Raw genomic sequence first — 57,671 nt, 5'->3', positions numbered from 1 at the left:
ACCAGCCCAGCTCTGCCGCGATCCAGGGCGCGGGGATCATCCAGACGGCAAGGTGCAAGGCCGGTCGGGGGAAGTTCATGCCCTTGAAGGATGCGCGATAGAAGAAATACAGCATCGTCGCGATGAAACCGAAGCCAAGGCCGACCATCAGGCGGAACGCCCAGAACAACGGCCAGACCATCGGGACGGTGTCGTTTGAGGCGGCGAGGATCTGCGCTTCGGTCGCGTCCAGCGGATTGTCGACATATTTCTTGAGCAGAAAGGCAAAGCCCAGATCGGCCGAATGCTCTTCAAAGGTGGCCATCACCGTCGGGTCCGTCGCGTCGCGATTTTCCCGCACTTCTAACAGCGCCTCATATGCAATCAGACCAGAGCGGATGCGGTCCTCGGCCTGCGCCACCAGATCGTTGATCCCGGGAATTTCGGTGGTCAGCGAACGGGTGCCGATTAGGCCCATCGCCCATGGAATTTCTATCGCATAGTGCGTTTCGCGCGCTTCCTGATCCGGAAAACCAACCAGATTGAAGGGCGCGGGGGCCTCGTGGGTTTCCCACATGGCTTCAATCGCGGCGAGCTTCATCTTTTGACTGTGTGTCGCAGAGTAACCAGATTCATCCCCCAAGAGGACGACAGAGAACGCCGCGGCCAAACCAAAAGCGGCACCGACCGTAATGGACCGACGGGCCAGTTCAACGTGGCGATCGCGCAGCAGATACCAAGCCGACACACCGATCACGAAGACCGATGCCGTGACATATCCCGCCGATACCGTATGCACGAATTTCGCTTGCGCGACCTCGTTGAAGAGAACCTCAAAAAAATCGGTCATCTCCATGCGCATGGTCATGGGATTGAATTCGGCCCCCACAGGGTTCTGCATCCAGCCATTCGCGATCAGGATCCAGAGGGCCGAAAAGTTTGACCCGATGGCCACGAGCCAAGCCACCGTCAGGTGAGCCACTTTGCTAAGCTTGTCCCATCCGAAGAAGAACAGCCCCACAAAGGTTGCTTCAAGAAAGAAGGCCATCAGCCCTTCGATGGCCAGGGGGGCCCCGAAGATGTCGCCGACATAGTGGCTGTAGTAGCTCCAGTTCATTCCGAACTGGAATTCCATGGTGATGCCTGTCGCCACCCCGAGAACAAAGTTGATCCCGAACAGCATGCCCCAGAATTTTGTCATTTGCCGCCAGATCGGGCGGTTGGTCATTACGTAAACCGTCTCCATGATCGCCACGAGGATCGACAGACCCAGTGTCAGCGGCACGAAGAGAAAGTGATACATGACCGTCACCGCAAATTGCAGGCGTGACAGCTCGACGATCCCAAATTCCATATCTCTTGCTCCAGATATCGGGGACCGAATCCCCCCCGACTTCAAATTCTCTGTTTGGAATGTATCTAGAGAAGAGCGTTGTGTGACTTTGATCTAAATCAATAAGTCGTATCTGTGATGCAGGTTAATTTACACTGACGGTTCGATCAGCAAATCTTGTTTCAACACGGCGGTGTGCTGCGATCACAACAGCCGCGCCCGGCAAGAACCGGCGCACCCCTGCAAGCACGGCCTGAGCAGTGGGTTCGTCCAGCCCTTCGGTCGGCTCGTCCAAAAGCAGTACCTTCGGACGGCGAAGCAAGACACGCGCCAAGACCAATCGGCGCGCTTCGCCGCCGGACAATCCGTCACCACCTGCACCGATAATGGTGTTCAAACCGTCTCTTGCCTGCAAAACGCCATTAAGCTGAACGGCCTCAAGAACCTGCAACAACGTGTCATCGTCGCTGTGCGGAGCGGCAAGTCGAAGCGCGTCCGCGACCGTTCCGCTCATCAGGACGCTGCGTTGCGGCAACAGCGCGACGGCTGCGCGAAGTGACTTCTCATCCCAATCGGAAATCGACAAACCGCCCAGTGTGATCCGCCCGGTCGTAACCGGATGCAGACCCGCAATCGACAAAAGCAGCGTAGATTTTCCAGACCCGCTTGGCCCGGTCAGCGCAACGGTTTCGCCAGATCGAACATCAAAGCTCAGATCCTTGAGGACAGGGACCTTTGAGAGCGCGCGAAGCAGAGCCACTGACTGGATCTGCAACCGCCCGCCTGTCGCGGCGGAGGGTGCGGATGTTGGCAATGGCACCGCGATATCGCGCGATACGCGTCTGGCAGCTTCGGCCATGCGCCCCAGATCGCTGGCCGCCCGACGCAGGGGCGCAATGGTTTCCGCCAGCGCGAGGGCTGTAAAGAATCCAAGAGCGGCAAACGATGGTGCCAGATCGCCCGCCTGCACCATCTTGATCCCCAACCACAACGTGCCCCCGGCGATCACAGTACCCAGCATGTGCAGGGCCGCCCCAGCAAGGCGTTCAGCGTGGTCTTGCTGCGTCTGCAATGCGCGGCGTCGACGATCAGCCGCCAATGCAAAATCGGCCTGCGCGACCAATTGCCCCTGAACAGCTAGGTCGCGTCGGCCGCGTATCAGGTCAATCAGGCGCGATCTGAATGCTTGAGCTGCCGCCTCGGCCCGGCGTGACAGGCGCGCCGTCTTGCGGGTAGCCAGCACAAAGATCGCTGATCCGCCGAAGACATAGCCCGCCAAAATCCACAGCGCGACCGGCAGCCCGACCAAGGCCCAGAGCACCGCAAACACAACCACTTGCGCCATCACCCCGGCCATTACGGGCAAGACGAGCCGCAGCGCCACGCCATCCAAGACATCGATATCCGCCGTCAAACGGTTCAGTGCCTGAGCCCCCCTGATGCGGATCATCCGGGGATAAGGAGCCGTAACAAGCCCGGCAAGCAGCCGAACGCGGAGGGATTCCAAGGCCCTCAAGGTGGCGTCGTGGGTCAGGATTCGCTCACCGTAGCGCGCGGCGGCGCGGCCAAGTGCTAAAAGCCGCACCGTCGCAGAGGGGCGAAAGACGTCGAACACTGCGCCCATACCCGCCAGCCCCGCAGCGGCGGCAGCGGTGATAAACCACCCCGACAGCCCCAGCAATGCAGCGCCCATCAACAGGACAACACAGCTGAGAACGGCGCCACGCCACAGGGCGGTTGGTTGTTCACGCAGGATCAATCGGAAGATGCGCCACAAAGCTGTCATGACCTGCGTCCGATCCAGATGACCCGGTCCATCTTTGCAGCCAGAATGCTGTCATGTGTCGCCACGATCAGCGTTGCGCCGCGATCCGCGTGCGCAAGAAGCCCGCTGGTCACAGCCGCTGCCGTGTCCGCATCCAGATCAGCGGTCGGCTCATCCGCCAGAATCACGTCCGGATCGCCGTGAATTGCACGGGCCAGTGTAATGCGCCGCGCCTCGCCGCCAGAAAGACCGCCACCGGTTTCGCCAAGGCGTGTATTCAAGCCCTGCGGAAGGGCTGCAACAACCTGCCCCACTGCGGCCAGGTCCAGTGCCTGTGACGGGTCTTTGCCCCGGCCAAGCGTCAGGTTGTGGCGCAAGCTGGCATTCAGAAAGCGGGGCGCCTGCGGCATCCAACCGATCCGCGTGCGCCAGGCATCCGCCGTCGTCGTGTCCAGCGGTCGACCGGCCACCAGAACGCTGCCCGAAACCGGCGAAAGTAGCCCTGCGATCATCCGCAAAACGGACGTCTTGCCGGTCCCGCTTGCCCCCATCAGAGCAACTTTTTCGCCGGGCAATACGTCAATGTCATCCAGGACACCGCCGCCCGGCAAGGCACATCCCCGCAACGTTACGCTGGCGGGACCGGCAAGCGGGCTTGCGGAGCCGCCCTGCCCCAGCAAGCTCGGAGTTTCGATCCCACTCCACTCGGAAAGCTCGGTAAAGACGGCATCGGCAGAGGCTTTGTCATGCCAGGCTGCCGCCAGATCGCGCATCGGTTGATAGAACTCAGGCGCAAGTAGCAAAAGAAATATGCCCGTATGCGGGGACAACGGACCACCCCAAGTGCCGAATTCAAGGGCACCCAGAAGCGAAAAGCCGACATAGACCGCCACCATCGCCACACCGATGGCGGCAAAAAGCTCCAACACGGTGGACGACAGGAACGCCACCCGCAAAACGGCCATCGTGCGTTTGCGCAAGTCGCCTGCCTGTGCCGAGAAGCCGTCAAGGACTGTTTCGTTCGCCCCCAGCAGCCGAATATCAACGAGCGCCGACAATCGCTCGACAAGAAGATCATTCAATGTCCCGATCTCGGCCATCTGGCGTTGGCTTGCCTCTTTTGCGGCCATCCCGACCAGTGCCATGAACACGGGAATGAGAGGACCGGAAACAAGAAGGATCAGCGCGACGGCCCAAGAAGACCACAGGGCGAGCACGAAGATGACAATTGGTACGACCATCACGCGCGCCCGCGCCGAAGCATAGCGGGTGATATAGGCGGTCAGATGATCCAGTTTTTCGCTCGCCAAAGCTGAAATACCGCCCGCACCGCCAAAGGGGCTGTCCGAGGCGCGTTTAGCCTCAGACGCAACAATATGCGCGCGCGCCGTGTGGACAACGCGGTCTGCGGCGGTTTCGGCCAAAGATTCGGATTTGATCCCAAGGACGGCCCGCACCACACCCAAGATGATAAAGCCGCAAGCGACCCAAACGGGCGACACATCGGCCCCCGTCAGCAGCCCCCCGAGCGCGAACGCGACCAACGCCGCTTGCACCGGCCAGACCAGGCTGGCCAAAACTGCGAAAACCGCGGCCCCCTTCTGGCATTTACGGCCCGGAGTAAGCCAATCGCTTGATGAAATCGCATAGGGTTTGACTTCACCACTGCTTTGTTGATGCGCCACACAGCCCTCTTAACTTGAGTTTTAAATGTCAGTTATCCTAGTTTGCAATGCGTTTATGTGATCTGGATCAAATACATCGCCAGACTGGCAAGCAAGAATACTAAAACTCGCAATCCTGATAGGACTTATATGCGCCTGACCATACGGACAAACCTGGCTGCCCGCATTCTGATGGCCTGCGCTGTCAACGAAGGCGTCACTGTTCGTACGTCTGAAATTGCCGAGAAATGCAATGCCTCGACCCATCACCTGCTGCAGGTCGTCAACCTTTTGCACGGAAGCGGATTTGTTGAAACCATCCGTGGACGCAGCGGCGGGCTTCGCCTTGCGCGTCCTATGGAACAGATATCGATCGGCGCTGTCTTTCGCGTCTTCGAAGCTGGTGTTCCTTTCGCGGAATGTTTTGATCAGGAGACGAACTCTTGTCCGCTTTCAGCCACCTGTCGTCTGCGCACCTACATTTCGCGGGCGCTCGAAGCCTTCTATCACGAGCTTGATATGGTTACGCTGGCTGATCTTGTAAAAGGCAACTGCGGACTCGCGTCCCTTTTGGAAATGTCGCCCAGAGGCGCCCTTTCCTGCAACGAAAGCTCGAAACCGGTCGTCTAGGTCCAAATAACCGCGCGTGTCTGCACTTTGCGACGATATCGCACGCTGCGGTATTCTGGGTTACCCGGCCAAATGGGACGGTCTATATTCCAAGTTAATCCCGGCCTTGCTGGAAGAAGGCCGGAACCGTGTTCAGTTCGGTACAGCCTTATTCGGCTGGCACCATGTTGTCCGGCGTCCCCTTGGCCGAAAAATGCTGCCGGTTCAGCCGAAAAACGAGTGCGATCATCATGATCTGAGCCAGCAAGGCAATGGCGGTCAGGCTCCAGTATGCGATGCCGAACTTGCCGATCAGTCCCGCAGCCTCCAGACCTTTGTTGATGAAGAAATGCAGCATCACCGAAAGGGCAACCCCGGGACAGACGAGCGCATATGAACCGGGCGATTTCTTATGGCCAAACACGAAATCAGCAAAGTAATCCTGACGGCGCAGCACCAGCAGCCCAAGCATCAGAAACAGAACCTGCACGGTCAGAAGGCGGGCAAGAAAGATCATGGTTTCGCCTGCGGTTTGATGAAGCTCAAACCCCACATGCAATCCGTGGCTTTGGCGCAAGGACATGATGCCCAACACGGTCATAATCGGAACGATCACCATCAGTGTCGGACCCGCTTCGCGTGCGGTGCCATAGTGCAACATCGAACTGAATGCAGTGACGCCGACGACAACCGTGTAGAGGATCGCGGCGGTACCAAAGAAGGTCGACAAGACGAGCGACGCGCCAACAACCAGCGCATTGCCACTCATCGCAGAGGGGGCAGCCAGACCGACGGACACCATCGCCAGTGCAAAGGCTGGCATAAGCTGCGCAAAGGAATTGTGGGCGGTTACATCGAACACGCCGCCTTTGGTTAGCACACGGCCCAGAAAGTCGCCGATCAGCAGAAACGCCCAAACGCCAATCGCGAGGAACGCTATCAGTGCCAAAGGAAACAGGTATTCCACCACCCGCCAAAGCCCGGGAACAAAGACGAGTCCGAGTATGAACATGGCGTTGACTGTCATTGCTGCAGCCAAAGGTCCAGCCAACAAAGTGGTTTCACCATTCGAAGAGCGCAGTGCTTCGTAGCTTTTTGTCTTTCGAAAGCGTGACAGGGAAGACAAGTTCCAGATCAACGACTTCACGTTAAGGAAGGCGAAGATCGCAATGCCTGCCATTGCCACCACGACAGCTGCCTGAAGCAGGATCGGACCATTGGCAAAGACAGCCATCAGATCTTCGAAGATTGGCACGGTCCGACCTGCGTGCGGGACCCAGAACATCAGGTACATGAAGAATGTGACGGTCAGCCCCCCTGCCCCAAGAGAGGCCAGAAAGTAGAGCGGCGAATATGCTTCGGCGACGTGCTTTTGGCTTCGGGTCATTGCATTTGCTCCAACAATCGGTGTTCGCGGCCAAAATATATTCAGTCTTAAGAATATGTCTTTGACTCAGATCAATCCTTGTGCGCCGGACGTAGGCACCCAACCGGATCAACGTGAGGAAAGGCACTTCACCGGAATCTTCAGGTCCGAACGAGCGTTGTCTTCCTAAGCTCGCAGATGCCCTCCTCGGATGTTTGCCTACTGCGGCGCCGACAAGAGTCTGGGCATTGGCAAGGTCCGATTTTTGGCATCTCGTGCTAAGAGATAGACCCCTTAAGACGGATCTAGATTCAGCACCGGATCGACGCTCGCTCCCTCCATCCCGTTGGGTCGCCATACAGCGACGCCCAACTTCCCGTAGTCGCGTCCAAGAAGGCTTTGAAGATGGGCTTGGTCCTGAGGTGTATCCTGTATCAGTGCTTGCCCCCGTTTAGAGAGGCAAACACTGTGGTCGTGACGTGGTAACGGATCTAACGCGTGCTCGCCTTCATCATCCAAAGCTCTTTTTCATGCCATTCAAGACGATCGGACAGCACGCCGACGGACACTTCATCTTCTGCCTCCGCAGCCGTCTTGATGGCGTCGCGTATGGCGTTGGCAAGCGCTTCGTGCCCGGTGATAAGTCTTGCCACCATATCTTCAGCCGATTGGGCAGGCTCCTCTTCAGGACCAGCCAGTGCCACCAGCGCCGCTACGCTGGCTGGAGCATAAGCCCCTTGGGTGCGGATACGTTCCGCGATGACGTCCAGCGCCGCCCAAAGATTCTGGTACTGCTCCTCAAAAACGACATGCAACTGGCGAAAGTTCGGACCTTCAACATTCCAGTGGTACCCATGCGTTTGGACATAGAGCCTGAAAGTCTGGCCCAGAACGGCGTTGAGAGAGTCGATGTTTGATTGCGATACAGATGTCATAAGACTGTTCCTTTTCTTTGAGGGGGCGTGCCATCTGGCCCACTCTGAATTTGTCAGAGGGCGCGGGTCGAAAAATACCAATCCACGGTGTTATAGCCTTCGCCCGCACGGGCCATCGCCGAATTCGGTGTGGCAGGTGTCGGTACGATCACCTCATCACCTGGTTTCCAGTTTTCAGGCATGGCACACTGATTTTCGTCGGCGGTCTGTAAGGCGACCAGCAGGCGGTGAATTTCGTCCACGGACCGGCCCGCGTTCATGGGATAATAGACCATCGCGCGCAAAACGCCCTCGGGATCAATGATGAAGGTGGCGCGAACGGCAGCTGTGTCCGAAGCTCCCGGTTGAATCATCCCATAGAATTGAGCAACGGCCATGTTCAGATCTGCGATGATCGGAAAGCGAATTTCCACGCCAAACTTTTCCTTGATGTTCAGCATCCACGCGATGTGGCTGTAATGGCTGTCAATCGACAGGCCTAACAGTTCGGTGTTCATTGCGGTGAACTCATCATGTTTTTTCGCGAAGGCGATGAATTCGGTTGTGCATACAGGTGTGAAATCCGCAGGGTGCGAGAAAAGGATCAGCCATTTGCCACGGTAATCTTCAAGCGTCTTGCGGCCATCGGTGGTGGGCGCATCAAACGCCGGGGCAGCTTCGTTCAAGCGCGGACCGGCGGGCTTTACAGCTTCATTCATGTCTATATTCCTTCAAGCGATCATTTCGACAACCTTGAGATAGCGACTTGCCACTTATAAGAGAAATCGAATATATTTCTAATAGTGATTGGATTTCTCTATATGTTTACTCTGCGCCATCTTCAGTTCCTGATTGCCGTGGCTGACACGTCGAATTTCTCACGCGCCGCCGAGATCAGCTTTGTCACGCAGCCGACGCTCAGCGCCGGCATCAAGGAACTTGAAGACCGCCTGGGCGTGCGGTTGATCGAACGCACCCGGCGTAGCGTGATGTTGACACCGCTGGGGGATCAGATCGTCGAGCGTGCCCGCGCCCTGCTGCTAGACGCCAAAGAGATCGAGGAATTGGCGCACGCGCACCAGGACCCTGAAATTGGCGATTTGCGGTTGGGCGCGATCCCCACGATAGGACCCTATCTGATCCCGCAGGCCCTGCCGCTGATACGCGCGCGGTTTCCCGGTCTGCGGCTGTATCTGCGCGAAGAAATGACCGAGTCGTTGATCGAAGGGCTGAACAAGGGGCGTTTGGACGTAATACTGATCGCCCTTCCCTTTGACACCGGATCGCTTGAAATCAGGCATTTGTTTGAAGACGGCTATCAACTGGCAACGCCGCCAAATGCGTCGCAGCCCCGTCAGACTGGTCATTCTGCTCTTAAGGATGTCGGACAACTGATGCTTTTGGAAAAAGGTCACTGCCTTCAGCGGCACGCATTGCAGGCGTATCCGGATCGACCCCTTGAGCAGGACGAGACCTTTGCGGCAACCAGCCTGACGACTCTGGTTGCAATGGTATCCGAAGGTTTGGGTGTCACGTTGCTTCCAAATCTGGCGATTGATGCTGGCATTGTGTCAAAAGCCGAAGTCAGCCTGACCCCTCTTCCTGACGCCTGCCCGCGACAAATCGTGCTCGCATGGCGCACCAATTCTGCGCGGAAGGATTTGTTTGTGAAACTTTCAGACGTGCTTTGTCAAACCCGGCAATTGCAAAATGCTTCAATTCACGACGCATGAAATGTAACATTTCGTTCAAGACAAGAAGGATCGCACAAATACCTAAGAGCAAGGCCCCCCACCATTCTGGAACGGGTTGGCGCGAAGGTACTAAGAAATGCCGTTGCGCAATCCGGCGCCTCACCAAATCACACTTGATCACATGCGCGGCGTCGGGCCTCAGATGCTGCTCTAAGCGCATTTGTCTTCGGAACCGGCATAGCTCTCGCGGAATTTCATCGGCTAGGGGCGGACGTCGAACAAGCAAAGACCATTTGACCTCCCCCCCCTTACGCCGAGTTTCAGTACAAACTTAGCAGGCAAACGGATGGCAAGAGTTATACCTTGCCAAGCGCTGGAACGTGACTTGATCGCTCTTGTGTTTGTGGCCTTTCCGAGTACCAAATCTAGAAAGTACTTGCACGAATCCAGCTGCTCGGGCAATAGTCTCGAAAAATAACGCGCGGACACATAAAAAACGCGCCCACGGATCGGGGCAGACATGAGCGAAGCAGACCAGGATCTCGATATCGCCATCGGGCACTACGCGGAACTTCTCGCATCGAACCTTCACGCCCAGCGGGCTGCCCACTTCCCACCGGATGCAAAGAAAGCGATGCGTACGTTGACCAGCGGTGAAGCCGCTGAGTTGCTAGGCGTTGACCATACATACCTTCGGAAGCTTCATCGAGAAGGCAAAATTGCTGACGTTGAGACGACCGCCGGCAGTCACCGCCGCTACACTCTTGATGACATCTGGGAAATTCGCCAAACGCTTGAAAGAAATGCAAAAAAACTAGGAACCTATTTGCCTGGCCGTCGCGAAGGCGATGAGCTGCAGGTTGTATCGGTCGTCAACTTTAAGGGCGGGTCCGGCAAAACCACGACTTCTGCGCATCTGGCGCAACGCCTTGCGCTTAAGGGATACCGGGTACTCGCGATCGATCTCGACCCCCAGGCTTCGCTCTCTGCTCTTCACGGAATCCAACCCGAACTCGACCTTATGGAAGGTGGAACGCTCTACGACGCAGTCCGTTACGAAGATCCTGTTCCGATCTCCGATGTTATCCGCAAGACATATATTCGTGGCCTCGATCTGATCCCCGGCAACCTCGAGCTCATGGAATTCGAGCATGAAACGCCTGCAGCAATTCAAAGTGGCGGTGCAAAAGCGTTCTTTGCACGGGTTCGTGACGCGCTCGATAGCGTTGAAAATGACTACGACGTCGTTGTAATCGACTGCCCGCCACAGCTCGGCTTTCTAACAATGTCAGCACTATCCGCCTCATCCGGTGTACTCGTAACCGTCCACCCACAAATGTTGGACCTCATGTCCATGTCACAGTTCCTGCGCATGACAGCGGATCTTCTTGGTGTGATCCGGGATGCTGGTGCAAATCTGCGTTTCGACTGGCTGCGCTTTCTGCCGACCCGCTACAAGGTTGGGGATGCCCCTCAAACCGAGGTTATTGCCTTTATTCGTGGCCTATTTGGTCGCTCAGTTCTCACCAATCACATGGTTGAGTCGACTGCGATCTCTGATGCCGGCTTGACGAAGCAGACGCTCTATGAGGCCGACAAGAGGGACTTCACGCGGCAAACCTTTGACCGCGCGATCGAGTCCATGAACGCTGTTAATGATGAGATCTCTGAAATTATTCAGGACACTTGGGGGCGGAATGGCGAGAAAACCTAAACTGGGCCTGCCGTTGCAGACACTTCGCAACGCTCCTGATGCCTTGGAAGGGCGTCGACTGCGCGGTGGCATTTTCGAGATAGACCCCGGGCAGATCGAAACCGAAGGACGTCTGGAAGACAGGTTAGAAATCGACGTAGAGGGCCTTAGAGATTCAATATCAAAGAACGGCCAGCGCGTACCGGTTCTGGTTCGGCCCTTGGAAGGCGATCGATACAGTCTGATCTACGGGCGTAGGCGTCTCGAAGCATGTCGTGAGCTCGGCATCAAGGTTCGCGCTATCGTCACTGATTTAGAGGGAGATCAAGCGCTCCGTGATCAACTTCTCGAAAACCAGGAGCGTCGTGATCTTAGCTTTATAGAGCGCGCGCTAGTCGCACGAGCGCTTCTTCAAGGCGATCATCTGCACGGTGCTGAACGTACCAATAGGGGCGTCGCTGAAGTTCTCAATCTGCACGAGGCGGGCGTCTCGCAGATGTTGAGTGTCGTTCGAAAGGTTGGTGACGATCTCATCCAAGCCATCGGCGCGGCACCTGGCATCGGACGGCCTCGATGGGAAGACCTCAAGAAAGTATTGGAAACGTCAAAGATCCATTATGCGTCCCTCGTCGCTATCGCGCACGCAAGCAAAACTGAACATTCCGGCCCAGTTGGCGACGTTTCAGACAGGGCATTCCTTTCTGTACTCTCCGCTGCGAAAGAGACAGGAGATGTGGCAAAGCCAACGCGAAAAAGCGAACCGGTCTTATCGATCCCTGGTGTCGGAGCTGCGACAGTCAAGGCCGGTCGCCGAGGCAAGCAACTCAAACTAGACCTGACAGTAGACGACCCTGATTTTGTCAGCTGGTTGAAGGGCAATGCCCCACAGTTGATTACCGAGCTTCATGAGCGCTGGAGGCGCTCAGAAGACTGAGGAAGAGCAACCAAAAAAGAAGGAGGCACGATACAGGCAAAAAAAGAAAAAGGCCCCGAGAAGCAAGCTTCACGAGACCTTTGTAAGGTTTCGCATCGGGTCCAGCCCGCTACAAAATCTCAGTTTTCGCACTTCTGAATGTAGCGATCTGGCCCCTACCCCGCAAGCGCAAAGCGATTCGCGGGCCGTAGATTTTTTGCCTTCGTGAACATTTTCATGGAGTACACACCTATATCGCCGTTTAAGCGGCCGATTTCGCGCGCCCATCTCCAAGTGATCAAGAAACCGGACACGTCTCTCCCGGGCAAGCCCATCAACAAATGGGAACTGCTTCGAGAACTGTCCAAAGCACAGGCCGCATTTGGCATCACACCGCGAGACTTGGTCGTCTTGCAAGGACTTCTAAGCTTTTTCCCAAATGACTCGCTGGACGAGAATGCGGAAATGATTGTCTTTCCTTCCAACAAGGCTATCTGTGAGCGCCTCAACGGCATGCCAAATTCGACGATGCGGCGCCATCTTGCCCGTCTGGTCGAGGCTGGCCTGCTAACTCGCCGCGACAGCCCAAATGGGAAGCGTTATGTGCGCAAGCGCGGCGGCGACCGTGTGGCATTTGGCTTTGATCTCATTTCACTTTACAGACGATCAGAGGAAATAGCGCGCGCAGCAGAGGCTGTCCGCGTGGCTGAAGATCGCGTACGGCGTCTCAGAGAGGTCGTGAGCCTCATGCGCCGAGACCTGGCTGCACTGGCGGAGTTCGGCGATGAGATGCAACCTGGACGCGGCCTTTGGGATCGGATGCGAGACGCCGCAGCTCTGACGGCACGGGCCCTTCGCCGCAAACTTTCCTTGGAGGATTTGGCGCAATATCGGGTGGAGCTTGAGGCGCTCCTCGATGCAGCTCGGACGGCGTTTGACGGCCCTGATTCACAAGAAATGAACACCAATGACGCTGATAATGAGCGCCATCATTCTAATACAAATAAAGAATCTATTGATCTTGAACCAAGCTTGGAAAAAGCCGATGCGACGGAGATAGCTTTCAGTAACGACCCGCAACCCCGTGACAAAAGCTTGGAAGAGCCGGAGCGTCGACATCTGCCAAAGATGCCACTTCATTTGGTAGTCTCTAGTTGCCCGTCCCTAAAGACCTACTATGAGGGTGATATTAACCACTGGCACCAACTATACGATGCAGCGTCCCATGTTCGCCCTGCTATGGGCATTGGAGTTTCTGCATGGGAGGAGGCTCAACGATGCATGGGGCCCGAACAGGCTTCAATCGTGGTGGCCGCAATGTTGGAACGTTTTTCTGATATTAGATGCCCCGGGGCTTACTTGCGAGCTTTGACGTCGAAAGCAGCTGAGGGAGAGTTCTCTTGCGGGCCTATGATCATGGCTTTGGTAGGGAGACGAAAAGCTGCTTAACAGCTGTTAAGTCTATGGCGTTGAGGACCTTTCACCAGTTTAGAATTATTGACTTAACAGCTGTTAAGTCAGATTTTCTAGCTCGTCGAGGATCGAGGAATTGAGCTTTTTCACAACGAGCGGCAGGTCAAGATGTTCGAAGAGTGGCTTATAATCATCGCCACAGAAACGCTCCCGCAACCAAAGCCCCTAAAGAAGCCGAATTTTCACATCGGTGGGGTTACCCTCCAGAATGCTTGTGATCAGCAAATCTTGGCTGCCGTTGGAACTGAGACAGCATTTGATGATTCAACCTCAGACCGTCGCTTTGATCTGTCGTCCCTTGGGGTGACACAGTCGCATTTGTACGGAAACCTGCATCATACTGTACGCGCGCTCGTTGCACTCATCGCGAATTTCTTGCCAGCTTTCAGGGAGGAAGCACAACAAAGAGACCCCCGCCAAGTTTTTTGCTATTACACGGCTAGCGAATGAAACCAAGGCCTGTTTCTAGGACCCTTCTTTCGTCCAGCCCAACTCGAAAAGCAGTTTATGCCGGTGCCGCTTTCGCTGGCTGTCAAAGCCGCAACGGAGTCCTCATCGGTCCGTTACCCGCGATGGCATAGCGCTTGGCCAAGTGCATGAAATTTTGATCCACAAAGTTCTTAGGTATGTTTGGCCGCAAAGCAAACAGGACGCATGGTGAAACGCTGTGCCATTCTGTCTTACAATCAAAACTAATTGGTTCAGGCTTTGGTGGGCTGCGTGCGCTAACAGAACACGAACGAAGCGATGCGCGCGAGACTTAGGCTGCAGGAGCAGGAAGACGCGCGATTTTCCAAGATTCGAAAGGGGCTGCTTGAGGGATCGGTCCGAGCTGTAACCGGCGAGCTCGTCACTGCTAGTGGAGAGGCCGAGATCCGGCGCGCCTTTCGAGAAGCGTGTTCACCTTCATGAGCAGACCCTGACGGCGTGCGCGCCGCGCAGAGGCTAGCTTGGTCTAAATTACCAGGTGGCCGACTCGAAGTTTCAAGCTGAGGACTTGGAAAGTGAATTGCTCAGTTGCTGCTAGGCGATCCTGCACTCCTGCAATGATCTCCCACGCCGTCTCACTCCGTTGTCGGCATTTGGGAACGGCCCTTCATAACTCCGCCTGATAGGTTAGGTTCTCCTAGAACCGCTCGCATCGGCGGTAGTGGCGACGTGACATTTCGTAGGAGGCTTATCCAGCTCGCTTCTGGAAATATTCTTGTTCGACTTTTTTCGAAGTAACGTCACCGGGTGAATGACTGCGAGGCATGGTGGAAAAGGCCGGGGCAGGGGAGTTGCACCTGAACCGCAGTTTCTTTGAGCGTCACAGAGCGATGACGGCGTGATGGTAGTCTCAACTTGAATAGGGTGCTACTCAGTGTTACCTTTTGGCATAAAGGAGTGACGTCATGAGTGTAAAATCTTCGATTTCATTGTCTGACCAACAGGACGCTTTTGCGCGCGGTTTGGTTGAACAGGGCCGGTTTTCGAGTGTCAGCGCGGTGATCCAGAATGGCCTCGATCTCTTGCGTCAAAAAACGGAAGCCGAAGAAGTCGAGACTGCTGCCCTGAAAGCACTGCTGCAAGCCCGGTTGCAGGGTGACTTTGTACCTGCAACAGAGATGGACGATCGTGTTGCGGCGATGATGGACAAGAAACGGCGAAACGCGCGTGTGGACAGTTGAATTCGCTGCAGCGGCAGAGCAAGATTTCGAACTGATTTTTGACCACCTTTTGCATTCCTACCAAGAGTTCGGTGACGACGCTGAGACCGCGTTTGATCGCGCCGAGCGGCGTATCGTTGATATTCAGTCTTCGGCAATAGACCTTGCGAAAATACCGTTTCAGGGAACGCTGCGTCCAGACATTCTTCCAGGCATCAGATTTGTCAGGCACGACAAAGCCGTCTTCTGGTTCGTTGCTCAGGAGGATCGAGAAGTCGTCCAGGTTTTGGCGGTGTTCTTTGGATCTCAGGATCACATCCGCCACATGATGGCACGGTTGTTGTCCGCTTCTTTCAAGTAGGGCAGGGGGCTTAGTGTCCGCATCCATGTTGAGATCCACGCGGAAACGGCCACCGGGGTCACCAGCGTGTTGCCTTCCTGGTGTCGTCTTGGAGCCGATCCAGCGTGCCAGAGCAGGCCAATCGAGTGGGCAGGGCAATCGGACTTGTTTGCTCGGTCGAAGTGGCACCCTGTGGATCGGGAAGGTCGATGATCAGATGCGTGCGCTCATTGGGCGTTGTCGTCGATGCCATAGCGGCCGCGCAGTTCACGCACGTACAATCTCAGGGCCTCAGCGCTGCGTTGCCCCCGTTGATCACGCAAGTCGATGATCCAGACAGCGTCCTGTGCCACTGTATAGAGCAGTGAAAAGGCGGTCCCCTGAACCTTGAATTCGCGAACGGTGGTGAAGTCCTCGTAGCTTGCGCCAGACATGGGATACTCAGCGAGAATGGCTTCCGAACGGATCAAGGCGTTGATGGCTTTTGACAGGTCAAGCTGCGGGTTCTGTCGGTAATAGGCCCGAAACCAGCGCAGCCCAGGTTCGGCGGTTTCAAGATAGCGAACTTCCATTCCTATCTGTCGTGTTTCGGAAAGGGGCGGTCGTCATCCGCTTTCAGCCAGTCATGGACGGCATTCGGCGCCAGAGTGGGGGCCCCCTGTTCGACAAGGGCGAGTCCGGTTTCAATGAGATTCCGAGTTGCGAGGCGCTCTTCTACATAAGCCCTGATTGCCTGATTGGCCACGTATGACGCCGATCGGTCCTCAAACCGAGCGATACGGTCGAGCTGCATCTTGAGCTCGCTGTCGATGCGGGTGGTGAAGGATGTCGTTGCCATGATGCTCATGATTTTGTTGTGTAGATGCGAGTGTCTTACAATGTAGGTAAGGCGGGTGCGCGGTCAAGGTTCTAGTGCTCTGGTTTCATTCCCGCCGGTATGTTCAGTCTCATGCGCCCCGATCAGTTATTCAAGGCGTGCGAGAAACATGCGAATTGCAGCTTTCCGACATCGAAAATTCGCCAATTATGAGGTGTTGTTGGTGTTCGCTATTTTCCCTGGGAGTGACCGTGTCCAGAGATTGAGCAAGAACCCAGTCCAGCGATGGAATGGAAACTTCGAGGGCGAGAGGGCTGATTTCGGTTGAGTCCGCCCATGAATCTAAAGCGACAGCTCAGCGGGGAGATGGGCATCCATGCATGCCCGATAATGCAAACTTATTGGACATATATGGGCGCAAAAGAGCGGGGCGGTTGGTAACTAAAATTGGCGCAAAAACCGCCGCGACAAGCATGCCTTGAGGCATGTTATATACACGCGACGACTTTGAGACCCTACTTGGGTCGCCGCCTTGAGTCACTTCAGCGCAGTGCGAATCCCCTTAGGTGTGGCGTTCTTGCCGGGGCCCGCGCACACACATCTCCATCCTGTATTAAGCCCAACGAATGTTCCCAACCCTTTGCCCGGGAGCGTCTGGCGTTGCACGGCGGAGGCCTGGGTGGCGCCGTCCGGACGTCCCTACATCGAACTACCTTGAGACAACGGCCAGGTCGAAGGACAGGTCAACCAATTGCAGACCCTCAATCGCGCGATGTACGGTCGTCCAGATCCGGAACTTCTCAGTGCCAGATTGCTGCTCTTCCACCACACAGCTAGAGGAAGAACCGGTTTGGGGAGATTTCGGATATGGAGAATTACATTCTAGCTCCTTTTAGCTGAGGGGCCAAACGAACAATGATTTAATTCGTCCGAACAGAACTCCGTTCATGAACACTTTGATCACCCGTGCGGTCGATGTCGGTTCCGGAATGTCTTTGAGTTAGCTCTATACGCTGCCGATTGGGCCACCTAATCTACCTTCAGATCCAGACCTGACACCTTTGTGGGAACGAAGACTTGAACCGCGGTATTTTCGATCTTCGCCTGTTGGGCTATTTCCACCGTACCGCGCAGACCGGTAATATCACGCGCGCGGCTGCGGAACTCAATGTGGCGCAACCTACCCTGTCCAAAGCGCTCAAGCTGTTGGAAGATCAGGTGGGCACGCCCCTGCTGGAGCGACATGCGCACGGAATTTCCCTGACGCCGATCGGTGCGCGACTGGCAGAACATGCGGCGGTGGTGGTGGCGCAAGTCAGTGATGCGGCGGCCGAGATGGCGCAATTGCAAACCGGGCAGGGCGGGCATGTACATATCGGGGCTGGCCCCTCGTGGGTGCGGCGGATGCTGCCCGAAGCGATCAGCCGGATCACCGTACAGCGACCCGACATGATGATCGAAGTCCATACTGGGTTCGACGAATCCCTGCTGGTGCGGCTGGCCAAGGGGGCGCTTGACTTCGTGGTGGCCGAGCGGCCGTTGGAGGGTGAGAGCGGAAACCTGGAGTTTCGCCTGCTGACCTCGGACGATCTGATCGTCGTGGGGCGGGCAAACCACCCGTTGGCGGGACGCAGGTCCGTGCCGACTCTGGAGGCCTTGGCGCTGGCCTGGGCGCTGCCGCCGGGCGACACGCTGGCGCGGCGCAAGCTTGACGGTCGGGCCATCAGCCTTGGACATTCGCCACCGCAGGCCAATGTGGTGTCGACGTCGCTGACATTTTTGCTGACCCACGCCAGCCTGACCGACACGCTGATCTACACCACCCGCTCGCAGCTGCTGACGCCGGAGGGAGCCAAGCTGGTCGAGATCGACGTGCCGGAGCTGGTGACTAATCGGCAAGCCGGTTTGATCTTTCGCAGTCCGGGGCTTCTGACCCCGGCGGCGCGGGTCATAGCCGACGCGCTGATCGAGGAATGCACCGCCGATCCCTACAACTAAGCCATAGCCAGCGGCTATAGGGAGGCCAATTCTTTTCATTTCAGGAATGCCATGTGCCTGCGGTACACCGGTTGGCAAGCGATGCGGGAGGTATCGCAAACGCCACTCATGGGAGGTCACATGGCTTTTTTCACCCGACAGACGAAACCCCTTCGCACCGGCCTTGCGGCCAGTGCGCTGGCGCTCTGCGCGTCGCTGGCCACGGCCGCTGAGGTGCCGATCACCATCGTCATCAACCAGTCGCCCTGGTTTCCCGGCTTCCAGGCGGTGGTCGAGAAATACGAGGAGGACACCGGCAACACGGTCAACCTCGACGTCAATCCCTTTGCCGGCAGCCTCGAAAAGCAGCGCACGGCGGTGCGTGCGGGTGAAAGCCCGTTCGACATCCTGATCATGAACGCGGGCTTTTTCGTCGAATTCTACACCGGCGGCTTCATGCAGCCGCTGACCGGGATCGACGCGGATTTCGCGCTGAGCGAAGACATCTTCACCTTCGACGACAGCGTCTGCTGGGACGCGACCGCAAAGACCATCACCTGCGACGGGGACGGCCAGCTTGTCAGCGTGCCGGTTAACCCGTTCCTGCCGCTCCTACACTATCGCTCGGACCTTTACGAGGAGCACGGGCTGGAGGTGCCGACCACCTGGGACCAGCTTTATGAAAACGCCAAGGTCATGCACAATCCGCCGCGGATGTACGGCATTTCCCAGCGCGGTCAGCGCGGCGCCTTCGACGTCACCTTCGACGTCTTCCCCTATATCCTCAGTCACGGCGGCGGCGTCATCGCCGATCAGAAGGGCGGCGATTACACGGTCACGATCAACAGCCCCGAAACGCTGGCCGGGATGGAGACCTACCTGAAGCTTGCAAACGATGTCGGCCACCCCTCGACCGCCGGTCAGACGCAGACCAACGTGATCCAGAACATGGCCACGGGCCGCGCAGGCCATATCCAGGGTGTCCCGGCCCCGGCACAGTTCGACGATCCCAAGCAGTCGGCAGTGGTCGGCAAGGTCGATTACGCCGTCGTGCCGGGCACCGAGGAACATGGCCCGGCGCCGGGCCTGGGTCATTGGCTGGCGGGCATTCCCAGGAACGTCTCGGACGAGAACAAGCAGGCGGCACTGGCCTTCTTGACTTGGTTCCAGACGGACGAGGCACAACACGCCTATGCCGAGGCGGGATCGCCCCCGGTGAGCAAGGCCGTGATGACCTCGGACATGGCCGACGAAGAGCCTTATCGCTACATGCGTGCGCTGGCGGCCTCTATCCCCACCGCGCAACTGACCTTTACCATCCCCGAGGCAAGCCAGGTGCTGGCCGTGACCGAACTGCGCCTCAACCAGGCCATCGGCGGGGAGCTTGAGCTGAAAGAGGCGTTGAACATGGCCGCCGAGGAGATCGCCAAGGTGCTCTCGGACGCGGGCTATGACGCGCCCATGCTCGACCCGCTCCAGTAACCTCCCCTGGTGGTCGCAGGGCAGCTTGCGGCCACCAAAATCAACGGAGCCCCCCATGAAATCCGATACCTTCTGGCGACACGCCACACTCTGGCCCGCGCTTGTCCTCTTTGCACTTTTGACCATCCTGCCGTTGCTCAAGCTTCTCGCGCTCAGCTTCCACGACGTCGAATGGGTCAATCGTGAGGCCGTCTGGGAGTGGGTCGGGCTGGCCAATTACGCCCGGCTACCGCAAGACAACCTGCTCCGGGCGGGCGCGCTGAACACGCTGATCTTTGCGGTCGTCGCGGTGGCGCTGCAGATGCTGATCGGGTTCATCCTCGCGCTGCTGACCACGCGTGTCGTGCGCGGGCGGGTGTTTTACCGGACGGTATTCATCCTGCCGATCCTCGTGCCCGGCATCATCATCGGCGCGATCTGGAAACTGATGTATTCCTATGATTTCGGGGTGTTGAACAGCCTGCTGCTCTGGCTTGGCCTCGCCCCGCAGGACTGGCTCGGAGATCCCGACCTGGCCCTGTTGTCCGTCATTATCGTCGACGTCTGGCACTGGACCCCGTTCTGTTTCCTGCTGCTGCTGGCCGGGCTTGAGAGCCTGCCGGATGACATCTTCGAGGCCGCGAAAATCGACGGCGCCACCCGCTGGCAACAGCTGCGCCACATCACTCTGCCGCTGATGCTGCCCACCATCGCAGTGACCTTCGTCTTCCGCATGATCCTCGCCTTCAAGGTGTTCGACGAGATCTATTTGCTGACCGGCGGTGGGCCGGGCACCTCGACCGAAGTGATCAGCTTCACCATCTACCGCCGCTTCTTCACCGAAGACCAGACCGGCTATGGCGCCGCCATGTCCATCGCGGTGATCGCGGTGATCGCCGCCGGCATCATTGCCGCCACCCGCGCCACCGCCGGCAAAGGAGCCAAGGCATGACCCATGCAGCCGACACCCAGGCGCCGCTTGCCGCATCGCGCCGCCGTTTCTCCCTGTCCGAAGGACAGGTCTCGGTGATCCGGCACCTTGTCCTGATGAGCTTTGCGCTGGTCGTGCTGTTTCCGTTCTTCTGGATCGTCTCGGCGGCCTTCAAGACCCAGATCGACCTGTTGATGGGACATATCCTGTTCGAGCCAAATCTCGATGGTTTCATCAACGTCATCTTCGACAAGACCTCGGATTTTCTTCGCAACTTCGGCAATTCCATGGTGATTGGCGCGGTCAGCACCTTCCTAGTGCTGGTGATCGCGACGCTGGCGGCCTTCTCGCTCTATCGCCTGCAATGGCCGGGCTGGGTGCTGCATTCGCTGCTGGGCTGGTCGGTCATCTTCCATATGGTGCCGCCGATCACGCTGGCGGGGGCGTGGTACTCTATGTTCCGCTCGGTGGGCCTCGACAACACCTATTCCGGCATCATCCTTGCTCACACGACGCTGCACCTGCCGATGGCGCTGTGGATGATGGGCGTCTTCGTGCGCGACGTCCCCAAAGAACTGGTGGAAGCGGCACAAATCGACGGCGCCAAGGTGCCGCGCATTCTCTGGCACGTGGTGCTGCCGATCGTGCGGCCCGGGCTGGCAGCCACCGGCATCCTGACCTTCATCTTCAGCTGGAATGAATTCCCGGTCGTGCTGGTTCTCAGCCAGCGGCAGACCGCCACCGTGCCGCTGGGTATCGGCAAGTACGCGCAGGAAAACACCATTGCCTTCACGGAAATGGCCGCGGCCTCGACGCTGTCGATCCTGCCCGCCTTCCTGCTGCTGCTCTTCGCCCAGCGTTTCATTGTCCGCGGCCTGACCTCTGGTGCGGTGAAATAGGATATCCCAATGAAAACCGTTCTCGTTCTCTTCGACTCGCTCAACCGACGTGCAATTTCGCCTTATGGCGGCAATGCAGTGCCCACGCCGAACTTCGACCGTCTCGCAGAGCGCAGCGCTCGCTTCGACGGCCATCACGTCGGCTCCATGCCGTGCATGCCTGCGCGGCGCGACCTTATGACCGGGCGGATGTCCTTCCTGCACCGCAGTTGGGGGCCGATCGAGCCGTTTGACGTGACCTTTCCCGAGGTTCTGAGCCGTGAAAACGGGGTGTACAGTCATTTTGTCACTGATCATTTCCACTATTGGGAGGATGGTGGCGCGACCTATCACAGCCGCTATGACAGCCACGAGTTCTTTCGCGGTCAGGAGGGCGACCGGTGGAAAGGCGTCGTGGCCCCCGATTGGCCTGGGATCGAAAAACGCTTTGAACCGGCGCAGGTGTCGCGCGAACCGCGAAGCTACAAGCGCCACAATGTCGTCAATCGGGATTACCTTGACGACGAGGCCGCGCATCCCAGCTTTCAGACCTTCGCCGCCGGGCTGGAATTTATCGACCGCAACAAGGCAGCGGACGATTGGTTTCTCCAGATCGAGACTTTCGCCCCGCATGAGCCGTTCTTTGCACCCAAACGTTTCCGCGATATCGCCGGGGCGCGCGAGGACGGCCCGGCGCTGGATTGGCCGGAGTACGGACACAGCGAGAGACCGCTCGAGGAAAGGGAAGAACTGCGCGCCAGCTATCATGCCGCGGTCGCCATGTGCGACGAGTTGCTGGGGCAGGTGCTCGATACGTTCGACCGCGACAACCTGTGGGAAGATACCGCGTTGATCGTCACTACCGATCACGGGTTCCTTCTGGGCGAGCATGACCTCTGGGCCAAGAACCGAATGACCTTGTACCAAGAGATCGCGCAGATCCCGCTGTTCATCCACGATCCGGCGCATCCCGCCGCCGATGGCACACGGATCGCCGGTCTCAGCCAGACCCCCGATCTGGCCGCGACAATCCTTGATCTGTTCGACGGGCCACGCCCGGCAGAGATGGCCTCGCCGTCGCTTCGTCCCATGCTGGCGGGGCAGGGGTCGCCGCATGACGCACTGATCTATGGGTATTTCGGCGGCGCGGTGAACCTGACCGATGGGCGCTACAGCTACCATCGTTATCCCGCCGACCTCGCGGGGCAGGAGATCTATCAGTACACGCTGATGCCGACGCATATCTTTGATTTTTTCCATCCCGAAGAACTGACACAATTGCAACTGGCGTCCCCCACGGCCTTCAGCCGCGACATGCCGGTGTTGCGCGTCCCGGTCAGTGCGAAATCGGCAATGTACAAGACCTATGGTCCCGGCTGCCTGATCGAAGACGACACGCGGCTGTATGACCTGGCCCGCGATCCGGGGCAGGCGGAAAGGCTCGACGACCCGGCGCTGGAGGCCCGTCTGGCGGCGCGGATGGCCGATCTGATGCGCGGACTGGACGCCCCGGCAGAGGCCTTTGCCCGGCTCGATCTGGCCCGTACACCGGAGATGGCCTGATGCGCGCTTGGGCCGAAAACGTGGCCGATCTGCGTCAGCTTGCCTCGGTGCGTCGGATCACGCTGGACGACGGCCCTGAACGCGGTGTCCGGGCGCTCAGTTTCGACACCGGCGGCGGGCTGGCCTTCTGGGTGCTGGCCGACCGCAGCCTCGACATCGGACCGCTCAGCTTTCGCGGCATGCCGCTGGCCTGGCAGCACCCGGCCGGTTTCATCGCGCCCGGTCTGCACGACGCGCAGGCGGACGGTGGCACCGGCATCCAGCGCAGCCTGTCGGGGTTCCTGGTGACCTGCGGGCTGGACAACGCGCGCCAGCCAAAGGACGGTCTGCCGCTGCATGGCAACCTACCGATGACACCGGCCCGGGTGACGGCCTGGGGCGAGGATTGGGACCGCCCCGACCCGCTGCTTTACGTCGAGGGCGACGTCGTCACGGCACATCTGCGCGGCGCCTGTTTCAGGCTGCACCGCCGCATCGAAGCGCCGGCCGGGGCGGCATCGCTGACCCTGATCGACCGGGTCGAGAACATCGGACCTGAGCCGGCGGAGATGCATGTCCTCTATCACACCAATTTCGGCTTCCCGATGGTGGATGCGGGCACGACAGTAACCCTTGATACGGCGCCGCTTGCGGCGAAGGACGGGGAGTCGCGATGCCACCCAACGCCGGGTGGCGCGACGGCGGAAATCACCCGCCCGGCCTGTGCCGATTGGCCCGGCGTCAGCGCAGAGATCCACAGCGACCTGTCGTATTTCCAGGTTTGGCGGGATGCCCGCCCGCGCCGCAACGTGCTGGCGCTGGAGCCAAGCAATTGCGACCGAGCCGATGACGGCACCAGCGGCCCGGGCACCCGGCTGGAGCCTGGCGACAGTTGGCAGACCCGGCTGACCTATACCTTTTCATCCGCTTCAAAGGGAGAATGACATGGCAGATGTACGGCTTACCGGCCTGTCGAAGAGCTACGGAAAACTCGACGTCATCAAGGATGTGTCGCTCGAAATACATGACGGCGAATTCGTCGTACTGATCGGCCCCTCCGGCTGCGGCAAGTCCACGCTTCTGCGGATGATCGCCGGGCTCGAGGGCATCTCGTCGGGAACGCTCGAGATCGGCGGCGTGTCGATGAACGACGTGCCCCCGCGTGACCGCGGCATCTCAATGGTGTTCCAGAGCTACGCGCTTTATCCGCATATGAACAGCGCCGACAACATGTCGTTTTCACTTCGGTTAGCGGGCGAGGAAGAGGCGCAGCGCCGCTCCAAGGTAGACCGGGCAGCGGATATCCTCGGGCTGGGGCCCTACCTTGACCGTCTGCCGCGGCAATTGTCGGGGGGCCAACGTCAAAGGGTGGCCATGGGTCGTGCCATCGTGCGCAAACCCGAGGTGTTCCTGTTCGACGAGCCGCTGTCCAACCTCGATGCCAAGTTGCGGGTGAAGATGCGGGCAGAACTCAAGGAGTTGCACCAGAAGCTGAAAACCACGACAATTTACGTCACCCACGATCAGGTCGAGGCGATGACACTGGCAGACCGCATCGTCGTTCTGCGCGACGGCGAGATCGAGCAGATCGGTACACCGCTGGAGCTCTACGACAACCCGGCCAACGCTTTCGTCGGGTCGTTTCTCGGATCTCCGACAATGAACCTGCTGAATCTGGAGGTTTCGTCCGAGAACCCTTCCGAGGCGCGGTTTTCCGATGGTGAGGCCCTGTGGCTTGCCACGCCGGTAGCCCCTGGGCGGGCGACAGTGGGAATCCGGCCCGAATGTTTCGCGTTGCAATCCGAAGCCGGGTCCGGGGCATTGCGCGCCGAGGTTGTCGTGGTCGAGCCGACGGGGGCGTCCACGGAACTGGTGGTGCGCAAGGCCGGGCAGAATATCACCGTTCTGTCACACGAACGTCTGTCCCTCAAGCCGGGAGATAACGTTTGGCTCGTCCCGAACGCGGAGCGCGTGCACGCCTTCCCGGACGGTGCGGCGGCCTGAAACCGTCAACCCCGAGAGACGTCCCGAGCGGGCTTAGCCAAGTTCGAAGGCACGTGGCAGCAACGAGTCGATCTGCTTAGGCCGGTCAGCGACATTCCTCTGTCCTGCGCTTGGCGGTCGTGACCAGGCGGCGGATCTTCTTTGCGACAGTCTTTTCCGCTTCTTCAATTGTCGGGTCAGCTCTCTTGGAGGGTTTATCGATAAACCTTTTCCTTGACCTGTTCACAAGCTAGCTGTTACTTGTTGGGTTATCGATAAACCTCGTGATTCTTTCGAGGTCGAGCACAGGGAGGAGAACCTGATGATGACCAACGGAACAATATCGAAACTGATGGCCGCTGCGATCGTATGTGCGACGGGTGCATCGTTTGCCCACGCGGAGGGGATCAATGGCAAGATCACGTTCTACACTCACTTCGGCCAATTCGTGGACAGCGGCGACTGGGTGCGTTGGGCGACCGCGTTCGAAGAGAAGTACCCCGGCACCGAAGTCGAAATCCTGCATGTCGCCAACTTCCGCAAGGAGATGCCGACCCGCATCGCATCCGGCGATTACGGCGATGTACTGAATGTCATGGACAACCTTCCGCCCGCGGAATACGGCGAATTCTACTTGCCACTTAATGACATGAGCCTGGCCGAAACCCACAGCTTCGTCGATCGCTACGATGTGGACGGCAATATCTATGGCTATGTCTATGGCGCCAACGCCGAGGCCGTCGTCTACAACAAGGCCGCATTCGAACGCGCCGGAATTGAGAGCATCCCGACCACCAAGACCGAGCTGTTCGCAGCCTGCGAGGCGCTCAAGGCCGAGGGCATCGTGCCGTTCCAGATCAACATGGGCGCAGGCTGGCCGATGCAGCAATGGGACAAGGCGGCGCTGCTTTTTGCCGACGACGGCAGCTACTTTGACGCCGTGGCGACAGACCCGGCACCTTTCGCCGATGGCAAGCCCTACGGCGAGGCGATGCAATACGTCCGTGAACTGTTCGAGGCCGGATGCACCGAACGCGACTATACCGCCAACAATTGGGACGAGAGCAAGATGATGCTGGGTGCCGGTGAGGCGGCGATGTGGTTTCTGGCCAACTGGTCGATCCCGCAGACCATCATCGCCGGCGAATCTCTGGGCCTTGAAAACGTCAGCGACGATCTTGGCATGTTCCCGCTGCCGGTGGATGACAGCGGCGATCCGGCGGTGCTTCTCTGGCCGGACTGGGCGCTTGGTGTTTCGTCGCAGTCGCAGAACCCCGACACCGCGAAGGCCTGGATCGAGTTTCTGCTGACCGAGACCGATGTCGCCAATGCCGCGGGCTTCATCCCCGGCGATCCGCGGATTGCCCCGGTCATGCCGCAGCTCGAAGAGCTTTTTGCCCGGGAGCCCCGCACCATCGAGGCTGGAACGCCCTCGTCTGAGTTCAAGCAGGCGATGGCCGATGCGCGGCTCGACTTCATGACCGGCACCTACATCCGCGACCTGGTGTTGGCCGAGGATTTCGACGCCGCCATTGAGAAGGTCAACGACCGCTGGTCCCGCGCCATAGCGAAGTGACCCGCACGCCGGTCGGCGTGTCCCTCCCGCACGCGGACCGGCCCTTTCACCGAATTTGACCAAAAGCCGCTTGTGGCGCGTTCGCCTGCGCCTCGAAGGAGCCTGCTATGCCCACGATGAACGCCCATACCCAGCGCCGGTTGGTGATCATATCCTTCCTAATCGCGCCGCTGACCCTTCTGGTTCTCTTCTCGATCTGGCCCGCGATCCAGCTTGTCTGGTTCTCGTTGACCGACTGGAACGGGTTGTCCGCCGAAAAGACCTTTGTCGGATTGCAGAACTACCGGACCCTGCTGATCGAGGACCGCGAGCTGCTGAAGCCGCTGATCAACTCGGCCTATTACTTCGCGGGCTCGGTTCTCCAACTGGCCCTCGCGACCTATTTCGCGGTGATCCTGAACCGCAAAATGCCGGGGTCGAACCTGTTCCGGATGATGCTGTTCATGCCTTTCGTGCTGAATGCGGTGGCGGTTTCGATTGTGTTCCGTGACTTTCTGCAGATCGACGGCGGGCTGGACGCTGTGATGCAGCTTATCGGGCTGGGGGCCTATACCCGCGAATGGGTGCAAGACCCTGAGCTGGTCAAATGGTCGCTCGTTTTCGCCTCGATCTGGCGCTACCTCGGCTTCCAACTGCTGATCACCTATGGCGCGCTTCAGGCGGTGCCGACCGATCAATACGAGGCCGCGCGCATCGAAGGGGCCAGCGAGTTTCAGCAGTTTATCTATATCACCCTGCCCACCATTGCGCCGATCCTCGGGCTGCAACTGATCCTCGCCACCGTCGGCTCGCTTGAGGTGTTCGAGGTGCCCTTCCTGATCACTGGCGGCGCCAATGGCACCAAGACGTTCATCATGGCAACGCTGGAAGAGGCTTTTGAATTCCGCCGGGTCGGGCTTGCCGCTGCGATGGCCGTGATCCTGCTGGTCTTCGTGATGTTGGTCGTTGTGATCCAGCGCACCCTGTTTGACAAAGGAGCCCGGGCATGACCGCAACCGCCGACATCCCTGCCACTCGTCCGGTCCGCCGTCGTCGCCGCCGCATCAAGCCCGGCAAACTGTTCTGGACCACCTTTCACTACGCGATGCTGATCTTTGCCTCGGCGCTGGTCGTGGCCCCGCTGCTGATCGCCTTCTTCGCCTCTTTCAAGACCCCGCTGGAGATGATGCGCGGCGAAAAGACCGACCTGCCTGCGGATTTCACCCACTTTCAGAACTATGTCGAGTTTTTCGAGCGCCAGCCGGTGGGCGTCGCTTTCTGGAATACGATCTTCGTCACCGTGACCTCGCTGATCATCATCACGCTGATCGGCACGATGGCGGCCTATGTGATCGACCGGTTCCGCTTCCCTGGCCGCAAGGCGATCCTGCTGGCTTATGTCGTGGTGATGGCGGTGCCTGCGATCACCACGCAGGTCTCGCTCTATCAGGTGATGCTGGGTCTGGGGCTGGTGAACTCGAAATGGGCTCTGATCGTGCTCTATTCCGGGGCCGACATCGTCTCGCTCTATATCTTCATCACCTTCCTCGGCGCGATCAGTCGCGAGATTGACGAAAGCGCGCGGATCGAGGGGGCAAGCTATTTCCAGATTTACTGGAAAGTGATCCTGCCGCTGATGACGCCGGCAATTTCGACCGTGGTGATCCTGCGCACGATCCACATCTACAACGACTTCATCCTGCCCTACCTCTACACCCCCCGGGTTGAGCAATCGACGGTCTCGATGCTGCTGTTCAAGGCGTCCGACCTGATGTCCTCGGCGACCGAGGCGATCCTGATGGCTGGTATCGTCATCGTCATCACGCCGACGCTGGTGGTGTTCCTGGTACTGCAACGCCAGATCGTCTCGGGCATGATGCGTGGCGCGGTGAAGGGATAGATCATGGGACCATTCGTCTTCTCCCTCACCACCCGCGTCTGGCAGTTGGCCGCGATCAATCTTGTCGCACTTGGCCTGATGGCTTTTGGCCTGGGCCTGCTGGGCGCTGCACCGGCTCTGGCGGCCACGCTTTGGGCTGCAGGTCGCACCGATGATCTGACCGCTGGACAATTGTCGCGCGGCATGTGGCGCGAATACCGGGCTGAGTTCGTCACCGCCAACCTAGCGGTCTTGCCGCTGGCGCTGGTGGCACTGGGCAGCCTTGCTCTTGCGCTCGTCTTGCCAATGCTGGCGCTGATCGTGCTCCTGCCACTGGCTTGGATCGCCGCCGGTTACGCGCTGGCCGCGCTCTTTGCGATCTCGAGGCTCAGCGGCACTGCCACCGATGCGCTGGCCAATGCGCGCACCGGGTTTTCGCAGGCACCGATGAGCCACCTAATCCCGGTTCTGGCTGTGCCCCTCGTGATCTGGATCGCGTCACGGCAACCGCTGGTCGCGCTCTACTTCGGCCTCTCGGCCCCCTGTTTTTTCATCAACACCTTGCTCGCAGGCGCCCTTGCCTCCGCGATGCCCAGCCAACGGGAGATCCTCCAATGACCGGCCTGAACCTGCAAAACGTCGGCAAATCCTTCGGTGCCGTGCGCGTGCTCCGTGACATCGATCTGAGCATCGAGAAAGGCGAATTCCTCGTGCTTCTGGGCGAGTCGGGCTGCGGGAAATCCACCCTGCTGCGGCTGATTTCGGGGCTTGAACTGAACCACGAAGGCAACATCGAGATCAATGGCCAGAGTGTGTCCGACCTTGATCCCAAGGACCGCAATATCGCGATGGTGTTCCAAAGCTATGCGCTTTACCCGCATATGTCGGTCTATGACAATATCGCCTTCGGCATGAAGATCCGCAAAACCCCATGCGCCGAAATCCGCGCCGAGGTCGACCGGGTAGCGCAGATCCTCAAGTTGACCGATTACCTCGACCGCAAACCTGGGCAGCTTTCCGGTGGCCAGCGCCAGCGGGTCGCGATTGGCCGCGCAATGGTGCGCCATCCCGATCTGTTCCTGTTTGACGAGCCTTTGTCGAACCTTGACGCCAAGCTGCGCGGCGAGATGCGGACCGAGATCAAGCGTATCCACAAGGTGCTCGGCGCCACCATCGCCTATGTCACCCATGACCAGATCGAGGCGATGACACTGGCCGACAAGATCGTGCTGCTGAACGGTGGCATGATCGAACAGCTGGGTTCGCCCGATGCGCTTTATACCCAACCCGACACTCTGTTTGCCGCGCGCTTTATCGGCACGCCCGAGATCAACGCGCTTGATGTAACGGTCACCCCGGCCGAGGGCGGCTTTGTCGCGCGAATTGGCAAGACAGTGCTGCCGCTGCCAGCGGGCGTCGCGCGTCGGCCGATCACCGGCGAAACCCGCGCCGTGCTGGGCGTCCGGCCCGAGTTTATCTCGGTCGGTGCCAGCGAGGCGGGGATCGTGACGCAGGGCCACGCGGTCGAGATGTGCGAGCCGATGGGGTCGGAAACCTCGGTCGAGCTCTCCTTCGAGGGCCAGCGCCTGCGGTTGCGGGTGCCCGGACTGCATCACTTTGAGCCGGGCAGCACGCAGGCCATCACCTGGGACTTCTCGAATGCACATCTCTTTGATACGGAAACAGGGGTGCACCTGTGATGCGCCAGCCCAATATCATCCTCATAACCTCGGACCAGTTGCGCCCCTACGAGTTGGGCTGCTACGGCGGTCAGGAAATTGCCACGCCCAACATCGACCGGCTCGCGGCTCGCGGCGCGGTCTGGGAAACAGCGATCAGTAACTTCCCGGTCTGCATGCCCGCGCGGTCGATCATGATGTCGGGCCAGATGAACCGCACCGCCACGGGGGGCAAGACCAACGTCAGCCACGGCGGTCGCCCCGGCGATTTCACCATGCCGGAATACCCTTATCCCGGGCGGCCTCATTTGAAGGACCCGGCGCTGCCCGAGCTTCTGCGCGATGCAGGGTATCACACCGCCGCAATCGGCAAATGGCACATCCATTCCTGGCCAGATGACATCGGCTTTGACAGCTACCTGATCCCGCGCGTCCATCACGCCCACAGTGCGCAGACCTATACCCGCGATGGCGGGCCGGAGTTCTGCGCGCCGGGATACAGCGTTGATTTCGAGGCGGGCGAGGCCGAGACCTTTCTGATCGAGAATGCCCGGTCGGAAAAGCCGTTCTTTCTCTATTACAACATCTCGCCGCCCCATTGCCCGGTGGCGGATGTGCCCGAGGAGTTCTTGCAGCTTTATGACCCGGACGGGTTGACCCTGCGCGAGAACACCGATGAGGCGGCGATCAAGGACAAGGACTATTGGTACAAGGTCTATCGCTGGGATTTCCGCTACTATTCTCATCGTCTGCCGCACACTCTGGACCTGCCCGAGGGCTATGATCTGCGCGCCTTGGCGGCGGAGTATTTCGGCGCGGTGACTTGGATGGACCGGGCGGTGGGCCGAATCCTCAATGCCGTTGCCGCAGCCGGGCTGGCAGAGGACACGCTGATCGTCTTCACCGCCGATCACGGCGAGAACCTTGGCAGCCACGGGCTGGTTCAGAAGGGCACCGAAAACGACGAAAGCATCTGCATTCCCTTGGTCATGGCCGGGCCGGGCGTCACGCCGGGCCATCGGGTGGCAGGCTCTGTCGGATCGCTGGTCGATCTTGCACCGTCCTTCCTTGCCGCTGCGGGGCAGGGGGCGCCCGACCATATGCACGGCGCCTCGCTCATGGCCGAGGCCGCCGGCGGTCAAGGCGACGGGCGTACGGCTTTTTTCGAGACCGGCAACGGCGCAGGTCTGCGCAGTCCAGACGCCACGATCTACGCCAAGTTTACCGCGTCCCGGACGCTGGCCGAGGCCCCCGCCACGCTTTTCGATAACGCTTACGACCCCTTTCAATACAACAACCTTGCCACCGCGCAGCCCGATCACCCGCTCATGGCCGAGCTGGCCCGGCGGGACGCGGTCCTGCCCTGGCGCGACCTGGAGGACGACCCGCAATGAACGTTCAAACTAAACCGCAAACCGCTCCACTGATCCTTGACACCGGCTGGCAGCTCAGTCGCATCGGCGGGGGCGAGGCGCAGGAGGTCGCGCTGCCCTTCGACGTGCATTCGGCATTGCTGGAAGCCGTTCGAATCGAAGACCCGTATTGGCGCGACAACGAACCCGAAACCGACTGGGTGCATGAAAGTGATTGGCTGGTGGCGTGCGCGTTCACCCACGGGCCTGTCGAAGGCCGCCACACGCTCACGCTGGACGGTGTGGATTGTCACGCCGAGGTCGCCCTCAACGGGCATGTGATCGGCCAGCTTGGCAACCGTTTTCTTCGCCATGACCTCGATGCCACCGAGGCGCTGCGAGAGGGGCAGAACCGGCTGGAGATCCGGTTACTCTCGAACTCGGCTGAAGCCAAGCGCCGCGCCAACGAGGCGCCCTTCCCGATTCCGCATCTCTTCTGGAACAATCGTATCCCGCATTACAACTTCCTGCGCAAACCGCAGTGCGACGCTGGCTGGGACTGGGGCATCGCGCTCTCGCCCTTGGGCGTCTACGGCGAGGTCCGCCTGCATCGCACCGATCCGCTGCGGCTGGACGATGTGCTGGTGCGGCAGCATCATCAGGGTGGAAAGGTTCTCATCGAGGCCGAGCTGCATGTTGATGTCGCCCTTCCAGTGGAGGCCGAGGCGCGCCTTGTAATCGACGGCCAGACCGTGACCACCGTGGCGCACCTCTGGCCGGGCCAGGGTAGGGTGACGCTCATGGCAGAGATTGAAAGCCCGCGTCTGTGGTGGCCCGCCGGACACGGCGCGCAGGAGATGTATGATTTAACCGTCGAGATCGGCGGTCAAACCCGCTCCTTGCCTATCGGGCTACGCGAGATTGAGTTGATCACCGACAAGGATGACATCGGCCATCGCTTTGCTTTCCGCGTCAACGGGCAAGAGATTTTCATGCGCGGCGCCAACTGGATCCCTGCCGACGCCCTGCCGCAACGCGCCACGCCCGAGGCGGTGGACGACCTTCTGGACAGCGCGCTCGAGGCTAACATGAATATGTTGCGCATCTGGGGCGGTGGCACATATGAGCCGGACTGGTTTTACCGGATGTGCTCGGAAAAGGGTCTGCTCGTCTGGCAGGACTTCATGTTCGCCTGCAACCTCTACCCGGCGCAGGATCGGGATTGGCTGGACGGTGTGCGCCGGGAGGCGCGCCAGCAGATCCGCCGCCTGTCGGCGCATCCCTGTATGGCGCTCTGGTGCGGCGACAATGAGTTGGTTGGCGCTCTGGGCTGGTTCGACGAGGCCAAGGCCGACCGCGACCGTTATCTGGCGCTTTACGACCGGCTGAACCACGCGCTGGAAGAGGCGATCGCAGATGAGGCGCCGGGCATCCCTTGGTGGCCGTCGTCGCCCAGCGTCGGGCCGCTCAACTTCGGCGACGGCTGGCACGACGACACCTCGGGCGACATGCATTTCTGGGATGTCTGGCACTCGGCCAAGGATTTCGAACACTACCGCACGGTGCGCCCGCGCTTCTGCTCGGAATTCGGCTTCCAGTCCTTCCCCTCGACCCGCCTGATCGAGAGCTTCACCGAAGAACACGACCGCAACGTCTCGTCCAAGGTCATGGACGTCCACCAGCGCTGCCGGGGCGGCAACAGCCGTATCGTCGAAACCATTGGCCGCTATTTCCGCTTCCCCGAGAGCTTCGAGGACATGTGCTGGCTCAGCCAGATCGGACAGGGGCTGGCTATGAAGACCGCCATCGAGTTCTGGCGGTCGAACAAGCCACGCTGCATGGGCACGCTCTATTGGCAGCTCAACGACACCTGGCCGGTGGCCTCTTGGGCGAGCCTCGAATACGGCGGCGGCTGGAAGGCGACGCAATACCTTGCCCGGCGCTTCTACGCCCCGGTAATGGTGACGGCGCAGCCCGACGACGCGACGGGTGAGATCGTGCTCTGGGCGGTCAACGACACCGGGGCCGATGTGGCGCTGAGGGTCAACGCCCGTGCAGTGCGTTTCGAGGGCGAGGTGACCGAGATCAGTACATGGCAGGCGGTCTGCCCGCCGGACCGGGCCGCGGAAGTCGCGCGGCTGACACCCGGAACCCTGGCCGAGGATGCCTTTCTGCACCTCGACTGGACAGGCGCCGCAGGATCTCATGTCGGCGAAAACGAGTATCTGCCTAAGCGACCCAAGGCCTATGACATTGGCACGCCGCGGATCACCGCCGAGACAGGCATCGCAGCCGACGGCACGCCGCAGGTCACGCTCAGCACTGACCGGCCTGCGCTCTGGGTGACATGGGATCTGGGCGGCGATACGGTATGGTCCGACAATTGTCTCACCCTGCTTCCCGGCCGGCCTCGGGTGCTGACCGCCGCGCGCCAGCGGCGCTCACACCTGCCGGACCGGGCGCCCGAGGCGCGTTCCGTGAAAGGATAACACATGGCCCAGACCGGTTTCGGCGGCGACCCCGTCACCATGAAGACTATCGCACAGCACTTGGGCGTTTCGGTGACCACCGTCGCCCGCGCGCTTAAGGACGGCCACAAAGTCGGCCCCGAGATGGTGACTAAGGTGCGTGAGACCGCCGACCGGCTGGGCTATGTCCGCAACCTCGAAGGTGCCAAGCTGAGGACCGGCAAGACGCTCGTGGCGATGGCATTCCTTAGCTTCACCGAGGAAGAAGAGATCGGCGATTCCGGCTCTGTCGGCCTGTTGCAGGGCATCCACAAGCGCTTCGTCGGCACCGATTACTCGGTGCGGGCGGTGCCGGTGGCGATGGGCGACCTGGCCCTCGACCAGGTGCGTGAGGTGGTACGGGGGCGCAATGCCGACGGGCTGATCCTCGACCATACCGAGCTTCAGGACGACCGCGTCAAGTTCCTGCTGGAGTCGGATTTCCCCTTTATCACCTTCGGCCGTACCGAGCTTTTGTCGCCGCATCCCTTCTTCGACGTCGACAACGAATATGCTGCATGGCAAAGCACCGACGCGCTCTTGCGCGACGGGCACCGGCGGATAGCTCTTGTCGATGGCGACCTGCGCTACAGCTACGTCCGCCAGCGCGTGCGCGGCTACGAGACCGCCTTGCGTGAACACGGGATCGAGCCGGACCCGATGCTGCGCCATCACGACATGCTCGACGCCAACCGGGCCCGCAGGTCCGCCCGTCGCCTGCTCGACGCCGGGGCCGATGGTTTTGTCTGCGTAAACGAACTCACCTTTCTCGGCACTCGCGCCGGGGTGCGTGACCTGCTGGGAGCGGAAGTGCAGCGCATCGGTTTTGCCCTGCGTTCCGGCACCAATATCGCAGAATACGTCGCCACCAAGGTCTATACCTCGCATTTCTCCCGGCAGGAGGCCGGGCGCAAATTGGCCGACCTGCTTCTGAAACGGATCGACGGCGCCGCGCCAGAAGCCTGTCAGGAGCTGGCCAAGACCACCCTTCGCATCAATGGAAAACCGCATGAAACGCTCTGACATCAATACCATCTTGGCCGAAGGCGATGCCTTTATCCGCAGCTTCGGCCACATCCTGCCTCCCTTCGCCTATTGGTCGCCGGATCAAATGCGTGCGGCCGACGCTGCGCTGATCCGCGAACGCGGGCTGGGCTGGGACATCACCGATTACGGCGACGGTCGTTTCGACGAGATGGGCCTGTTCCTTTTCACCACCCGTAACGGCACTACCGCTGACCTCGAGACCGGGCGTGGCATGCTCTATGCCGAGAAGATCATGATCTCCCGGCGCAACCAGCTGTCGCCCATGCACCGCCACGACCTGAAGGCCGAGGACATCATCAACCGCGGCGGCGGCGATCTTGTGATCGAACTGTTCGCGCCGGGTTCAGACGGCGGCGTCGACCAAACCGCTCAGGTGACGGTGCCCTGCGACGGCGTACTGCGTACGGTCGAGGCCGGCGGGCGCATTGCCTTGCGGCCTGGCGAGAGCGTCACCCTGATGCCCGGCATCTGGCACGCATTTTGGGCCGAAGGAAAGGACTGCTTGATCGGCGAGGTCTCGACCGTCAACGACGACAAAACCGACAACGTGTTCCGCGAGCCGATCGGCCGGTTTTCGACCATCGCGGAAGACGTGCAGGCGAGCCATCTTTTAGTCTCGGATTACTAACGCCGACCGGATTTACCTCCGCATTGGTCAAGGGGCCGGTTCCGCCCCGGCTCGCCCAGCAACCGTCTCGCTCAAAACCAGGAGGAAACGCCTCCATGAATATGAACACAATTGAAACCACACTACGGGCCGTCGAGCCTGTCGCACCTGCCGCAGTATCGATCCGCGAGGAATTCACATTGTCCGAAGTGGGCGCGCTTGCGCGTTTTTATCGAGGCAAGATCGATCGGAGCACCATCTGGGGGACCCGACTGGACACAACAACCAACTGGGCCGTCGTTGTGACCGGCGTCTCCTTCACGGTCGCTTTCGGCAGCCCGAGCGCCACCGCTCTGCCACTGGTCCTGGTCGGTTTGCTGGTCGCGGTGTTCCTGTTGCAGGATGCGCGGCGCTACCGTTGCTTCAACGTCTGGAGGGCGCGGGCGCGGCTGATGGAAACCGATTTCTACGTACCGATGCTGCGCGGTCCGGGCGGCCGACGGGATTGGTGCTGTCACGTTAACCGAAGGGTTGGCGGTCAAGGCCGTAGATGACGGCCTTAGGCGATACTGGCTGCTACTTTCCACGCGCAGAGAGCTTCCATCCGGTGGTAGCGAATGGTTAGGGCGGCGCGTCGGCGAGTTGGAACGGAGAAATAATTGCGGACGGCGGAATGGATGGACACGAAGCGTTGCAGGCCGTCCGGAGAGCGATGACCCTGCATCACGCGCTCCCGCTTTCGGAACGGCAAATGGCTGTTCTCGGCACGATTGCTGAGCCCCTTATACGACAAGTGATCCAGTTGGAGCAGGAGTTCGCGCTTGACCGCGCCGTACGATCGGAGCATGTCCGTGATAATACGTTTGGGAACAGACCCCGCGCGCTTCATCAACTTGCGCAGAAGCCGTTTGGCGGCCTGTTTGTCCCGCTGGGACTGGAGGATCTCCTCCAGAACAACGCCGCGCTGATAAACGGCGCGCCAGAGCCAGAACGTCTTTCCCGAAATCGTCACCACGACTTCGTCAAGATGCCAGATGTCGCCGGAGCGGCGCTGGCACCGCCGCAGGTTCCTCGCGATCTGCGGCTCGAATTTGGCCGTCCAGCGCCGAACCGTTTCATAGGAGACTTCGATGCCACGTTCGAGCAGCATCTCCTCGACCTCCCGCACGCTCAGATTGAACCGGACGTACAGCCAGACCGTGTGGGCAATGATCGAAGGCGGGAGCCGTGCCGCCTATAGCTGATGGAAGGTGTCTGCATCGCTGTGACCTACGTAGCACACAGCGAGCAGGCAATCGCTACCCGATTAACGTGACATCTCCGCTTTAAGTGCAAACGCACAGCAGAGCTTACGTGGGTTTGCACATTTTGAGGTATAGGATTGACTTCTATAACTCAAAAATGCTCATTCTGTGAGTTATAGGAAGGAATTCTATAACTCATGGCCTGGAACTGGCAGATATCGGGTTGGCCGGATTTCCGGTACGACGTAGCATCACTGGCACCGTTCGAGCAGCGCTTCCTGATGTCGTCAGGCGAAGTCCTGGGTGCCGTCCACCATGTCAGCCCGTCAGAGCGTGATCAACTCCGCATCGACCTGCTGAGCGATGAGGCCATGAAAACCAGTGCCATCGAAGGAGAGATGCTGGACCGGCGCAGTGTGCAGTCTTCGCTGCGTCGTCAGCTTGGATTGTCGCCCGACAGCTATCCGACAAAGCCTCGGGAACGTGGCGTGGCTGAGATGATGGTCGACGTGTATTCGACCTACGCCGAGACCCTCGAGCATGAGACGTTGTTTCGGTGGCACGAAATGCTTCTTGCCTTCGACAAGCGTCTGGAGGCCATCGGGTCATACCGGCAGCACGAGGAAGCCATGCAGATCGTCTCGGGGCGTCTTGATCGTCCGGTCGTGCATTTTGAGGCCCCGCCATCTGCTCAGGTTCGGAATGAGATGGATCGATACGTCAACTGGTTCAACCAGACCGGGCCGGGTGCCGAAGAGGCTCTGCCGGCGCTGACGCGTGCGGGCCTGAGTCATCTCTATTTCGAAAGTATCCATCCATTCGAAGACGGGAATGGTCGTTTGGGTCGGGCCCTCGCCGAAAAGTCCCTTGCTCAGAGCATTGGGCAGCCAAGCCTCATCGCCCTCGCCTTCACCATCGAACGAAAGCGGAAAGACTACTACGACCAGCTAGAACAGCACCAGAAGACACTGGATGTCACACCTTGGCTGGTCTGGTTCGCCGACGTCGTTCTCGCAGCGCAGCAAACCACTCTTGAACGTGTGGGCTTCTTCATTTCCAAGGCGCATTTCTATGACCGGTATCGCATTGCGTTGAATGAGAGGCAGGCCAAGGTGATCGAGCGGATGTTCCGAGAGGGGCCTGACGGGTTCAAAGGTGGTCTGAGTGCGGAGAACTATATTTCGATCTCCGGGACATCACGGGCAACGGCCACCAGGGATCTTCAGGAACTTGTCGAAATTGATGCCTTCACGCGTACTGGCGAACGCCGATACACTCGGTACTGGCTGAATCTTGAAGGACCGGATGTGTAGCGTATCGCTGGCGGGGACGGCGGGAACACGACATTAGAGGCTTATTCTCCCGTTCGCGCAAGGTTCAGAAACCATTGGGAGTGTGCAAAAGCGAGGGGTTGTGCCGCTATGGTGTCATTTGAGACTGACAGACGACCATCGAGAACATCGGCTCTGGTGACGGCCAGATTGTTAGCTCCGCGTGGTGACCATCTCATGCGTCTTCGTTTGCCCATGCGCGCGTTTCCGATGTCATCGCCACAACCTTCGGCACGGGAGGTCGAGATCAGCAAGCCGCTGCGATATCGCCAACCATAGTTGACCAACGAACCCATGTTGCTGGTGAGATAGCTGTGGGGCATCGTCAAGTTATCGGAGTTTCTGTCGGCGAAAGCCGTGGCACTGGATCTCAGGCAGCCGTCAGCTCACGCGTGATGTCGTCCCAAATCCAGTGGGCATCGGCTCTGGTTTGGCGATAGGCAGCGGCTGAAAGTGTATGGCGGCGCGGACGGAAGATGGTTTGGACCTGATCATGAACGGAAAGAAATCGCTGGGCCTGTCTCGGCGACTTGAACCTTCCCATAATCTTTTCTCGCCGTCGTCTGGGGCGATGTGACCCTTCGGATCGATTGTTAAGGCCCTTGTGACTGCGGTGCTCTATTCCCGGAGCAAGCTCCTTCAAGGCGGCGCCATAGCTTCGGAGTTTATCGGTGACGATCACCCGTGGCTCGCCAAACGCCTTGAATAGTTTGCGAAAGAACCGAATGGCGGCCCGTTTATTGCGCCGAGATTGTACGAGGATGTCCAGTACATCGCCTTTGCTGTCGACGGCGCGCCACAGCCAATACTTCTTACCATTTATCGGAAGGACGATTTCGTCCAAGTGCCATTTGTCCGCCGCTTTGGGTCGATTTCGGCGGATCGCCTTGGCATATTGTAACCCGAACTTCGCAATCCAAGCGCGGATGGTCTCGTAGCTGACCACAACACCGCGTGCGGCTAACAGGTCCTCGGCATCGCGCAAACTCATGGGAAATCGATGATAGGCCCCGACAGCGTATCCAATGATTTCAGGAGGAAAACGGTGGCCTGAAAAGGCACCAGATTGCTTGGGTTTGGTCATGCGCCCACGTACCTGCTTTTGAGATGTCCCGCAACTTGACGGTGCCCTACGATGGCCTCTGCATCGGCCACATCGTTCTTCTGGCGTTTGACGAAAGGCTTCACATAGACTGGCGGCATCAGGCGCACGTCGTGCCCCAGCCCCTCACATTCCCGCCCCCAGCCATGCGCCGTCGCACAAGCCTCCATGGCGATCGTGCATTTGGGCTACTGTGCCATGAACGCCAGCAACTGACCCCGTGAAAGCTTCTTACGAAACGCAACCGAATCGTCACAGCGAGCGCCGTGCAGCTGGAAAACGCGCTTTGCCAAGTCGATACCTATGAGAGTAACTTCGGACATGGATGCTCCTTCCTTTTGTGATGGCTTTAACATTCACCACATTGGCACATTGCGATGCCGTCGGGAGGGAGCATCCACGCCATCAACAGAGCCGTGTCAGGTAATTGAGCCCAGCCCTATACACTCAGAAACCACAGCGAATTAAGCCTGCGAACACAAGGATATTTTCATGCGCCCTGACCTGATTGCCGCCTATTTCAAAAGCCTGACAACCGCGCGGGCCAGCGGTGTACCTGTTGCCCCGCCTGAGGGCATCCCCACCTATCAAGAGGCGCTGGCCATCCAGTCGCAGGTGCAAGAAACGCTGGGCGAGGTCGCCGGGTTCAAGCTGGGCCCGGGGCCGAATGGCAATCCTGTGCTGGGGCCGATCCCTGTCGCGCGGGTGTTTGACAGCGGGGCGCCGATCCCCTCGCCGGATATGGCTGGCGTCGAATTGGAAATTGCCTTTGAACTGATGCGCCCTCTGGGCGACGGGCCGCTGCATAGCGTGTTTCGTCCGCGCCTTGTGATGGAACTGGTCGATTGCCGTCTTGTGGGGGATGACCTAGAGCCGACGCAAAAGCTGGCCGACATGCAGTCGAATGACGGGCTTGTTCTGGGGCCGGTGCTGGATGGTTGGGATGGCGCTGATTTCGGTAGCGTGCAGGCGGCCATGAACGGGGCAGGGCGGGTTCTATTGGACGGCGCGGCCGAGGTGCCCGGCGGTTCGGCGCTTGGCAATTTGCAGCTGTTTCTCGACAAGATCGGCGATCACTGCGGCGGGCTAAAGGTCGGACACCACGTCATCACCGGATCGCTCTGCGGGTTGCCATGGTTTGAGGCGGGCAGCACCGTTCAGGCTACGGTTGCCGGGTTCGGAGAGATCACGGCGCAGTTGGTGCCGCAAACGCGCTGATCAGCTCCTCTGTCTGTGTGCCAAGATATTCGGCGACGACGCGGGCGGCTCGGGACAGCGGGCGGCGCGCGTCGATCACCGTCGAGATGGTGGGCGAGGCCAGCCCGGCCTCTTTCAACGGCAGGAACCGCAGCCTGCCGTCCATCAATTCAGGCAGCATATCCAGTTCCGAGGTGATCATTGCCACGTCACCCTGAAGCAACGCCTGTTTCAGCAGTTGGATAGAATTCGAGGTCAGCACAGGCCGGTTAGAGGCAAAGAACCACGCGTGGCGGTTGTCTAGGTATTGCCGCGTCGGCATCAGCGCGCTTTGCGACACCAGTGCGTGACCGTCCACATCCGAAAGCGACAGCTTTCCAGCCGTGGCCAGTGGGTGGTTGGAGGCGACGATGCAACCCAGCCGTAGCTTGCGCTGCCACAGCACATGCTGGTGTCGCATAGGCGGGGCGTTAAAGGTCATGGCGACGTCGACCGTGCCTTCTTCCAGCGCGCGCAGGGCATCTGTCGGGGTCATTATGTCCAGCGAGAGGCGCAGGTTGGGCTGGTTGGCGCGCAGGTCCTTGTGCAGGTCCAGCAGCACACCGTTGCACAGACTGTCCATGCCCGCCAGCCGGACCGACCCGTATTCCTTGCCCCGCATTTCCAGCAGGCCGGTTTCCAGACGGTCGGCATCGGCGCGCCAGCGCCGCGCCATGACAATCACCGACTCGCCGGCGGCCGTGGGTCGCATTCCGCGCGGCAGGCGTTCGAACAGGGGTGCGCCATTGGCCTCTTCCAACGTCTTGATGTGCCGGTCGATGGCCGAAGCGGCGATTCCCAGCGCGCGTGACGCCGCCTGAATAGATCCGTGTTCTGCGACCGCCTCAAGATACAGCAACTGGCGCGGAACGAGGTGAAATTTCATGCAAATACGCCCCTGAATTGCGTTCTCATTTTGAGAATGCAACCTTGCCTATTTTGTCATGGTTGGCAATCGAAAGCCTCGCTAGCGTTTGGTCGAACGCGACAGGAACGGTGGGTATGCAAGGCCAACTTTCAACACATGATACGGTGATTTCCGGCGCGCGGGTGGTGACACCCGCCGGGGCGGCACAGTGCGATATCGGTATCCGGGACGGGCGCATCGTGACGCTGGGCACCGATTTGTCGGGCAATGAGATGATCGACGCGACCGGTCTGATCGCTATGCCCGGCGGCATCGACAGTCATGTGCATATCGCCCAGCCGTCCGGACCGGGGATCGAGATGGCGGATGATTTCGCCAGCGCCACCCGTGCTGCGGCCTGTGGCGGCAACACGCTGGTGATGCCCTTTGTCCTGCCCGATGAGGATCAAAGCTTGCGCGAGGCAACTGTCGCCTATCTTGCGCGCGCAGAGGGCCAGTGCCTGACAGACATCTCCTGTCACCTGATCGTCAAGAGCGCCGACCCCGTCACGCTGGGGCAGGACCTGCCAGCGCTGATCGCGCAGGGGCTGACCAGCTTTAAGGTCTTCATGACCTACGAAGGGATGCGCCTGAAAGATTCCGAGATTCTGCAAGTGATGGATGTGGCGAAAGGGCAGGGCGCGTTGACGCTGGTTCACGCCGAAAACGAGGACGCCATCGAATACCTGCGCGACAAGGCGGAAAGGGCAGGGGACACCGCGCCGGTGTTTCATGCCCGCTCTCGCCCGGTGCCGGTAGAACGCGAAGCCACACACCGAGCCACCACGCTGGCCGAAGTGGCGGGTGTACCGCTGATGGTGGTGCACGTGTCGAACGGTGCCGCGCTGGAGGAAATCCGCCGCGCCAAGGACCGCGGCGTCAAGGTCTACGCCGAGACCTGTCCGCAATACATCACGCTGACGGCGGACGATCTGGACCGCGCGGGTTTTGAGGGCGCGAAATGCGTATGCTCTCCGCCGCCGCGCGATACGCATGAGCAGGCGGCGATCTGGGCGGGGTTGGAGCAGGGGGCGTTCGATGTATTTTCCTCGGACCATTGCCCGTTCCGCTTTGCCGACGAAAAGGGCAAAGACGCGCCCGGTGCGCGGGACTCTTTCCGCAACATTCCCAACGGAATTCCGGGGGTCGAAACGCGCCTGCCGATCTTGTTCTCCGAAGGGGTCAGCAAGGGGCGCATCAGCCTTGAGGCGTTTGCCGCGCTGACCGCCACCAACCACGCGCGCATCTACGGCCTGACGAACAAGGGCGCGCTGATGGTGGGCAAGGATGCCGATATCGTGCTGTGGGACCCGACGCTGACAAAGGCGATCACCCAAGGCGACCTGCATCACGGGTCGGACTACACCCCGTGGGAAGGGTTCGCGGTCACCGGCTGGCCGGTGCGGACCCTTTTGCGCGGCCAGACCGTTATGGAAAACGGCGCGCCCGTGGGCGCGGCCATTGGGCGGCATATCGCGCGCGACAAGGTGGCGGCATGAAGTATCCCGCCGTCGATCCCCGCCGCGTCGGGATGCTGACGCCCAGTTCCAACACGGTGTTGGAGCCCTATACCAGCGCCATGTTCGCCCCCTTTGGTGAGGCGGCCAGCGCGCATTTCGGGCGTTTCCGGGTGGTCGAGATTTCCATGTCTGATGCCAGTCAGGCGCAGTTCACGCTGGAGCCGATCCTTGAGGCCGCCGAGCGGCTGGCCGAGGCGCGCCCGCACCTGATCGCCTGGAACGGAACGTCTGCATCTTGGCTGGGGCTGGACAAGGACCGCGCGCTTTGTGCGGCGATCACTGAACGGACCGGCGTGCCCGCGACGTCGACCATCCTTGCCTATGACGCGCTGCTGAAAGGCATGGGGGTCAAAAGGCTGGGTGTGGTGACGCCCTATGTCGAAGAGATCGAAACCCGGATGATCGCAAACTATGCCGGGCAGGGGATCGAGGTCGTCAGCTCCAATAGGCTGAACGACAGGGGAAATTACAGTTTCGCCACCTATCCGCCCGCACAGGTGGGCGCGATGATCGAACGCGTGGCCGAGGCAAAGCCCGACGCCATCGCCGTTGTCTGCACCAATTTTCGCGGCGCGCCAGAGGCGGCGCGCATCGAGGACGCCACCGGCATCCCGGTACTCGATTCCGTCGCCGTCACGGCGGCCCATTGCCTGTCACGGGTCGGGCTTGATCCCGCGCAGGTCACCGATTGGGGGGGCGTATTTCAAACCGTTGCCGCCCTTGGCCTGCCACCACTCACACTCTCCGAAACCAAAGGAACATCCACATGATCCGTACACTTGCCTGCGCCGCCACGCTGACCGCGCTTGCCATTCCTGCCGGGGCCGAGACGTTCCGCGTCATGGGCCAGCCGGTCGCCACCGGCCTGATCCAGAAGAACGTCGAACAGCCGTTCTTTGAGAATTTCGCCGCCGAAACCGGGCTGGACGGCTTCAGCGCCGATTACCAGCCGGTCGACGTGACCGGCATCAAGGACACCGAACAGTTGCGCATCCTCAAGGGCGGCTTGTTCGACATCGTGTCGCTGCGCCTGAGCCAGGTGTCGCGGGATGAGCCGACGATCCTTGGTCTCGACCTTGTGGGACTGAATCCGGATTACGCCACGGGCCGCGAAACGGTCGAGGCCTTTGCCCCGATTGTAGATGCACGCCTGCAAGAGCGGTTCAACACCAAACTGCTGGGCGTCTGGCCCTTTGGTCCGCAGGTCTTGTTCTGCGAGCCGGAGATTGGGTCGCTGGCCGACCTCAAGGGGCTGAAAGTGCGGGTCTATGACCAGAACCTAGCGGAATTTGTGTCGCTGGTCGGCGGAACGCCGGTCCCCATCGGTTTCCCCGAGGTTCAGCAATCGCTGGCGCGCGGCGTGGTGGATTGCGCCATCACCGGCCCGTCCTCGGCCAATTCCGCCGGCTGGCCCGAAGTGACGTCCTATACCCTGCCGATCGCCTTCCAACTGGCGATGAACGGCTATGGCATCAACCTCGACACCTGGAACAAGCTGAGCCCCGATGAGCAGGAGAAACTGCAGGCCGGGTTCGACAAGCTGACTGACAAGATCTGGAGTTATTCCGAAGAGTTGTTCGTCGATGCGGTGAACTGCAACACCGGCGCCGAACCCTGCGAGACAGGCACGAAATATGACCTCGTGCTGGTCGAACCCACCGATGCGGACAAGGAACTGGTCGGCACGGCTGTGCCGAACGTGTCCTTCCCGGCGTGGGCCGAGGTCTGCGATGCTACCAATCCCGGCTGCTCTGATGCCTGGACCAAGGCCGTGACGGCCAAGGACAGCATGTAAGCCGGACCTGCGCCCGGACCGTTCCTCCCTGCGGTTCGGGCGCCATTTTCAAGGAATTCCCTTATGGAACGCCTCGCCACATGGATCAGCCGATTGTTCGGTTGGTCGCTTTTGTTCCTGTCCGGTTTTGTCGCGCTAGAAACGCTGCTGCGCAAGCTGTTCAATACCTCGTTGCAGGGGGCGGATGAACTGGGCGGCTATGTGCTGGCCCTCGGCGCGGCGCTGAGTTTTTCCGTTGCGCTGATCGACCGCGCGCATATCCGTATCGATGTTCTGCACGCGCGGATGCCGGTCTGGGCGCAGGCGCTGGTGGACTGGCTGGCAGTCTTGTCGCTGGCGGTACTGGGGCTGTTTTTCCTTTATGTCGGCTGGTTCGTAATCTCTGACACGCTGGCCTATGGATCGACCGCCGCGACGCCCTGGCGGACGCCACTGATCTGGCCGCAATCGGCCTGGTACGCGGCGCTGGCGGGCTTTGCGCTGCTATCCTTTGTGCTGCTGGCGCGGGCGAGCCTGCTGTTTTTCACCGGACGGCACCGGGCGCTAGCCGCGGCGTTCAATCCGACCTCTGCCGAGGACGAATTGAGCGAAGAGTTGACCCAAATGAAAGGCCGCTGAGATGAGCATCTTTGACGTCGCCATCGGGTTTACGATCATGATGGGCCTGTTGTTGATGGGGCTGCCGGTGGCCTCTGTCATGGTCATGATGGGCGTGGCCGGGGGCATGGTCCTGTATGGTCCGGTGCTGTTGCAAAGCATGGGGCCAGTGATCTGGGGCACCTCGAATGAGCCGGTCCTGACCGCGATCCCGCTGTTCATCCTGCTGGGCGAGCTGCTGCTGCGTTCGGGTCTGGCGGACCGGATGTATGGCGCGCTGGCGCTGTGGCTGGGGCGGCTGCCGGGCGGTCTATTGCACACCAACATCGGTTGTTGCGCGCTGTTTGCGGCCACATCCGGCAGTTCCGTGGCAACGGCGGCCACCGTGGGCACCGTGGCGCTGCCCGCGCTGGAGGAACGCGCCTATCGGCCCTCGCGGTCGCTGGGATCATTGGCGGCGGGCGGCACCTTGGGCATTCTCATTCCGCCTTCGGTCAACCTGTTGGTTTATGGGTCCTTGGCCAGCGTGTCCGTGGGGCAGTTGTTCATCGCGGGTGTTGTGCCGGGGATCCTGCTGACCATGCTGTTCATGGCTTTCATCGCCGTGCAGGACATCCTGACCCACACCGAAAAGCGCGATGACGTGGTGATCCCGTGGTCCGTGAAAATCGCGGCACTCAGGCATCTGGTGCCTGCGGCGGTGGTGTTCCTGATTGTCATGGGCTCGATCTATCTGGGGATTGCGACTCCGACGGAAAGTGCCGCTTTGGCTGTGGTCGTGGCGCTGGGGTTTGTCGCGGCCGAGGGCAAGCTGTCGCTGGCCTTTCTCGACATCTGTTTCCGCAAGACGGCCAAAACGACGGGGATGATTCTGATGATCATCGTCGCGGCCTTTACCCTGAACTTGACGCTGGCCTTGGGCGGGATCACCGCGGTGATATCGTCCTGGGTGGCGTCGCAGGGACTGACCATGGTCGAACTGCTGTTCGCGCTGATGCTGTTCTACCTGATCCTTGGCATGTTCATGGACGTGCTGTCGATGCAGGTGCTGACGATCCCGATCTTTGTGCCGATCGTTGTGCAGGCGGGGGTGGACCCGATCTGGTTTGGCATCTTCGTGGTGCTGATGTGTGAACTAGGGATGATCACGCCGCCGGTGGGCATGAACCTGTACGTAGTGCAGGGCGTGCGCGGGGATCGCGGGCCATTCTCGGACGTGGTGGCGGGGGCTATTCCTTACGCGGGGCTGATGCTGCTGTTCACCTCGGCGCTGATCTTCTGGCCGCAGGTGGTGACGTGGCTGCCGCAGGCGGTGGGCCGATGAAAGATTTTTCGCTGAAAACCTTGGATGCGACCGCGTTGTTGCAGGCCTATGCCGAAGGGCGCGTTGATCCACTGGATGTAACGCGCGCGCATCTGGATGAAATTAACCGTCAGGATGGGGCACTGAACGCCTACAGCGCCCTGTCAGGGTCCGCATTGCCAGAGGCGGCGGCCCAGTCGCAGGCCCGTCGATCTGGTGCCTCGCTCGGCGCATTGAGCGGCGTGCCGATCATCGTCAAGGACAACCTTGTTGCGCGCGGGATGCCTGCCGCTTGGGGCAACGTTGAACTGGCGCGGCGCGTGGCCGAGCAGGATGAGATGCCGGTGGCGGCGCTGCGCGCGGCGGGTGCGGTGATCCTTGGCAAGGGCAACACGCCCGAATTCGCGGTTGAGGGCTATACCGGGAACCTCCGTTTCGGAGTCACGGGCCATCCTTTGGATCCGTCGCTGACGCCCGGAGGATCCTCTGGCGGCGTTGTTACGGCGGTGGCCTCTGGCATGGCGGTGGCGGGGCTGGCCACCGATGGCGGTGGCTCTATCCGGCGTCCGGCGGGGTACACCGGGCTTTGGGGGCTGAAGCCGGGGATCGGTACGGTGTCGCGCGGCGGCGGACTGCCGCAAGTGTTGCTGGATCTGGAGGTGGTCGGGCCAATTACTCGGTCCGCGCGTGATCTGGCGCTGTTTCACCGGGTTCTGACAGGGCAGGGGGCCACGGCACCAGGCACCTGCCGCATTCTGGCGGTGGGTCTGCTGGGCGACGCGCCTTGCGATCCGGTTATCCGGTCCCGTTTTGACGCAACGGTCACGCAGTTGCGCGGGCTGGGGCATGAGGTTGATGTGGGCGCTCTGCCGGTTGATCTGGCACCGCTGAACGCGGTTTGGTCCAGCATCGGTGAGATCGGACTGGCGCATCTGGGACGTAACGACCCAGCGGTGCTGGACTGTGCCGCCGAGAAATACCGCGCGATGGCACGGGCCGGAGCGGGGGCCAGCGCAGTGGATCTGTATGAGGCGCTGACCCGAATCTTTGCCCTGCGCGAGACTGTGCGGGGGCTGTGGGGGTATGACGCCGTGCTGATGCCGACGGCGGCAGCGATGCCTTGGCCTGCGGATCAGGCCTTTCCTGCGCAGATCGACGGGCAGGATGTGGGGCCACGGGGGCACGCGATCTATACAGGCTGGGTCAATGCGGCTGGCGTGCCAGCGCTGGCCTTTCCTGCGGCACAGGCCGGAGAGATGCCAGTGGGTATGCAACTGATCGTCGATCACGGCGGTGAGGGGTGGCTCTTGGGCGTTGCCGCCCAGTTGGACGCGGGGCAGGGGAAATGACCCCGCTTTTGATGAACCCCAACGCAAATGTCGCGACAACCGAAGCAATGCTGCAGATTGCGCGCCAGATCCTGCCCGACATCACCGGATGGACCGCGCCCAAGGGGCCTCAGATGATTGTTGATGAGGCGGCTTTGACGGCGGCCGGGCGACAGGTGGCAGAGGCGCAATTGCCGCGGGTAGCGGGGATCATCGTGTCCGCCTTTGGCGATCCGGGGCGCGCGGAGCTGGCGGCGCGGATGGTCTGCCCGGTGATCGGGATTGGCGCGGCCTCGGCCCGGGCAGCGGGGGGGCGACGCTTTGCCGTGGCGACGACCACACCCAGTCTGTCCGGTCCGATTGATGCCTTGATGACGCCGGTGGCTGGCTACCTTGGCTGCTATCTGACGCAGGATGATCCGCTGGCCTTGATGGCGCATCCCGCGCGGTTGGATGCAGCGCTTGCCGGGGCTGTGGCGCGCGCCACCGAGGACGGTGCCGAGGTGGTCATCATCGGCGGCGGCCCTCTGGGAGAGGCGGCGGAACGCTTGTCAGCATCCAGCCCGGTGCCCCTGATTTCGCCGATTCGTGCGGCCTGTGTTGAATTGCGCGATGCGCTTTTGTCCGGCGCTTCGGCGGGCGCGATTCGTGTGCCGCGAAAAGAGGCGTCAACAACTGTCCGTAAGTCCAAAAATTAAGCATTTCGCTGCAGCGCAGAAATTCATGATCGGAAAATTCACGTTTCTGCTGGTTGGACAGAAATGCCCCGGTCAAAGTTTTGCGAAACTGAACCGGCGCAAAATAGACCGACAATACAAAGGAATAACAATGACTTGGCAACCCAAGGAGGTATCAATGCCTAAATTTCTAAAAGGGGCTGTGGCCATTGCGACAGCGGTCGCGCTGTCCTGTGCCACGATGGCCAACGCCCAAGGCGTTCTGCGCGTCGGCATGACGGCAGCGGATATTCCGCTGACCACCGGCCAGACCGACCAAGGCGGCGAAGGCATGCGTTTCATGGGCTATACGGTCTATGATTCACTTATCGAATGGGACCTGAGCAGCGCTGACAAACCGTCGGTCCTGATCCCCGGCCTTGCGACCGAATGGTCTGTGGGCGAGGACGAACTGACGTGGACCTTCACGCTGCGCGAAGGCGTCACGTTCCACGACGGATCGCCGCTGACCGCCGAGGTGATCGTTTGGAACTTTGACAAACTGCTGGACGACACGGCCGAGCAATACGACCCGCGCCAGTCGGCGCAGGGCAAAAGCCGTATCCCCGCCGTGGCCTCTTATGAGGCGGTGGACGACCTGACGCTGACCATCACCACCAAGGTGCCAGACGCGACGCTGCCTTATCAGCTGGCATGGATCCTGATGTCGTCCAAAGCCAACTGGGAAGCTATGGACAAGGACTGGGAACAGGTCGCCATGGCGCCCTCTGGCACCGGTCCGTGGAAGCTGGAATCCGTTGTCCCGCGTGAGCGCGCCGAACTGGTGCCGAACGCCGAATACTGGGACGAAACCCGCATCCCCAAGCTGGACAAGATGGTGCTGATCCCGCTGCCCGAACCCAACGCGCGTGCCGCGGCACTGCTGTCGGGGCAGGTTGACTGGATCGAAGCGCCCGCGCCCGACACCATCCCGGCGATGACCGGCAATGGCTTTGTTATCTCGTCCAATGCCTATCCGCACAACTGGACATGGCACCTGTCGCGTCTGGAAGGCTCGCCCTGGAATGACATCCGCGTGCGCAAGGCCGCCAACATGGCGATCGACCGCGAAAGCATGATGCCGCTGCTGGGTGGTCTGATGGTCCCGGCCAAAGGGTTCCTGCCGCCTTCGTCGCAGTGGTTCGGCACCCCGACGTTTGATCCGTCTTATGACCTCGACGCTGCCAAGGCGCTGATGACAGAGGCAGGTTTTGGCCCCGACAACCGTCTGACGGTCAAGGCGCTGATCTCTCCGTCAGGTTCGGGCCAGATGTTGCCGCTGCCGATGAACGAATACATCCAGCAGAGCCTTGCAGAGGTCTGGATCGACGTCGAATTCATGGTCGTCGAGTGGAACCAGATGATCAACCTGTGGCGTGCAGGTGCTGCGGACGAGGCCGTAGATGGCGCGCAGTCAATCAACTTTACCTACTTCATCCAGGACCCGTTCACCGGCCTGATCCGTCACCTCGACGAGGGTCTGATCGCGCCTAACGGCACCAACTGGGGCCACTACAAAGACCCGGAAATGCAAGCGCTGTTCGAAGGGATCAAGACCACCTTTGACCCCGTGGAACAGACCGCCGTCCTGCAGAAGACGCATGAGAAATACGTCAACGAGGCGCTGTTCCTCTTTGTCACCCATGACGTCGCCCCGCGTGCCCTGAGCCCCAAGGTCGAAGGCTTTGTTCAGGCGCAGAACTGGTATCAGAACTTCTCTTCCATCTCGATGGCCGAGTAAGTCAACCGCCCCCGCAGCAACCTGTGGCGGGGGCATCCGGAACAGAAAGCCAAACCCCGTGCTCAGCTATCTCATCCGCCGCATCCTGCTGGTCCTGCCCGTCGCCTTTGGCGTGTCGGTCATCTGTTTCCTGCTGGTCCAGATCGCCCCCGGCGATCCGTTGACCGCCATCATGCCGATCGACGCCACAGCCGAGGAACAGGCCGCCATGCGCGCCGCCTACGGGCTCGATAAACCGCTGCCCGTGCAATACGCCATCTGGATCGGGAACCTGTTTCAGGGCGACATGGGCAAGTCCATCGCCTCTGGCCGTCCCGTCGCCGCCGAGGTCTTTGGCGCGGTAAAAAATTCGTTGCTGCTGGCGGTGTCGGCGGCGGTGATCGCCTTTCCCATCGGCATCTTCCTTGGTTTTCTCGCGGGCTATTTCCGCGACACTTGGATCGACCGCGCGGTGACGGCGCTGTCTATCACCGGAGTGTCGGTGCCGAATTACTGGCTCGGCATCGTTCTGGTCATCATCTTCTCCGTCAACCTTGGCTGGCTGCCATCTATGGGCGCAGGTCCGGGTGGGTCGCAAAGCTGGGCATGGGACTGGGCGCATATGCGCCACCTCCTCCTGCCCGCCGTGACCTTGGCCGTGGTGCCCATCGGCATCGTGTCGCGCACCGTGCGGGCGCTGGCGGGCGACATCCTGAGCCAGGATTTCGTCGACGCTCTGTACGCCAAAGGCATGAGCCGCGCCGACGTGCTGCGCCATGTCGCCCGCAACGCCGCCGCCACCGCGCTGTCGGTCATGGGGCTGCAATTGGGTTACTTGTTGGGCGGCTCGATCCTGATCGAGACGGTTTTCAACTGGCCCGGCTCTGGCTTTTTGCTGTCGAACGCCATCTTTCAGCGCGACCTGCCCTTGTTGCAGGGGACCATCCTGATCCTTGCGCTGTTTTTTGTGGCGATGAACCTGATTGTCGACGTGGTGCAGGCCGCCATCGACCCCCGTATCCAGAGGACGTGACGTATGGCCATGGCTGAAGCCACTTCCATCCACGCACCCGAGAAGGTCGAGAAATCCAAAGGCTATTGGTCCGGTGTCGGCCACCGGCTGGTGCGCGACCCGCTGACGATGTTCTGTCTTGCGGTGATCGCCGCGCTGATCCTGTCCGCGGTCTTTGCGCCCTATCTGGGCCTTGCCGATCCCTACAAGGGCTCGATGATCGCCCGGCTGAAACCCATCGGCGCGCCGGGTTATCCGCTGGGCACTGATGAACAGGGCCGCGATATGCTGGCCCGGCTGATCTATGGCGGGCGGCTGACATTGTTCATTGGGCTGATGCCGGTGGTCATCGCCTTTTTCGCGGGGTCGATCCTTGGGATCACTGCCGGTTACGTCGGCGGGCTGACCAACACCATCATCATGCGGACAGTGGACGTGTTCTTTGCCTTTCCGTCGGTCCTTCTGGCCATCGCCATTTCCGGCGCGCTGGGGGCGGGGATCGTCAACAGCCTTGTGTCGCTGACCATCGTCTTTATCCCACCGATCACCCGCGTGGCCGAGGCGGTCACGTCCGGCGTGCGCAAGCTGGACTACATCGACGCCGCCCGCGCCTCCGGTGCCAGCGCGTGGACGGTGATCCGGGTGCATGTGATCGGCAACGTGCTGTCACCGATCTTTGTCTATGCCACCTCGCTGACATCGGTCTGCATGATCCTTGCCGCCGGTTTGTCCTTTCTTGGCATCGGCGTGCGCCCGCCGGAACCCGAATGGGGGCTGATGCTGAACACGCTGCGGTCCGTCATCTACGTGAATCCGTGGCTGTCGGCGCTGCCCGGCGTGATGATCTTTGTCACCTCGCTGTGTCTGAACCTGCTGAGCGACGGTCTGAGGAGTGCGATGAATGTCCGTGACTGACACCTACCAGCCATTGCCGGACACCGGCGGCCCGGCGCAACCGCTGATCCGTGTGAGCGGATTGCAGAAGTACTTTCCCGTCCGGGGCGGCATCCTTGGCCGTACGCAGGCCAAGGTGCAGGCGGTCGACGGCGTGTCTTTTGAGGTCAAAAAGGGTGAGACTTTGGGCATCGTGGGCGAATCCGGCTGCGGCAAGTCCACCACTGCCAAGCTGCTGATCGGGCTTGTCGAAAAGGACAAGGGCGAGATTGTCTTTGACGGTCACGCGCTGGGGGAACGCCTGTCGCTGAAGGATCTGCGCCGGGGTGTGCAGATGGTGTTTCAGGACAGCTATGCCACGCTAAACCCGCGCTTGACGATCCTCGACTCCGTGGCCTTTGGCGCCAAGGTTCAGGGGCTGGACAACCCAGAGGACCTGGCCCGCAAGATGATGGACCGGGTGGGGCTGGACCCCGACCGTTTTGCCCATCGTTATCCGCATGAACTGTCCGGCGGACAGAGGCAGAGGGTGAACATCGCCCGCGCGCTGGCGATGTCGCCGCGTCTGGTGGTGCTGGATGAGGCGGTATCGGCGCTGGACAAATCGGTCGAAGCGCAGGTGCTGAACCTGCTAAACGACCTGCGCGAAGAATTCGGTCTGACCTATGTCTTCATCAGCCATGACCTGAACGTGGTGCGCTATATCTCGGACCGCATTCTGGTGATGTATCTGGGCGAAGTGGTCGAGGTCGCTCCGGTAGAGAGCATCTGGCATGAGCAGGCGCATCCCTACACGCGCTCCTTGTTTTCGGCCATGCCGTCGATGGACCCGGACAACCGGACCAAGGAACCACCACTGGCGGGCGACCCGCCTAACCCGATCAATCCACCTTCGGGCTGCCGGTTCCACACCCGCTGCCGCTTTGCCAGTGCGGTCTGCAGGGAGGCCGTGCCGAAACTCTCGGGGTTGGCGCGCAACGGCGATCACATGGTCGCCTGTCACTTGCACGACGCAGAGTCCGGCCATCCCAAGGCGGGGCAGGGGGTGCCGGAATGACTAAACTGCTGGAGATGAAGAACCTCAACGTGCGCTTCAAGGGCAAGCGCACTGTTCATGCAATCAACGACGTGTCGCTGTCGATGGAACAAGGTGAGACGCTGGCGCTGTTGGGGGAAAGCGGGTCCGGAAAGTCGGTGACGCTGAAGACGCTTCTTGGGCTCTTGCCACCGAAACGGTCAGAGATCGATGGTTCGATCCATGTGAACGGTACCGACATCATGTCCCTGCGCGGCAAGGCGCTGCAACGGTATCGTGGCGGTGAGGTGTCGATGGTGTTTCAGGAACCGGCGCTGGCGCTGGACCCGGTCTATACCGTCGGTCACCAGATCGCGGAGTCCGTCATGCGGCACAAGGGCGTGAACAAGGCAGAGGCCATGTCGACCGCGCTGGACATGCTGGACCGGGTGCGCATCCCGTCCGCCAATCGCCGCCTGCACAACTATCCGCATGAGCTGTCCGGCGGGATGCGGCAGCGGGTGATGATCGCGCTGGCGCTGGCCTGCCGACCGCGTCTGTTGCTGGCGGATGAGCCGACCACGGCACTGGATGCGACGGTGCAAATCCAGATCCTGCTGCTGTTGCGAGAGTTGCAAAAGGAATTCGGCATGGGTGTGATCTTTGTCACCCATGACATCGGCGTGGCCGTGGAAATCTCCGAGAGGATCGCCGTGATGTATGCAGGCCAGGTTGTCGAAGAGGGCACCACGCATGAGATCATCCGCGACGCCCGCCACCCTTACACCCAAGGATTGCTGGCCGCGAACCTGCATGACGTCGCACGGGGCGAACGGTTGAACGCCATCCCCGGCGCGCCTCCTGCACTGGAGGTGCGGCCTGACAGTTGTCCCTTTGCGCCGCGCTGCCCTGTTGCGATGCCGGAATGCGCCGCCGGATTGCCGCCGTTGCATTTACCCAGTGATCGTCGCCGCGTGGCCTGTCTGCGCGCCGCCCAACCCCTAGCTGCCGAGTGAGCCGATGCTGATCGACAAAGACCCCTATCATTGTTTCATGCCCTATCCGCCCGTCGCGGTGCCGAATGGTGAGGGTCCGCTGAGCAGCCTGACTCTGGCGGTCAAAGATATTTACGACGTCGCGGGCTATCGCACCGGCAACGGCAATCCGCTGGCGCTGGCTATGAGTGCGGTCAAGGACCGCACATGCCCTGCTGCGCAAGGGCTGCTGGACGCCGGTGCCCGCTTTGTCGGTAAGACCCATACGGATGAGCTGGCTTGGTCGATGTACGGGATGAACGCGCATTTCGGCACGCCGGTGAACTCTGCGGCCCCCGATCGCATTCCCGGCGGGTCGTCTTCGGGATCGGCAGCGGCGGTCGCGGGTGGATTGGCGGATATCGCCATCGGGTCGGACACCGGCGGATCGGTGCGCGCCCCGGCCAGCTTTTGCGGGATCTGGGGGATGCGCCCGACACACGGGCGGATTTCGCTAGACGACGTCATGCCGCTTGCCCCCAGCTATGACACTTGCGGGATCTTTGCGCGCGACGGTCAGACGCTGCTGCGGGCCCATTCTGCGCTGCAAGTTGACGTTGCGCCGTTGCCTGACAAGCCGCGCCTGCTGTGGCCGGTCGAAATGATGGATCACCTTGGCGCGAAGCAGCGCGCAGTATGTGAGGCGGGATTCGCGGGCATAGATGCGGCGCCGTTGACGGGGCTTTACCCCGAGGGGATTGAGGCGGCATATCAGGTCTTTTTGACAACTATGGGCGCGGACGCCAAAGAGCATATCGTGCCTTATATCCGCCGATCCGGTATGCCGCTGGTGCGCGGCATCGATGGTCGCGCCGCCACCGCTGAGGCGCTGACAGAGGCCGAGATTGCCCCGGCACAAAAGGCCCGCGCCGCGTTCACCGCCCATGTTCAGGCGCTGCTTGGCAGCGATGGCGTGATTTTGGCCCCGGTGGTGCATGACGCGCCGTTCAAGCTGGATGCGCCGGTTGAGGTGTTCGACGGCTACCGTCACATCTCGCAGAAACTGCTTTGCGTGGCTGGTCTGGCAGGATTGCCACAGGTGGTCTTTCCGGCGGGCAAGGTCGACGGGGCACCCTTCGGGCTGTCGCTGATCGGGCCACGCGGATCGGATTTGTCGTTGATCCAGCTGGCAATCGAATTGACCCGCGTGAAGGAGCCGGCATGAGCGAGATCGAAAAAAAGCTGGCCGAATTGGGGCTGGAACTGCCGCCGTCCGCCCCATCTCGTGCGATGTTTCTGCCCGGCAAGATCAGCGGTAACCTGTTGTTTCTGTCGGGGCAGATTTGCGAATGGGAAGGTGTGCCGAAGCACTTTGGCCCGATTTCCAAGGGCTTTGACGTCTCGATCGGGCAGGAGGCCGCGCGGATGTGCGCGCTGAACCTGCTGTTCTGTGCGCGTCAGGTGGCCGGGTCGCTTGATCGGATCGTCGGAGTGGTCAAGGTCAACGGATATGTCGCCGCCGATCCCGACTATGGCGAGGGACCGTTCATTGTGAACGGCGCTTCGCAACTGTTCACCGACCTCTTGGGCGAGGCGGGGCGCCATGCGCGCACGGCGGTCAATGTCGCGTCATTGCCCGCCAATGCGCTGGTCGAGGTCGAGGCCGTGCTGGAACTGACCTGACTGATGTTAAGGCGCGGGGCGGGCTGCCGCCTCGGCTTCGAATATCCGCACGTCTTTGGAGGCGACCGATAGGTGGACCGGCTGACCGGGGCGGAGATCCACCCTTTCGGGGAAGGTTGCTACGAAGTCCAGCCCACCCTTGCGCAACACGATCTCGGTCATGGATCCGGTCGGTTCCACGACAACCACGTCGGCGGCCAGTGCGTTTTCTGCGCCCGCTTCTACGAGGCGAAAGCTTTCGGGGCGGATTCCCATGGACACCGCGCCCTGTCGGTTCGCCGGGTGGGGCAGCCTGATTTCATCCCCGTCGGGAAGGCGCAAGCGCATTGGGTCATTTGGCATCACGTTTGCTGCAAAGAGACTCATTGACGGAGAGCCAAGGAAGGTGCCGACAAAGGCGTTGGCGGGGTTGTCGTATAGCTCTAGCGGCGTGCCGACCTGTTCGATGTGCCCGTCGCGCAGCACGACGATCCGGTCGGCAAGGGTCATGGCCTCGATCTGGTCATGGGTTAGGCTCTGTTGCAACAGAGCCGTTCCGGGCTCGATCTGCAAAGTCGCCTCAAAGGCGAAATGCGCAAAATTCTTGGTGCAGTCGCAAGCGGCAAAACCAAGCTCGCGCGCCACAAAAACATTGTAGCCGAGTTCCGAAAAATGAACGCCGAGACAGTGGCCACCCGAGTGCACATCAAGATCCCGGATCTGGGTCTACGCAAGGGTCAGGTTGCGGGCGTGCAACTTCAAGGGATCGATGTGGCCTTTGATCCAAACGATCCAATCGGCGGTTTTACGATGCTGGTTGTCGGCACCTAACTCGCTGTAGCGAGCTGTTTTCCCATTCCGATCCACCTAATGCGGTGGGTCAGCTGCCAAACTGGTCGGAGAGGAAAAATTCGGAAAGCGTTGTTGCGAGGTCGGACTGGTCGATCACCCAGCATTTGCCGCCCGTGTTCGGGTTACGACCCTTTGGCGCCAGGCCGCTTTCGGCGTGGATCGGCACGAAGCGGTGCGGGAAGCGGCTGACTAGGGCGAGGTCGATCCGGGTGGGGCTTTCGATGTCCTTGATGGAGACAGGGCGGGTCAGCATGGCGTCGCCCATCCAGCGCTGAAGCTGGTAGGCGGTGACGTCGAGCTTGCGCTGGTTCTCCGGTTTCATCTTCGCTGCCGAGAAGGCAGCCTTGAAGGTGGTGACGTCCTGGTCGATCTCTTCCTCGAGTTCCGTGGGAGCGTCAGGGAACATGTCGTTGCGGGCCTCGATCTCGTCGATCTTGCCTTCGAGGTCCTTGTGAAGTTCAAGCAGGCGCTCCATCGCGGTCTCGACGCTGATGAGGCCAACGAAGTGTTCCTTCGGATCCGGATCCTCGAGGCTTTCGGTGATAAGAAGGCATGAGACGCCAACATATTTCCGGGCCAGTGCGGTGTAGAGCAACAGACGGGTGGACCACCAATCGTGCGAGAGGTCGACATGCAGCGCCGGGGCCGGGATCCCGCGCGCGGACTCCGTGGCCATGCTCACGAGCCCTGCCTTGATTGTGGCGAGGCTGGTGTCTTCAAGTTCGTCCTTGGCGAAGATCCGCTCCATGTCGCCCATCATCACCGGCGGGCGCAGGGCGTCGCGGAAGCGGCGGGTGGGCTCGACATTGGCGAGCGACGTGGCGACGCGGGAAGCGAGGTCGTCGGGGTTGACGAA

54 protein-coding genes and 2 pseudogenes (1 of these 56 running past the window's edge) are annotated in these 57,671 nt (G+C 60.4%); 41 read left to right on the top strand and 15 right to left on the bottom strand.

Annotated elements, in window-relative coordinates:
• The 3 genes from EDD52_RS18905 to cydD form a co-directional block, all read right to left on the bottom strand.
• Window positions 1–1,333: the 5' portion of a cytochrome ubiquinol oxidase subunit I gene (locus EDD52_RS18905; RefSeq protein WP_132247885.1), read on the bottom strand. It extends 278 nt beyond the left edge of the window; 1,333 of the gene's 1,611 nt are visible here — the first part of the coding sequence; it begins with the start codon at window positions 1,331–1,333; the stop codon falls past the left edge of the window.
• Between the two features lie 124 nt (window positions 1,334–1,457).
• Window positions 1,458–3,098 carry an amino acid ABC transporter ATP-binding/permease protein gene (locus tag EDD52_RS18900; protein WP_132247883.1) on the bottom strand — a complete coding sequence of 547 codons (1,641 nt, stop codon included), beginning with the start codon at window positions 3,096–3,098 and terminating at the stop codon, window positions 1,458–1,460.
• Window positions 3,095–4,762 carry a thiol reductant ABC exporter subunit CydD gene (cydD, locus tag EDD52_RS18895; RefSeq protein ID WP_243652016.1) on the bottom strand — a complete coding sequence of 556 codons (1,668 nt, stop codon included), beginning with the start codon at window positions 4,760–4,762 and terminating at the stop codon, window positions 3,095–3,097. Before cydD ends, EDD52_RS18900 begins: the two co-directional genes overlap by 4 nt.
• 57 nt (window positions 4,763–4,819) lie before the next feature.
• Between cydD and EDD52_RS18890 the strand changes: the two genes are divergently transcribed.
• Entirely contained in the window at window positions 4,820–5,371 is a 552-nt protein-coding gene (locus EDD52_RS18890; protein WP_243652015.1) for an RrF2 family transcriptional regulator, read from the top strand.
• 148 nt (window positions 5,372–5,519) lie between these two features.
• On the opposite strand, the gene EDD52_RS18885 is transcribed toward EDD52_RS18890, so the two are convergent.
• The 3 genes from EDD52_RS18885 to EDD52_RS18875 all read right to left on the bottom strand — a co-directional run bounded on the left by EDD52_RS18885 (window position 5,520) and on the right by EDD52_RS18875 (window position 8,349).
• Window positions 5,520–6,737 carry a TsoY family (seleno)protein gene (locus tag EDD52_RS18885; protein WP_132247881.1) on the bottom strand — a complete coding sequence of 406 codons (1,218 nt, stop codon included), beginning with the start codon at window positions 6,735–6,737 and terminating at the stop codon, window positions 5,520–5,522.
• 470 nt (window positions 6,738–7,207) lie between these two features.
• Complete coding sequence (locus EDD52_RS18880) at window positions 7,208–7,651, bottom strand: Dps family protein (RefSeq protein WP_132247879.1); 444 nt, start codon at window positions 7,649–7,651, stop codon at window positions 7,208–7,210.
• Between the two features lie 53 nt (window positions 7,652–7,704).
• Complete coding sequence (locus tag EDD52_RS18875; protein ID WP_132247877.1) at window positions 7,705–8,349, bottom strand: peroxiredoxin; 645 nt, start codon at window positions 8,347–8,349, stop codon at window positions 7,705–7,707.
• 84 nt (window positions 8,350–8,433) lie between these two features.
• Between EDD52_RS18875 and EDD52_RS18870 the strand changes: the two genes are divergently transcribed.
• The 6 genes from EDD52_RS18870 (at window position 8,434) to EDD52_RS18840 (ending at window position 15,413) form a co-directional block, all read left to right on the top strand.
• Window positions 8,434–9,363, top strand: a complete 930-nt coding sequence (locus tag EDD52_RS18870) for a hydrogen peroxide-inducible genes activator (RefSeq protein ID WP_341539846.1) — start codon at window positions 8,434–8,436, stop codon at window positions 9,361–9,363.
• Between the two features lie 481 nt (window positions 9,364–9,844).
• Window positions 9,845–11,038, top strand: coding sequence for a plasmid partitioning protein RepA (repA, locus tag EDD52_RS18865; RefSeq protein ID WP_132247875.1), 1,194 nt, complete (start codon window positions 9,845–9,847; stop codon window positions 11,036–11,038).
• A complete protein-coding gene (gene repB, locus EDD52_RS18860) occupies window positions 11,022–11,951 on the top strand; it encodes a plasmid partitioning protein RepB (protein ID WP_132247873.1) in 930 nt (309 codons plus the stop codon). Before repA ends, repB begins: the two co-directional genes overlap by 17 nt.
• A gap of 216 nt (window positions 11,952–12,167) precedes the next feature.
• Window positions 12,168–13,379, top strand: a complete 1,212-nt coding sequence (gene repC / locus EDD52_RS18855) for a plasmid replication protein RepC (protein WP_132247917.1) — start codon at window positions 12,168–12,170, stop codon at window positions 13,377–13,379.
• A 1,418-nt stretch (window positions 13,380–14,797) separates the two neighbouring features.
• A complete protein-coding gene (locus tag EDD52_RS18845; protein WP_132247871.1) occupies window positions 14,798–15,073 on the top strand; it encodes a type II toxin-antitoxin system ParD family antitoxin in 276 nt (91 codons plus the stop codon).
• A complete protein-coding gene (locus tag EDD52_RS18840) occupies window positions 15,060–15,413 on the top strand; it encodes a type II toxin-antitoxin system RelE/ParE family toxin (RefSeq protein ID WP_132247869.1) in 354 nt (117 codons plus the stop codon). Before EDD52_RS18845 ends, EDD52_RS18840 begins: the two co-directional genes overlap by 14 nt.
• Before the next feature lie 206 nt (window positions 15,414–15,619).
• Here EDD52_RS18840 and EDD52_RS18835 read toward each other — a convergent pair whose 3' ends face one another.
• Window positions 15,620–15,964: a hypothetical protein gene (locus tag EDD52_RS18835; protein WP_132247867.1), complete on the bottom strand. Its 345-nt coding sequence runs from the start codon at window positions 15,962–15,964 to the stop codon at window positions 15,620–15,622.
• 2 nt (window positions 15,965–15,966) lie between these two features.
• On the bottom strand, window positions 15,967–16,239 hold the full coding sequence (locus tag EDD52_RS18830) for a CopG family ribbon-helix-helix protein (protein ID WP_132247865.1): 273 nt from the start codon (window positions 16,237–16,239) through the stop codon (window positions 15,967–15,969).
• A 1,047-nt stretch (window positions 16,240–17,286) separates the two neighbouring features.
• Between EDD52_RS18830 and EDD52_RS18820 the strand changes: the two genes are divergently transcribed.
• The 17 genes from EDD52_RS18820 (at window position 17,287) to EDD52_RS18740 (ending at window position 36,161) form a co-directional block, all read left to right on the top strand.
• Window positions 17,287–18,207: a LysR family transcriptional regulator gene (locus EDD52_RS18820; protein WP_132247863.1), complete on the top strand. Its 921-nt coding sequence runs from the start codon at window positions 17,287–17,289 to the stop codon at window positions 18,205–18,207.
• Window positions 18,208–18,327: 120 nt separating this feature from the next.
• Window positions 18,328–19,668 carry an extracellular solute-binding protein gene (locus tag EDD52_RS18815; RefSeq protein ID WP_165907589.1) on the top strand — a complete coding sequence of 447 codons (1,341 nt, stop codon included), beginning with the start codon at window positions 18,328–18,330 and terminating at the stop codon, window positions 19,666–19,668.
• Between the two features lie 55 nt (window positions 19,669–19,723).
• Window positions 19,724–20,599, top strand: coding sequence for a carbohydrate ABC transporter permease (locus tag EDD52_RS18810; RefSeq protein ID WP_132247859.1), 876 nt, complete (start codon window positions 19,724–19,726; stop codon window positions 20,597–20,599).
• Window positions 20,596–21,477: a carbohydrate ABC transporter permease gene (locus tag EDD52_RS18805; protein ID WP_132247857.1), complete on the top strand. Its 882-nt coding sequence runs from the start codon at window positions 20,596–20,598 to the stop codon at window positions 21,475–21,477. The genes EDD52_RS18810 and EDD52_RS18805 overlap by 4 nt, the downstream gene beginning before the upstream one ends.
• A 9-nt stretch (window positions 21,478–21,486) precedes the next feature.
• Window positions 21,487–23,019 (top strand): sulfatase, encoded by a 1,533-nt coding sequence (locus tag EDD52_RS18800; protein ID WP_132247855.1) that lies wholly within the window; start codon window positions 21,487–21,489, stop codon window positions 23,017–23,019.
• Window positions 23,019–23,942 (top strand): DUF4432 family protein, encoded by a 924-nt coding sequence (locus EDD52_RS18795; RefSeq protein WP_132247853.1) that lies wholly within the window; start codon window positions 23,019–23,021, stop codon window positions 23,940–23,942. Before EDD52_RS18800 ends, EDD52_RS18795 begins: the two co-directional genes overlap by 1 nt.
• A gap of 1 nt (window position 23,943) precedes the next feature.
• Window positions 23,944–25,002, top strand: a complete 1,059-nt coding sequence (locus EDD52_RS18790; RefSeq protein WP_132247851.1) for an ABC transporter ATP-binding protein — start codon at window positions 23,944–23,946, stop codon at window positions 25,000–25,002.
• A gap of 304 nt (window positions 25,003–25,306) precedes the next feature.
• The gene (locus EDD52_RS18785; RefSeq protein WP_165907588.1) at window positions 25,307–26,557 is read left to right on the top strand and encodes an ABC transporter substrate-binding protein; all 1,251 of its coding nucleotides are present in this window, start codon (window positions 25,307–25,309) and stop codon (window positions 26,555–26,557) included.
• Between the two features lie 107 nt (window positions 26,558–26,664).
• On the top strand, window positions 26,665–27,546 hold the full coding sequence (locus EDD52_RS18780) for a carbohydrate ABC transporter permease (RefSeq protein ID WP_132247847.1): 882 nt from the start codon (window positions 26,665–26,667) through the stop codon (window positions 27,544–27,546).
• Entirely contained in the window at window positions 27,543–28,436 is an 894-nt protein-coding gene (locus EDD52_RS18775) for a carbohydrate ABC transporter permease (RefSeq protein WP_132247845.1), read from the top strand. The genes EDD52_RS18780 and EDD52_RS18775 overlap by 4 nt, the downstream gene beginning before the upstream one ends.
• Window positions 28,437–28,439: 3 nt before the next feature.
• Window positions 28,440–29,033 (top strand): hypothetical protein, encoded by a 594-nt coding sequence (locus EDD52_RS18770; protein ID WP_132247843.1) that lies wholly within the window; start codon window positions 28,440–28,442, stop codon window positions 29,031–29,033.
• Window positions 29,030–30,115 carry an ABC transporter ATP-binding protein gene (locus EDD52_RS18765; protein ID WP_132247841.1) on the top strand — a complete coding sequence of 362 codons (1,086 nt, stop codon included), beginning with the start codon at window positions 29,030–29,032 and terminating at the stop codon, window positions 30,113–30,115. Before EDD52_RS18770 ends, EDD52_RS18765 begins: the two co-directional genes overlap by 4 nt.
• Window positions 30,115–31,488, top strand: coding sequence for a sulfatase family protein (locus tag EDD52_RS18760; protein WP_132247839.1), 1,374 nt, complete (start codon window positions 30,115–30,117; stop codon window positions 31,486–31,488). Before EDD52_RS18765 ends, EDD52_RS18760 begins: the two co-directional genes overlap by 1 nt.
• Window positions 31,485–33,935: a beta-mannosidase gene (locus EDD52_RS18755; RefSeq protein ID WP_132247837.1), complete on the top strand. Its 2,451-nt coding sequence runs from the start codon at window positions 31,485–31,487 to the stop codon at window positions 33,933–33,935. The genes EDD52_RS18760 and EDD52_RS18755 overlap by 4 nt, the downstream gene beginning before the upstream one ends.
• A 3-nt stretch (window positions 33,936–33,938) precedes the next feature.
• On the top strand, window positions 33,939–34,976 hold the full coding sequence (locus tag EDD52_RS18750; RefSeq protein ID WP_132247835.1) for a LacI family DNA-binding transcriptional regulator: 1,038 nt from the start codon (window positions 33,939–33,941) through the stop codon (window positions 34,974–34,976).
• Window positions 34,963–35,628, top strand: coding sequence for a D-lyxose/D-mannose family sugar isomerase (locus EDD52_RS18745; RefSeq protein WP_132247833.1), 666 nt, complete (start codon window positions 34,963–34,965; stop codon window positions 35,626–35,628). Before EDD52_RS18750 ends, EDD52_RS18745 begins: the two co-directional genes overlap by 14 nt.
• Before the next feature lie 95 nt (window positions 35,629–35,723).
• A complete protein-coding gene (locus EDD52_RS18740) occupies window positions 35,724–36,161 on the top strand; it encodes a DUF2270 domain-containing protein (protein ID WP_165907587.1) in 438 nt (145 codons plus the stop codon).
• 5 nt (window positions 36,162–36,166) lie between these two features.
• Here EDD52_RS18740 and EDD52_RS18735 read toward each other — a convergent pair whose 3' ends face one another.
• Window positions 36,167–36,820, bottom strand: a complete 654-nt coding sequence (locus EDD52_RS18735) for an IS6 family transposase (protein WP_132247831.1) — start codon at window positions 36,818–36,820, stop codon at window positions 36,167–36,169.
• Window positions 36,821–37,048: 228 nt separating this feature from the next.
• Here EDD52_RS18735 and EDD52_RS18730 point away from each other — a divergent pair, with 228 nt between their 5' ends.
• Entirely contained in the window at window positions 37,049–38,164 is a 1,116-nt protein-coding gene (locus tag EDD52_RS18730) for a Fic family protein (protein ID WP_132247829.1), read from the top strand.
• Between the two features lie 119 nt (window positions 38,165–38,283).
• On the opposite strand, the pseudogene EDD52_RS18725 reads toward EDD52_RS18730, so the two are convergent.
• The 3 genes and pseudogenes from EDD52_RS18725 to EDD52_RS24090 form a co-directional block, all read right to left on the bottom strand.
• Window positions 38,284–38,499, bottom strand: a pseudogene (locus EDD52_RS18725) (ISKra4 family transposase); the annotation flags it as partial.
• Window positions 38,500–38,552: 53 nt separating this feature from the next.
• On the bottom strand, window positions 38,553–39,266 hold the full coding sequence (locus tag EDD52_RS18720; RefSeq protein ID WP_132247827.1) for an IS6 family transposase: 714 nt from the start codon (window positions 39,264–39,266) through the stop codon (window positions 38,553–38,555).
• Window positions 39,267–39,316: 50 nt separating this feature from the next.
• Window positions 39,317–39,607, bottom strand: a pseudogene (locus EDD52_RS24090) (IS110 family transposase); the annotation flags it as partial.
• 169 nt (window positions 39,608–39,776) lie between these two features.
• On the opposite strand from EDD52_RS24090, the gene EDD52_RS18710 reads away from it, so the two are divergent.
• Window positions 39,777–40,502 (top strand): hydratase, encoded by a 726-nt coding sequence (locus EDD52_RS18710; protein ID WP_132247825.1) that lies wholly within the window; start codon window positions 39,777–39,779, stop codon window positions 40,500–40,502.
• Here the strand turns inward: EDD52_RS18710 and EDD52_RS18705 are convergent.
• Window positions 40,471–41,406 carry a LysR family transcriptional regulator gene (locus tag EDD52_RS18705; RefSeq protein WP_132247823.1) on the bottom strand — a complete coding sequence of 312 codons (936 nt, stop codon included), beginning with the start codon at window positions 41,404–41,406 and terminating at the stop codon, window positions 40,471–40,473. The genes EDD52_RS18710 and EDD52_RS18705 overlap by 32 nt on opposite strands.
• A gap of 116 nt (window positions 41,407–41,522) precedes the next feature.
• Between EDD52_RS18705 and hydA the strand changes: the two genes are divergently transcribed.
• The 14 genes from hydA (at window position 41,523) to EDD52_RS18635 (ending at window position 55,984) form a co-directional block, all read left to right on the top strand.
• The gene (gene hydA / locus EDD52_RS18700) at window positions 41,523–42,926 is read left to right on the top strand and encodes a dihydropyrimidinase (RefSeq protein ID WP_132247821.1); all 1,404 of its coding nucleotides are present in this window, start codon (window positions 41,523–41,525) and stop codon (window positions 42,924–42,926) included.
• Window positions 42,923–43,717 carry a maleate cis-trans isomerase family protein gene (locus EDD52_RS18695; RefSeq protein ID WP_132247819.1) on the top strand — a complete coding sequence of 265 codons (795 nt, stop codon included), beginning with the start codon at window positions 42,923–42,925 and terminating at the stop codon, window positions 43,715–43,717. The genes hydA and EDD52_RS18695 overlap by 4 nt, the downstream gene beginning before the upstream one ends.
• Window positions 43,714–44,742: a TRAP transporter substrate-binding protein gene (locus EDD52_RS18690; RefSeq protein WP_132247817.1), complete on the top strand. Its 1,029-nt coding sequence runs from the start codon at window positions 43,714–43,716 to the stop codon at window positions 44,740–44,742. Before EDD52_RS18695 ends, EDD52_RS18690 begins: the two co-directional genes overlap by 4 nt.
• Window positions 44,743–44,805: 63 nt before the next feature.
• Window positions 44,806–45,360, top strand: coding sequence for a TRAP transporter small permease subunit (locus EDD52_RS18685; RefSeq protein ID WP_132247815.1), 555 nt, complete (start codon window positions 44,806–44,808; stop codon window positions 45,358–45,360).
• Window position 45,361: 1 nt separating this feature from the next.
• Window positions 45,362–46,663 (top strand): TRAP transporter large permease, encoded by a 1,302-nt coding sequence (locus EDD52_RS18680; protein WP_132247813.1) that lies wholly within the window; start codon window positions 45,362–45,364, stop codon window positions 46,661–46,663.
• Window positions 46,660–47,991, top strand: coding sequence for an amidase (locus tag EDD52_RS18675; protein WP_132247811.1), 1,332 nt, complete (start codon window positions 46,660–46,662; stop codon window positions 47,989–47,991). The genes EDD52_RS18680 and EDD52_RS18675 overlap by 4 nt, the downstream gene beginning before the upstream one ends.
• Complete coding sequence (locus tag EDD52_RS18670; protein ID WP_207906060.1) at window positions 47,988–48,668, top strand: aspartate/glutamate racemase family protein; 681 nt, start codon at window positions 47,988–47,990, stop codon at window positions 48,666–48,668. Before EDD52_RS18675 ends, EDD52_RS18670 begins: the two co-directional genes overlap by 4 nt.
• A gap of 157 nt (window positions 48,669–48,825) precedes the next feature.
• The gene (locus tag EDD52_RS18665) at window positions 48,826–50,427 is read left to right on the top strand and encodes an ABC transporter substrate-binding protein (RefSeq protein ID WP_132247809.1); all 1,602 of its coding nucleotides are present in this window, start codon (window positions 48,826–48,828) and stop codon (window positions 50,425–50,427) included.
• Between the two features lie 58 nt (window positions 50,428–50,485).
• On the top strand, window positions 50,486–51,439 hold the full coding sequence (locus EDD52_RS18660; RefSeq protein WP_132247807.1) for an ABC transporter permease: 954 nt from the start codon (window positions 50,486–50,488) through the stop codon (window positions 51,437–51,439).
• Window positions 51,440–51,442: 3 nt separating this feature from the next.
• On the top strand, window positions 51,443–52,333 hold the full coding sequence (locus EDD52_RS18655) for an ABC transporter permease (RefSeq protein WP_132247805.1): 891 nt from the start codon (window positions 51,443–51,445) through the stop codon (window positions 52,331–52,333).
• The gene (locus tag EDD52_RS18650) at window positions 52,320–53,369 is read left to right on the top strand and encodes an ABC transporter ATP-binding protein (protein WP_132247803.1); all 1,050 of its coding nucleotides are present in this window, start codon (window positions 52,320–52,322) and stop codon (window positions 53,367–53,369) included. The genes EDD52_RS18655 and EDD52_RS18650 overlap by 14 nt, the downstream gene beginning before the upstream one ends.
• Window positions 53,366–54,343: an ABC transporter ATP-binding protein gene (locus EDD52_RS18645; protein WP_132247801.1), complete on the top strand. Its 978-nt coding sequence runs from the start codon at window positions 53,366–53,368 to the stop codon at window positions 54,341–54,343. Before EDD52_RS18650 ends, EDD52_RS18645 begins: the two co-directional genes overlap by 4 nt.
• Before the next feature lie 4 nt (window positions 54,344–54,347).
• Window positions 54,348–55,526: an amidase gene (locus EDD52_RS18640; protein WP_132247799.1), complete on the top strand. Its 1,179-nt coding sequence runs from the start codon at window positions 54,348–54,350 to the stop codon at window positions 55,524–55,526.
• Window positions 55,523–55,984, top strand: a complete 462-nt coding sequence (locus tag EDD52_RS18635) for a RidA family protein (protein ID WP_132247797.1) — start codon at window positions 55,523–55,525, stop codon at window positions 55,982–55,984. Before EDD52_RS18640 ends, EDD52_RS18635 begins: the two co-directional genes overlap by 4 nt.
• 6 nt (window positions 55,985–55,990) lie before the next feature.
• Here the strand turns inward: EDD52_RS18635 and EDD52_RS24295 are convergent, their stop codons facing one another.
• On the bottom strand, window positions 55,991–56,509 hold the full coding sequence (locus EDD52_RS24295; protein ID WP_132247795.1) for a TOBE domain-containing protein: 519 nt from the start codon (window positions 56,507–56,509) through the stop codon (window positions 55,991–55,993).
• On the opposite strand from EDD52_RS24295, the gene EDD52_RS18625 reads away from it, so the two are divergent.
• A complete protein-coding gene (locus EDD52_RS18625; RefSeq protein WP_132247793.1) occupies window positions 56,504–56,794 on the top strand; it encodes a hypothetical protein in 291 nt (96 codons plus the stop codon). The two genes, EDD52_RS24295 and EDD52_RS18625, sit on opposite strands and share 6 nt — an antisense overlap.
• Before the next feature lie 49 nt (window positions 56,795–56,843).
• On the opposite strand, the gene EDD52_RS23740 is transcribed toward EDD52_RS18625, so the two are convergent.
• On the bottom strand, window positions 56,844–57,671 hold an 828-nt coding region (locus EDD52_RS23740; RefSeq protein WP_165907586.1), incomplete at its 5' end, for a hypothetical protein.

The organism is Primorskyibacter sedentarius (assembly GCF_004342065.1).
GTDB classification, from domain to species: Bacteria; Pseudomonadota; Alphaproteobacteria; order Rhodobacterales; family Rhodobacteraceae; genus Primorskyibacter; species Primorskyibacter sedentarius.
This window is presented reverse-complemented; position numbering and strand designations above follow the sequence as displayed.

Coding starts and splice junctions, on each gene's coding strand:
- EDD52_RS18765 (WP_132247841.1), top strand. CDS start 29,030: ATGACCGGCCTGAACCTGCAAAACGTCGGCAAATCCTTCGGTGCCGTG.
- EDD52_RS18745 (WP_132247833.1), top strand. CDS start 34,963: ATGAAACGCTCTGACATCAATACCATCTTGGCCGAAGGCGATGCCTTT.
- EDD52_RS18655 (WP_132247805.1), top strand. CDS start 51,443: ATGGCCATGGCTGAAGCCACTTCCATCCACGCACCCGAGAAGGTCGAG.
- EDD52_RS18665 (WP_132247809.1), top strand. CDS start 48,826: ATGCCTAAATTTCTAAAAGGGGCTGTGGCCATTGCGACAGCGGTCGCG.
- EDD52_RS18815 (WP_165907589.1), top strand. CDS start 18,328: ATGGCTTTTTTCACCCGACAGACGAAACCCCTTCGCACCGGCCTTGCG.
- EDD52_RS18810 (WP_132247859.1), top strand. CDS start 19,724: ATGAAATCCGATACCTTCTGGCGACACGCCACACTCTGGCCCGCGCTT.
- EDD52_RS18795 (WP_132247853.1), top strand. CDS start 23,019: ATGCGCGCTTGGGCCGAAAACGTGGCCGATCTGCGTCAGCTTGCCTCG.
- EDD52_RS18690 (WP_132247817.1), top strand. CDS start 43,714: ATGATCCGTACACTTGCCTGCGCCGCCACGCTGACCGCGCTTGCCATT.
- EDD52_RS18805 (WP_132247857.1), top strand. CDS start 20,596: ATGACCCATGCAGCCGACACCCAGGCGCCGCTTGCCGCATCGCGCCGC.
- EDD52_RS18760 (WP_132247839.1), top strand. CDS start 30,115: ATGCGCCAGCCCAATATCATCCTCATAACCTCGGACCAGTTGCGCCCC.
- EDD52_RS18875 (WP_132247877.1), bottom strand. CDS start 8,349: ATGAATGAAGCTGTAAAGCCCGCCGGTCCGCGCTTGAACGAAGCTGCC.
- EDD52_RS18835 (WP_132247867.1), bottom strand. CDS start 15,964: ATGGAAGTTCGCTATCTTGAAACCGCCGAACCTGGGCTGCGCTGGTTT.
- repB (WP_132247873.1), top strand. CDS start 11,022: ATGGCGAGAAAACCTAAACTGGGCCTGCCGTTGCAGACACTTCGCAAC.
- EDD52_RS18775 (WP_132247845.1), top strand. CDS start 27,543: ATGACCGCAACCGCCGACATCCCTGCCACTCGTCCGGTCCGCCGTCGT.
- EDD52_RS18800 (WP_132247855.1), top strand. CDS start 21,487: ATGAAAACCGTTCTCGTTCTCTTCGACTCGCTCAACCGACGTGCAATT.
- EDD52_RS18880 (WP_132247879.1), bottom strand. CDS start 7,651: ATGACATCTGTATCGCAATCAAACATCGACTCTCTCAACGCCGTTCTG.
- hydA (WP_132247821.1), top strand. CDS start 41,523: ATGCAAGGCCAACTTTCAACACATGATACGGTGATTTCCGGCGCGCGG.
- EDD52_RS18900 (WP_132247883.1), bottom strand. CDS start 3,098: ATGACAGCTTTGTGGCGCATCTTCCGATTGATCCTGCGTGAACAACCA.
- EDD52_RS18645 (WP_132247801.1), top strand. CDS start 53,366: ATGACTAAACTGCTGGAGATGAAGAACCTCAACGTGCGCTTCAAGGGC.
- EDD52_RS18740 (WP_165907587.1), top strand. CDS start 35,724: ATGAATATGAACACAATTGAAACCACACTACGGGCCGTCGAGCCTGTC.
- EDD52_RS18640 (WP_132247799.1), top strand. CDS start 54,348: ATGCTGATCGACAAAGACCCCTATCATTGTTTCATGCCCTATCCGCCC.
- repA (WP_132247875.1), top strand. CDS start 9,845: ATGAGCGAAGCAGACCAGGATCTCGATATCGCCATCGGGCACTACGCG.
- EDD52_RS18720 (WP_132247827.1), bottom strand. CDS start 39,266: ATGACCAAACCCAAGCAATCTGGTGCCTTTTCAGGCCACCGTTTTCCT.
- EDD52_RS18730 (WP_132247829.1), top strand. CDS start 37,049: ATGGCCTGGAACTGGCAGATATCGGGTTGGCCGGATTTCCGGTACGAC.
- EDD52_RS18770 (WP_132247843.1), top strand. CDS start 28,440: ATGGGACCATTCGTCTTCTCCCTCACCACCCGCGTCTGGCAGTTGGCC.
- EDD52_RS18710 (WP_132247825.1), top strand. CDS start 39,777: ATGCGCCCTGACCTGATTGCCGCCTATTTCAAAAGCCTGACAACCGCG.
- EDD52_RS18885 (WP_132247881.1), bottom strand. CDS start 6,737: ATGACCCGAAGCCAAAAGCACGTCGCCGAAGCATATTCGCCGCTCTAC.
- EDD52_RS18705 (WP_132247823.1), bottom strand. CDS start 41,406: ATGAAATTTCACCTCGTTCCGCGCCAGTTGCTGTATCTTGAGGCGGTC.
- repC (WP_132247917.1), top strand. CDS start 12,168: ATGGAGTACACACCTATATCGCCGTTTAAGCGGCCGATTTCGCGCGCC.
- EDD52_RS18755 (WP_132247837.1), top strand. CDS start 31,485: ATGAACGTTCAAACTAAACCGCAAACCGCTCCACTGATCCTTGACACC.
- EDD52_RS18830 (WP_132247865.1), bottom strand. CDS start 16,239: ATGAGCATCATGGCAACGACATCCTTCACCACCCGCATCGACAGCGAG.
- EDD52_RS18680 (WP_132247813.1), top strand. CDS start 45,362: ATGAGCATCTTTGACGTCGCCATCGGGTTTACGATCATGATGGGCCTG.
- EDD52_RS18685 (WP_132247815.1), top strand. CDS start 44,806: ATGGAACGCCTCGCCACATGGATCAGCCGATTGTTCGGTTGGTCGCTT.
- EDD52_RS18790 (WP_132247851.1), top strand. CDS start 23,944: ATGGCAGATGTACGGCTTACCGGCCTGTCGAAGAGCTACGGAAAACTC.
- EDD52_RS18780 (WP_132247847.1), top strand. CDS start 26,665: ATGCCCACGATGAACGCCCATACCCAGCGCCGGTTGGTGATCATATCC.
- EDD52_RS18750 (WP_132247835.1), top strand. CDS start 33,939: ATGGCCCAGACCGGTTTCGGCGGCGACCCCGTCACCATGAAGACTATC.
- EDD52_RS18670 (WP_207906060.1), top strand. CDS start 47,988: ATGACCCCGCTTTTGATGAACCCCAACGCAAATGTCGCGACAACCGAA.
- EDD52_RS18635 (WP_132247797.1), top strand. CDS start 55,523: ATGAGCGAGATCGAAAAAAAGCTGGCCGAATTGGGGCTGGAACTGCCG.
- EDD52_RS18695 (WP_132247819.1), top strand. CDS start 42,923: ATGAAGTATCCCGCCGTCGATCCCCGCCGCGTCGGGATGCTGACGCCC.
- EDD52_RS18845 (WP_132247871.1), top strand. CDS start 14,798: ATGAGTGTAAAATCTTCGATTTCATTGTCTGACCAACAGGACGCTTTT.
- EDD52_RS18650 (WP_132247803.1), top strand. CDS start 52,320: ATGTCCGTGACTGACACCTACCAGCCATTGCCGGACACCGGCGGCCCG.
- EDD52_RS18675 (WP_132247811.1), top strand. CDS start 46,660: ATGAAAGATTTTTCGCTGAAAACCTTGGATGCGACCGCGTTGTTGCAG.
- EDD52_RS18785 (WP_165907588.1), top strand. CDS start 25,307: ATGACCAACGGAACAATATCGAAACTGATGGCCGCTGCGATCGTATGT.